Annotated in this window: 45 protein-coding genes; 33 read left to right on the forward strand and 12 right to left on the reverse strand. The window is 38.4% G+C overall.

Annotated features, from left to right (window positions below; translation table 11 throughout):
• Positions 1-266: 266 nt before the first annotated feature.
• The 8 genes from BAU15_RS03290 to BAU15_RS03325 all read left to right on the forward strand — a co-directional run bounded on the left by BAU15_RS03290 (position 267) and on the right by BAU15_RS03325 (position 6873).
• Positions 267-833 carry a DapH/DapD/GlmU-related protein gene (locus tag BAU15_RS03290; RefSeq protein ID WP_161841344.1) on the forward strand — a complete coding sequence of 189 codons (567 nt, stop codon included), beginning with the start codon at positions 267-269 and terminating at the stop codon, positions 831-833.
• Positions 826-1449, forward strand: a complete 624-nt coding sequence (locus tag BAU15_RS03295) for a cyclophilin-like fold protein (RefSeq protein ID WP_237580121.1) — start codon at positions 826-828, stop codon at positions 1447-1449. The genes BAU15_RS03290 and BAU15_RS03295 overlap by 8 nt, the downstream gene beginning before the upstream one ends.
• Positions 1450-1608: 159 nt before the next feature.
• Positions 1609-1995 (forward strand): DUF2255 family protein, encoded by a 387-nt coding sequence (locus BAU15_RS03300; protein WP_161841345.1) that lies wholly within the window; start codon positions 1609-1611, stop codon positions 1993-1995.
• Between the two features lie 169 nt (positions 1996-2164).
• Positions 2165-2521: a DUF4180 domain-containing protein gene (locus tag BAU15_RS03305; RefSeq protein WP_161841346.1), complete on the forward strand. Its 357-nt coding sequence runs from the start codon at positions 2165-2167 to the stop codon at positions 2519-2521.
• A gap of 446 nt (positions 2522-2967) precedes the next feature.
• The gene (locus tag BAU15_RS03310) at positions 2968-4677 is read left to right on the forward strand and encodes a Na/Pi cotransporter family protein (protein WP_161841441.1); all 1710 of its coding nucleotides are present in this window, start codon (positions 2968-2970) and stop codon (positions 4675-4677) included.
• Between the two features lie 256 nt (positions 4678-4933).
• A complete protein-coding gene (locus BAU15_RS03315; protein ID WP_161841347.1) occupies positions 4934-5260 on the forward strand; it encodes an ArsR/SmtB family transcription factor in 327 nt (108 codons plus the stop codon).
• Positions 5261-5265: 5 nt separating this feature from the next.
• Positions 5266-5955, forward strand: a complete 690-nt coding sequence (locus BAU15_RS03320) for a type 1 glutamine amidotransferase domain-containing protein (protein WP_161841442.1) — start codon at positions 5266-5268, stop codon at positions 5953-5955.
• Positions 5956-6873 (forward strand): NAD-dependent epimerase/dehydratase family protein, encoded by a 918-nt coding sequence (locus BAU15_RS03325; protein ID WP_161841348.1) that lies wholly within the window; start codon positions 5956-5958, stop codon positions 6871-6873.
• Positions 6874-8067: 1194 nt separating this feature from the next.
• Here BAU15_RS03325 and arr read toward each other — a convergent pair.
• Complete coding sequence (gene arr, locus BAU15_RS03330; protein WP_161841349.1) at positions 8068-8487, reverse strand: NAD(+)--rifampin ADP-ribosyltransferase; 420 nt, start codon at positions 8485-8487, stop codon at positions 8068-8070.
• A gap of 413 nt (positions 8488-8900) precedes the next feature.
• Between arr and hemW the strand changes: the two genes are divergently transcribed.
• The 6 genes from hemW to BAU15_RS03360 all read left to right on the forward strand — a co-directional run bounded on the left by hemW (position 8901) and on the right by BAU15_RS03360 (position 16755).
• The gene (hemW, locus tag BAU15_RS03335) at positions 8901-10064 is read left to right on the forward strand and encodes a radical SAM family heme chaperone HemW (protein ID WP_161841350.1); all 1164 of its coding nucleotides are present in this window, start codon (positions 8901-8903) and stop codon (positions 10062-10064) included.
• A 340-nt stretch (positions 10065-10404) separates the two neighbouring features.
• Complete coding sequence (gene hrcA / locus BAU15_RS03340) at positions 10405-11436, forward strand: heat-inducible transcriptional repressor HrcA (protein ID WP_161841351.1); 1032 nt, start codon at positions 10405-10407, stop codon at positions 11434-11436.
• A 93-nt stretch (positions 11437-11529) separates the two neighbouring features.
• Positions 11530-12087, forward strand: coding sequence for a nucleotide exchange factor GrpE (gene grpE / locus BAU15_RS03345; RefSeq protein WP_202622707.1), 558 nt, complete (start codon positions 11530-11532; stop codon positions 12085-12087).
• A gap of 53 nt (positions 12088-12140) precedes the next feature.
• Positions 12141-13970 (forward strand): molecular chaperone DnaK, encoded by a 1830-nt coding sequence (gene dnaK, locus BAU15_RS03350; RefSeq protein ID WP_161841353.1) that lies wholly within the window; start codon positions 12141-12143, stop codon positions 13968-13970.
• 299 nt (positions 13971-14269) lie between these two features.
• Positions 14270-15433: a molecular chaperone DnaJ gene (dnaJ, locus tag BAU15_RS03355; protein WP_161841354.1), complete on the forward strand. Its 1164-nt coding sequence runs from the start codon at positions 14270-14272 to the stop codon at positions 15431-15433.
• Positions 15434-15663: 230 nt separating this feature from the next.
• Positions 15664-16755, forward strand: coding sequence for a glycerol dehydrogenase (locus BAU15_RS03360; protein ID WP_161841355.1), 1092 nt, complete (start codon positions 15664-15666; stop codon positions 16753-16755).
• Between the two features lie 112 nt (positions 16756-16867).
• Here the strand turns inward: BAU15_RS03360 and BAU15_RS03365 are convergent, their stop codons facing one another.
• Both BAU15_RS03365 and BAU15_RS03370 read right to left on the reverse strand, forming a co-directional pair.
• On the reverse strand, positions 16868-17605 hold the full coding sequence (locus tag BAU15_RS03365; protein ID WP_161841356.1) for an amino acid ABC transporter ATP-binding protein: 738 nt from the start codon (positions 17603-17605) through the stop codon (positions 16868-16870).
• A 1-nt stretch (position 17606) separates the two neighbouring features.
• Positions 17607-19778 (reverse strand): amino acid ABC transporter substrate-binding protein/permease, encoded by a 2172-nt coding sequence (locus BAU15_RS03370; protein ID WP_161841357.1) that lies wholly within the window; start codon positions 19776-19778, stop codon positions 17607-17609.
• A 593-nt stretch (positions 19779-20371) separates the two neighbouring features.
• Here BAU15_RS03370 and uvrB point away from each other — a divergent pair.
• The 7 genes from uvrB (at position 20372) to whiA (ending at position 30741) form a co-directional block, all read left to right on the forward strand.
• On the forward strand, positions 20372-22366 hold the full coding sequence (gene uvrB / locus BAU15_RS03375) for an excinuclease ABC subunit UvrB (RefSeq protein WP_161841358.1): 1995 nt from the start codon (positions 20372-20374) through the stop codon (positions 22364-22366).
• Positions 22367-22375: 9 nt separating this feature from the next.
• Positions 22376-25195: an excinuclease ABC subunit UvrA gene (gene uvrA, locus BAU15_RS03380; RefSeq protein ID WP_161841359.1), complete on the forward strand. Its 2820-nt coding sequence runs from the start codon at positions 22376-22378 to the stop codon at positions 25193-25195.
• Between the two features lie 319 nt (positions 25196-25514).
• Entirely contained in the window at positions 25515-26771 is a 1257-nt protein-coding gene (locus BAU15_RS03385) for a D-aspartate ligase (RefSeq protein WP_161841360.1), read from the forward strand.
• 3 nt (positions 26772-26774) lie between these two features.
• The gene (locus BAU15_RS03390) at positions 26775-27479 is read left to right on the forward strand and encodes an amino acid racemase (RefSeq protein ID WP_161841361.1); all 705 of its coding nucleotides are present in this window, start codon (positions 26775-26777) and stop codon (positions 27477-27479) included.
• Between the two features lie 422 nt (positions 27480-27901).
• Complete coding sequence (gene rapZ, locus BAU15_RS03395; protein ID WP_161841362.1) at positions 27902-28786, forward strand: RNase adapter RapZ; 885 nt, start codon at positions 27902-27904, stop codon at positions 28784-28786.
• Positions 28783-29781: a gluconeogenesis factor YvcK family protein gene (locus BAU15_RS03400; RefSeq protein WP_161841363.1), complete on the forward strand. Its 999-nt coding sequence runs from the start codon at positions 28783-28785 to the stop codon at positions 29779-29781. The genes rapZ and BAU15_RS03400 overlap by 4 nt, the downstream gene beginning before the upstream one ends.
• A 33-nt stretch (positions 29782-29814) precedes the next feature.
• Positions 29815-30741: a DNA-binding protein WhiA gene (gene whiA, locus BAU15_RS03405; protein ID WP_161841364.1), complete on the forward strand. Its 927-nt coding sequence runs from the start codon at positions 29815-29817 to the stop codon at positions 30739-30741.
• A gap of 159 nt (positions 30742-30900) precedes the next feature.
• On the opposite strand, the gene BAU15_RS03410 is transcribed toward whiA, so the two are convergent.
• Positions 30901-31416: a DsbA family protein gene (locus BAU15_RS03410; RefSeq protein ID WP_161841365.1), complete on the reverse strand. Its 516-nt coding sequence runs from the start codon at positions 31414-31416 to the stop codon at positions 30901-30903.
• 210 nt (positions 31417-31626) lie between these two features.
• Between BAU15_RS03410 and nifJ the strand changes: the two genes are divergently transcribed.
• The 4 genes from nifJ (at position 31627) to glmM (ending at position 38924) form a co-directional block, all read left to right on the forward strand.
• Positions 31627-35322, forward strand: a complete 3696-nt coding sequence (gene nifJ / locus BAU15_RS03415; protein ID WP_161841366.1) for a pyruvate:ferredoxin (flavodoxin) oxidoreductase — start codon at positions 31627-31629, stop codon at positions 35320-35322.
• 216 nt (positions 35323-35538) lie between these two features.
• A complete protein-coding gene (gene cdaA / locus BAU15_RS03420; protein ID WP_161841367.1) occupies positions 35539-36420 on the forward strand; it encodes a diadenylate cyclase CdaA in 882 nt (293 codons plus the stop codon).
• On the forward strand, positions 36420-37541 hold the full coding sequence (locus BAU15_RS03425) for a CdaR family protein (protein WP_161841368.1): 1122 nt from the start codon (positions 36420-36422) through the stop codon (positions 37539-37541). The genes cdaA and BAU15_RS03425 overlap by 1 nt, the downstream gene beginning before the upstream one ends.
• Positions 37542-37568: 27 nt before the next feature.
• Positions 37569-38924, forward strand: a complete 1356-nt coding sequence (gene glmM / locus BAU15_RS03430; protein WP_161841369.1) for a phosphoglucosamine mutase — start codon at positions 37569-37571, stop codon at positions 38922-38924.
• Positions 38925-39080: 156 nt separating this feature from the next.
• On the opposite strand, the gene glmS is transcribed toward glmM, so the two are convergent.
• Positions 39081-40889 carry a glutamine--fructose-6-phosphate transaminase (isomerizing) gene (gene glmS, locus BAU15_RS03435; protein WP_161841370.1) on the reverse strand — a complete coding sequence of 603 codons (1809 nt, stop codon included), beginning with the start codon at positions 40887-40889 and terminating at the stop codon, positions 39081-39083.
• A gap of 427 nt (positions 40890-41316) precedes the next feature.
• Here glmS and BAU15_RS03440 point away from each other — a divergent pair, with 427 nt between their 5' ends.
• The 7 genes from BAU15_RS03440 (at position 41317) to yihA (ending at position 49025) form a co-directional block, all read left to right on the forward strand.
• On the forward strand, positions 41317-41607 hold the full coding sequence (locus tag BAU15_RS03440) for a hypothetical protein (protein WP_161841371.1): 291 nt from the start codon (positions 41317-41319) through the stop codon (positions 41605-41607).
• 12 nt (positions 41608-41619) lie between these two features.
• Positions 41620-42648, forward strand: a complete 1029-nt coding sequence (gene sppA / locus BAU15_RS03445; protein WP_161841372.1) for a signal peptide peptidase SppA — start codon at positions 41620-41622, stop codon at positions 42646-42648.
• Positions 42641-43366, forward strand: a complete 726-nt coding sequence (locus tag BAU15_RS03450; RefSeq protein WP_420022113.1) for an RDD family protein — start codon at positions 42641-42643, stop codon at positions 43364-43366. Before sppA ends, BAU15_RS03450 begins: the two co-directional genes overlap by 8 nt.
• 247 nt (positions 43367-43613) lie before the next feature.
• A complete protein-coding gene (locus tag BAU15_RS03455) occupies positions 43614-44573 on the forward strand; it encodes a hypothetical protein (RefSeq protein WP_161841373.1) in 960 nt (319 codons plus the stop codon).
• Between the two features lie 145 nt (positions 44574-44718).
• The gene (gene tig, locus BAU15_RS03460; RefSeq protein ID WP_161841374.1) at positions 44719-46002 is read left to right on the forward strand and encodes a trigger factor; all 1284 of its coding nucleotides are present in this window, start codon (positions 44719-44721) and stop codon (positions 46000-46002) included.
• A 1057-nt stretch (positions 46003-47059) separates the two neighbouring features.
• The gene (gene clpX, locus BAU15_RS03465; RefSeq protein WP_161841375.1) at positions 47060-48304 is read left to right on the forward strand and encodes an ATP-dependent Clp protease ATP-binding subunit ClpX; all 1245 of its coding nucleotides are present in this window, start codon (positions 47060-47062) and stop codon (positions 48302-48304) included.
• Positions 48305-48437: 133 nt separating this feature from the next.
• A complete protein-coding gene (gene yihA / locus BAU15_RS03470; protein ID WP_161841376.1) occupies positions 48438-49025 on the forward strand; it encodes a ribosome biogenesis GTP-binding protein YihA/YsxC in 588 nt (195 codons plus the stop codon).
• Between the two features lie 83 nt (positions 49026-49108).
• Here the strand turns inward: yihA and BAU15_RS15555 are convergent, their stop codons facing one another.
• Positions 49109-49267 carry an SPJ_0845 family protein gene (locus BAU15_RS15555; protein ID WP_202622706.1) on the reverse strand — a complete coding sequence of 53 codons (159 nt, stop codon included), beginning with the start codon at positions 49265-49267 and terminating at the stop codon, positions 49109-49111.
• Between the two features lie 134 nt (positions 49268-49401).
• On the opposite strand from BAU15_RS15555, the gene BAU15_RS03475 reads away from it, so the two are divergent.
• The gene (locus BAU15_RS03475; protein WP_161841377.1) at positions 49402-50742 is read left to right on the forward strand and encodes a hypothetical protein; all 1341 of its coding nucleotides are present in this window, start codon (positions 49402-49404) and stop codon (positions 50740-50742) included.
• Between the two features lie 169 nt (positions 50743-50911).
• Here BAU15_RS03475 and BAU15_RS03480 read toward each other — a convergent pair whose 3' ends face one another.
• From BAU15_RS03480 to BAU15_RS03505, 6 genes are all read right to left on the reverse strand, one after another.
• Entirely contained in the window at positions 50912-52849 is a 1938-nt protein-coding gene (locus BAU15_RS03480; RefSeq protein ID WP_161841378.1) for a PTS fructose transporter subunit IIABC, read from the reverse strand.
• Between the two features lie 11 nt (positions 52850-52860).
• The gene (pfkB, locus tag BAU15_RS03485) at positions 52861-53781 is read right to left on the reverse strand and encodes a 1-phosphofructokinase (protein ID WP_161841379.1); all 921 of its coding nucleotides are present in this window, start codon (positions 53779-53781) and stop codon (positions 52861-52863) included.
• Complete coding sequence (locus tag BAU15_RS03490; protein WP_161841380.1) at positions 53782-54531, reverse strand: DeoR/GlpR family DNA-binding transcription regulator; 750 nt, start codon at positions 54529-54531, stop codon at positions 53782-53784.
• A 144-nt stretch (positions 54532-54675) separates the two neighbouring features.
• A complete protein-coding gene (locus BAU15_RS03495) occupies positions 54676-55371 on the reverse strand; it encodes a C39 family peptidase (RefSeq protein WP_161841381.1) in 696 nt (231 codons plus the stop codon).
• A 134-nt stretch (positions 55372-55505) separates the two neighbouring features.
• Positions 55506-56945: a hypothetical protein gene (locus BAU15_RS03500; RefSeq protein WP_161841382.1), complete on the reverse strand. Its 1440-nt coding sequence runs from the start codon at positions 56943-56945 to the stop codon at positions 55506-55508.
• Positions 56938-57468 (reverse strand): RNA polymerase sigma factor, encoded by a 531-nt coding sequence (locus BAU15_RS03505; protein WP_161841383.1) that lies wholly within the window; start codon positions 57466-57468, stop codon positions 56938-56940. Before BAU15_RS03505 ends, BAU15_RS03500 begins: the two co-directional genes overlap by 8 nt.
• Positions 57469-57671 lie beyond the last annotated feature (203 nt).

Genomic DNA, 57671 nt, shown 5'->3' on the forward strand with positions numbered 1-57671 from the left:
CACTAAATATTATAGAACCATGATTTTTAAATAATGATGAAACTGAGTCAGTGGTGTAACAGCTACTGGCTCAGTTTTTTTCTGTGTGTAAGAAGGGATAGCGACTCAGAAAATTGAGAAGAGCTAGAACAATGAAAAACTGGTGGCATATAAAAATAAACGTATAGCTAAAAGTTATAATAGAGTATTCATTTTAAGTATTAGTCATGGATAGAAGAACTGATTACAATAGAAGAAAGAGATTTGAAAAAGGTGGATGATAGAAAATGAATACTAAAAATTTACAAGAACGTCTACAAGGAATTGATATTTTTGCGAACTCGCCAATCAGTATTGAGCTGCATGACGTAAAATTGGCTAACGAAAAACTATTAGCAGAAATGAATATGCAGTATCACACGAATCAAGAGATGTTAGACATTCTCGAACAGACGACTGGACAGAAAATTGATCCTTCAACGACGGTTTCACAACCTTTTTATAGTGATTTTGGCGGTCATATTACGATGGGGAAAGACATTTTCATTAATAAAAATGTGACTTTTGTTGATTTAGGTGGAATTACACTAGAAGATAAAGTCTTGATTGGTCCAGATAGTCGATTAATTACCGTCAATCATCTGCTTGATCCTGTTAGTAGAAGAGGCATCACGGTTGCGCCAATTCTGGTGAAGAAAAATGCTTGGATTGGAGCGAATGTGACAATTTTACCCGGTATTACCATCGGTGAAAATTCAATTATCGCTGCTGATTCAACTGTCACAAAAGACGTCCCAGCAAATGTGATTGTCGCAGGTAGTCCGGCCAAAGAAGTTCGGAAATTGGATGAATAAACGGATGAATATTTTTAAACTACTGACTGGTGGCAAGGTGAAAAATCGGCGAGAAGTTGGACAAGAAATGTTCGGAATACGATTGGCACTGAGGGCATTGATTTTTATCAGCTTATTATTTTTAGTCGGCTGTTCGACAAATAAATCGACCACCTCCTCTGCCAGTTCGGAGAATGCATCAGGGATAGAGATAGAACAGGCAACGACTGCTAGAAAGGTAGCGAATACAGAACAAACAACAAAGATAAGTGAGGCTTCTGGGACGAGAACTTATTTAATTTGTAATGAGGAAAAGTTTGAACTTTTATTGGAAGCTAACCAGACGGCGAAAGCTTTAAAGGAACGGTTTCCTCTCTCTTTAGATATGGCTGATTTGCACCGAAATGAAAAATATAATTATTTGGCTGAGGAGTTGCCAACAAATTCAACACCTATAAATAGAATCGAAAAAGGCGATGTGATGTTATTTGGATCAGACTGTCTGGTGATTTTCTACAAGTCTTTCGAGACGAGCTATTCTTATACGCGAATTGGGAAAATCAAAAATCCAGAAGAACTCAGCTTTTTAGAAAATGAAAAGACAGTGCGGATTTCAATCGAAGAACAGAAAGAATGATAGAACAAAACAATCAAAAACAAGCAAATAATGTCCATTAAATCTTCATGCTTCCTAGGCATACGACCATTCTAGATAAGTATTAGACCCAAGCAATACATCGCGGTATGCTAAATGTATAAGACATAGACAAATGAATCAGTTGAAAGGATGAGTAGCATGACAAAATGGCTTAATGAGGAATTAGAAGCAATCGGAAATGATGAGAATTTGTATTTATCAATTCCTAATCCGGATGGGAATATGCATGCTCCCGCTTGGATTTGGATTGCTGAAGCAGATGGACGACTATTTGCCCGAGGTTATAGTGGTCAATCGGCTCGTTGGTATCAATCAGCAAAAAGAGAAGGACGAGGACATCTTTCAGTTGGTGGTATAGAAAAAGAAGTCCATATTCGAATCGTTCAGGATGAATCGTTGAATGAAGCAATCGATAAAGGGTATGAGAAAAAATATGCTGGTAGTGCTTATTTAGCTCATATGATTGGCCAGTTAGCTAAGTCAGCAACAGTTGAATTTATTCCAATCGATGACTCAGTGGAATAAATAACCTGAGAAGAGGTACTTCGCAGATAAATGACAATTGAACGAGATGATAGCATCTGACTTCCTATTTTAGTAGTCAGGTGCTATTTTTCTCTTATCTAAATGTGAATACATTTCCTCGCTGATAAATGCTATACTTACTCAGAAAGAAAAAGTGAGGAGTAATACTATGCAAATCCAAAAAATAAAGTCTTCAGAAATCGTACGGGTTAAGAGTAATAAGGTGGAAATTAAGGATACACAGTCAGCGTTAGATTTCATTATGACCGTTTCTTTTGAAGCGAATTCTAATCAGATTATTATTGACGAGGCGATGATTGCGGAAGAGTTCTTCGATTTAAAAACAGGATTACTAGGTGATGCGTTTCAGAAATTTATTACCTACAATTTGCGCCTAGCAATTATTGGGAACTTTGCGAAATACAATAGTCAGAGTCTGAATGATTACATCCTAGAGTCAAACAAAGGGAATTCTATTTTTTTCGTAGAAACAGAAGAACAAGCGATTCAAAAATTAGAAGACTAAATAGAAGGAATCTGCTGTTAGAAATAATCAGTTAGACAGACATTTTTTCACGTAAAATCAGAATCTATTCAGCAAAATAACAGCACCTACAAAAACATACTGGCAGGCGTGAAATTTTTGTAGGTTATTTTGTTTGAATATGCTATTCTAAAGAAAAGTAATCTATAGAAGAATTCATCTACGGTGGAATGATCCTATGAAATTCGCTACATACAAGTCAATAATAGGGATACATATATGCTAAAAGGCACTTTCAGATTGGGCGAATGGGTAAGATCATGTTCTATAAATTTCTTTTACTACTTACTATAATTGGTTAAAAATGAAGCGAATGAGAAAAAGGAACTTACAGCTTTCCATTGGCTCCACTTTTTTATGCTGTTTTGTAAGTACGATTTTGGTATTTATTATAAGGAGGAGTAGTTGTGGAAGTATCCTATCAGGAAATGATATTTTTATTTCTCGGAGGGCTAGGAATTTTTCTATTTGGTATGAAGTATATGGGAGATGGCTTGCAGAAAACGGCAGGCGACTCTTTGCGAGAGATACTTAACACGTTTACATCGACACCATTACGTGCAGTACTTGCTGGTTTAGTGGTCACAGCGATCATTCAAAGTAGTTCAGGCACGACTGTTTTAACAGTGAGTTTGGTAAGTGTGGGCTTTATGTCCTTAAGACAAGCAATCGGCGTGATTATGGGTGCCAATGTGGGAACCACCGTTACAGCCTTTATCATTGGTTTTAATTTGAGTGCGTATGCTTTACCAATTATGGGGATTGGTTCTATTTTATTGTTTTTCTCTAAGCGGGAAAGAATTAATAATATCGGACAAATTCTTTTTGGATTTGGTTGTTTATTTTACGGTTTGAAATTAATGGGTAATGGGATGGCACCGCTACAGGAGCTTCCACAATTTTCTGATTTGATGGTTAATGTATCTCACCATCCGATTCTAGGTGTGGGGATTGGGACCTTATTAACAATGGTTCTACAAAGTTCGAGTGCGACGATTGGGATTTTGCAACAGCTGTATACTCAAGGAAGTGTCGAGATTGGAGCGGCCTTGCCGATTCTTTTTGGTGACAATATTGGGACGACAATCACAGCGGTTATTGCTGCTTTAGGAACGAGTATTGCGGCGAAAAGAACAGCGGCTTCACACGTGGTCTTTAACTTAGTTGGGGCAATTATCTTTACGCTTCTGTTATCGCCATTTACTTCAGTTGTCTTGAAAGTAACGGAGGTTTTCGGTTTGAATCCAGCGATGCAGATTGCTGTGGCGCATGGAATCTTTAACTTCTCTAACTTACTTATTCAGTTTTGGTTTATTCGTCAAATTGAGCAATTGGTGCGTAAGATTATTCCAGGTACGGATAACAGTATCAATTTCAGCTCATCTAATTTAAATGAAGCGATTATTCAAAACTCACCAACTCTAGCGTTAAATCAGGCGAAAATCGAGTTATTGCAAATGGGTGAATATGTGATTGGCGCTTACGATGCAACTACATCTTTCTATGAAAAACAAGACCAAATTGATCGAGACAATGTGATCCAATATGAGACAGCCATTAACGATATGGATAATCGATTAACAGAATATCTTGTGCAGCTGTCATCTACTGAATTAACGATTGCAGAAAGTCACGAACAAACCATGATGTTGGAATTAACCAAAGATTTAGAACGGATTGGCGATCATTGCGGAAATATTATTTCAAATATCGATGAAGCGATTAAGTTAGAGAAAAAACAACAGGCAAAAGATAAGAAACAAGGAAAAACTTCGAGCCGAGAACTTACGCTGACTTATGATGAAGATTTGATTGAATTATTCAGTAAAGTGAAGAAAAACATTGTCGATTCGCTTAATGCATTTGAGAAAGATGACAAAGCGGTGGCCGCACATATATTGGAACGTGAAGAAGAAATCGACGAACGTGTACGATTACTACGTAAGAAATACATTTCAATTATGAACAGCGGACAAGGACGAGCAGCAGATAGCATGCTATTTATTGATTCAGCCTCTAACCTAGAGCGGATGAGTGATCGTTCAGTCCATATGGCTAAGTATGTGCTTGGCGAACGCTACGGAAAAGACGCGATTACTGTCGAGCAATCGATTAATCCAGTGATTGTTGAGAATTAATAGTTAAACGATAAAAGAACCATAGAATAGACAAAGAGTCAGATTTGAGGAGTTGTTTTTCTCCTGAAAATCTGGCTCTTTAGTATTTCTAGGCACTAAAACTATTCTGGTTAATGAATTTTTAGCTATATATTTGAAATCAAGCCTAATAGTTGACATATTTATAATCTATTGGTTTAATAGATTAAACCAATGAGCGATTAAAATAAATTATGTAATTATCTAGTGAATAAAAATATGTGATGGGAGTTTATCGATGGATACAATGGATGAATTGAGAGAACGTTTTTCAGAACTGAGTCCCTTTTTGATTTGTTTGGGCGATGAAAAGAGGCAACAGATTATTCTTCGCTTAATGGAAGAGAAGGATTGTTCAGGATTACAGGTGACAGATTTGATGGAGACGATTGAGCTATCAAGGCCAGCTGTTTCTCATCATCTGAAGGTGTTGAAGCAGGCAAAGATTGTCAAATTTCGGAGTGAAGGTACGAAGAATTTTTATTTTTTGACACATGAAATAGGCGAAATTAATAAGCTAAAACGTCTGCTGGATCAACTAACTAATTTTATGGAAAAAGGATGAGTCAATTGAAAAAAGTTTTGATTGTAGAAACGAATGTGACTAGATATTCTGGGACCTATGAATTAACTGGCTTATGGTTAGGGGAAGCGGCAGAATTTATCGATGAGTTAAAGAAGGCAGGAATTGCCTATGATTTTGTCAGTCCATTAGGCGGCTTTGTGCCTCTGGATCCTAGGAGCCTGAAGTATACGGATGAATCAATTGTTGCTGTGTATGAAGATCCCGATTTTATACAGCGTGGCTTGGTGCATACTATGAGTCCTAATCAGATTGTGGCCAGTGATTATTCTGCTATCTATTATACAGGTGGTCATGGCGTGATGTGGGATTTTCCGAATAATACAGACTTACAGAATATTACCAAAGAAATCTATGTACAAGGTGGCTATTTGACTTCCGTTTGTCATGGCGTAGCAGGATTATTAAATTGTAAAGATGATGAAGGTAACTATTTGATTGCCAACAAACAGCTAACTGGTTTTACCACGATGGAAGAAATTATCGCCGGCAAACGTTCCGTCGTGCCATTCCTAAATCAGAAAGTGGCCGAGCAAAATGGCGCAATATTTAAGAAGAAACGTTTCTACAAGGAGTTCGCAATACAGGATGGTCAACTAATTACAGGACAAAATCCATTTTCTGTACGCGCAGTTGCCAAATTGTTGATTAATGAATTGAATGGAGGAAGAAGTTAGATGCAAACTATTCTTGGGAGTACTGGACAAATTGGTGAAGAGTTGGTCAAAGAGCTACACGACAACTATACGACTGATCTTCGTTTAGTCAGCCGACATCCTAGAAAAATTCACGAGAGTGACCAGCTTGTGGCAGCGGATTTACTGAACTTTGAAGAGACAAATCGCGCAGTCAAAGGAAGTGAAATCGTGTATTTTACAGCCGGACTACCGATGGTTTCAGCGTTGTGGGAGCAGCAGTTTCCGACCATGATGAAGAATGTGATTGAGGCTTGTATCCAGAATAATAGTAAACTAGTCTTCTTTGACAATACCTATATGTATCAAAAAGATAGTATGCCGCAAACCGAGGAAAGTCCATTTCAACCAGTAGGAAAAAAAGCGACTGTCCGGGCAAAAATCGCGCAGATGCTCCTAGATAAAATGGCAACAAACGAGATTGAAGCAGTCATTTGTCGAGCACCTGAATTTTATGGACCAGGTAGAACACAAAGCTTCACGAATACAATGATTTTTGATAATGCTAAGAATCAGAAGGCATTGCAAGTTCCTTTGAATGACCAAGCTTTGCGCACATTGATTTGGACACCAGATGCGAGCCGTGCAATGGCATTGATTGGCAACACCGCAGATGCTTACGGTCAAACATGGCATTTACCTTGTGATGAAAGTAAAACGTATGCGCAGCTGATTGAAATGACAGAAACTATTTTACAAAAAGAACTCAAGTATACGGTTGTTAAAATGTGGCAGTTTCGTTTGGGCAGTCTGTTCAATAAACGCTTAAAAGAGATGAAAGAGCTCTTGCCACGCTACCAAGTAGATAATAAATTCATTTCAGATAAATTCAAGAATCGTTTCCCGGAGTTTAAAGTCACAACCTTTGAAGAAGGGATAACGGAGCTAATGCACGAATAAAGTGTGAGTTAATTCGTTCGACTAAAAAATGAGAGCAGCGATTTTCTAGGTAAATTTGTACTCAGAAAATTGCTGCTCTCTATTTTTAGTAGTAAAGAAAATGTAACTACTGCGCGTGCTAGAGAGTTATGCGAAATAAGTTTTCTAGCAGGTTCTATTTGTCCGGAATACTGTGTTTGTGTCATACTAACCTATTCTATCCGTCAAAAAAATTCGCAGTCTGGTCGCAAGTAGCTTAATAAAGAACTTGATTTCATTCCTAAATCAGCTCAGCTAGCTAAATGGAAGGTAGGGAATGTGCCATTTCACAAGATTGCTCTACGCCTATCATCCTGCTACTGCGAAACTTAGTAAGCAGGACTGGCAGTTAGGAGCTTTCAAATGGAGTGAACTGTTCCAGTTCACAAGATTGCTCTACGCCTACAATCCTGCTACTGCGAAACTTGGTAAGCAGGACTGGCAATAACAAATCGCTTTTTAAAATTTTTAATAAAGTGTCGGTAATTAGAGATTTTTGGTTTTTTTCTCACTAGTGTCTATTCGCACAGTTTTGGAGATTTTTAGAAGAGCGTCAAATGACAAGAATCCATTACCTATTAGGCTTTTATGATAAAGTTACTCTTTTCACTTCACTTTTTACCGTGAAATCTGTGCGAATGAAGACTAGTGGGAATAAACTGGACATTTCTCCTCACTAAAGTGCTCGAATTGAAATGTACAAGGGAGTGAGAATCCTATAGATAGGGGATTCTACGGGCAATTTTTATAATAAAATCAAAAAATAAAATTTATATCTAATCCTTTTCCTCATTCGCATAGAGATTTCGCTGTTTTTTCCACTAGTGTCTATTCGCACAGTTTTAGAAATTTTTAGAAGAGCGTCAAATGGCAAGAATCCATTGCCTAGAAGGTTTTTCTTTCAAAATCAGCTTTTTTACCTCGCTGTTCTTTATAAAAAGTGTGCGAATGAAGACTAGTAGGGAAAAAAGTGACTATTTTATATCTCTAGCCTAAGTTAAATAACAGTTTATGAATTATAAAATTAGACAACTGTGGTATTTGATTCGTAAGTTTGTGCCACTTATTTGAAGTGAAAGTATTATCTCTTGTAGATTAAAAATTATAGCGACAGAGATCATTTTTTAGCTTTCCGAAGAAGATCGTCAGTTGTTACCCCATGCCTTTTCTTATGAACTAATCGATGATTTCACTTTTTCCTGAATCGCTTAATTCTTTTAGATAAGCAAGTGTTTGATCGATTGTTTCTTGCGGGTGGCGTGTCCAACTGCTTAATTCTGCGACAACTTTTAACGGCGCTTGTGAGCGGTAAGAACGAGTCGGATTGCCAGGAAACTTTTTATCGGTGACATTTGGGTCATTCTCGAACGTGTCAGTCGGTTCAACAAGATAGATTCGTTCTTGTCCATCTCCCTTGGCTAATTCAGCGCCCCATTTGGCTGCTTCTAAGGTAGCTGTGAAGTAGATGAAATTAGAAATCCGACCTTCTTCATAATTAGATGATTTTTTAGATACGAGTAAGTCACCAAGCGGTAACTCCGCTTTGGTTCCATGAAAAAAGGGACCTAAATCGAGAGGTTTTGTTTTTTCTGTCATACTGTTCTGCCTCCAATTGATGGAATAAAAGGTGATTTTATACCTTGCTAGGATAGCACGAACAACTATGGATTTCAAAGAAGAACTTCCCAAAAGAATGGCAGAAACTAAATTAGTAACTAATATGACATGACTAAATAATTTGATGTTCTATAACTTTGCTGACAACAATGTGAATATATTTCATAATGTGTGATCGAAAGTCATATGTTTAATCTGACTTTTTGTAATTAAAAGCAAATATAACCTACTTTTCTTTAGAAAGAGTATGTTAAAATGAATGGCAACCTAATCAGATACTTATTTTTTCAACACTAAGATTGAATAATAGCGGAAGCAATTGAGAAATGATAGACTACAATCATACCTAATTCAAGTAAGAGAACTTTAGGTTTTTGGAAGGAATTAACAAAATGACAACAATGAATAATTTACACACGAGTAATCGATCTGCCTACATTCACATCCCGTTTTGTGAGCATATCTGTTACTATTGTGATTTTAATAAGGTCTTTATTGAAGGCCAGCCAGTGGATGAATATATCGAAAAGATGCTGCTGGAGATTGAATTAATCAAAGCTGCGTACCCGAGTCAGGATACCAAGACAATCTACATTGGTGGTGGAACCCCGACTTCTTTATCAGCGAAACAGCTGGATCGTTTATTACAAGGTGTACGTGAACGTCTACCGTTTCAGGAGACCAATGAATTTACAGTGGAGGCGAATCCTGGTGATTTAACCCAGGAGAAGCTGCGAGTGATGAAGAATTATGGCGTGAATCGCTTGTCGATGGGCGTCCAAACCTTCGATAATCAATTGCTTAAAAAAATTGGTCGTAAGCACACGGCAGAAGACGTTTATCAGACGATGGATTTTCTGGAAAAAGAAGATTTCCGCAATGTTAGTATTGACTTGATTTATGCTTTGCCGGGCCAAACGCTGGAAAGTTTTCGAGATACGTTGCATCGTGCACTGGCGCTTGATTTGCCACACTATTCTTTATACTCGTTGATTTTAGAGAATAAGACGATGTTTATGAATTGGGTCAGACAAGGTCGCTTGGAGTTGCCGGATCAAGAAGTTGAGAGCCAGATGTTTGAAGAAACGATTGAGGCGATGGAACAAGCTGGTCGTCATCAATATGAAGTCAGTAATTTTGCTTTGCCGGGTAAAGAGAGTCAGCATAATCTGATTTACTGGAATAATGAAGAGTATTATGGCATTGGTGCAGGAGCTAGTGGCTATCTTGGTCAAATGCGTTACAAAAATCACGGGCCAATTAAGCATTATCTGAAGCCGTTAGAGTCTGGGATTCTACCTGTTGTAGAAACAGAAGAACTAACTAAGCAGAATCAAATGGAAGAGGAAATGTTTTTAGGGCTGAGAAAAAAAGTAGGCGTGTCTACAGATGTCTTTTTCGAAAAGTATCAAGTAGCTTTGGCTGACGTGTATGGGGAAGTTATTGAGCAGTTGAAGAAAGAACGTCTTATAATAGAAGAAAACGGTTCTGTAAAAATGACAAAGCAGGGATTATTCCTTGGAAATCAAGTGTTTGAAAAGTTTTTATTGAGTTAAAAAATAGAAGATAAAGTGACCTTAGAAATTTGTGTACTAGTGAGTCGAGTACACGGATGGACAAGGTCATTTTTTTATTAAATCGTTAAGAAAATCTTAAGAGAATGGCAAGGATATTTGTTTAAAATTTAAGAGGTTCAGCTAAGGAAATCAGCGCAAATATCTGATTTTATGCTACTCAGATGTCTTTTATTTCTTATTTAAAAATAAGGATTAGCACTCGACGGAAGAGAGTGCTAAAAAATATGTATTTTTTCTTGACAGAATTCGAAAGACTTGCTATATTATTAATTGTGTTAGCACTTAATAACTAGGAGTGCTAACGAAAGGTGATGAAGCGATGTTAACACAAAGACAAAAAAATATCTTGCGTCTAATCATCCAAAATTATACTAGTAATGGCAGTCCAGTTGGATCAAAAAAGTTAATGGAAGATGGTATCCAGGCCAGTTCTGCAACCATTAGAAATGAAATGAAGAGTTTAGAGGATGTCGGCTTATTAGCTAAGACACATTCATCTTCTGGGCGGATTCCTTCGATGGCTGGTTATCGATATTATGTTGACCATTTGTTGAAGCCTGCTCGTGTAAATAAAGATGATATGCAAATAATCCATCAATCATTTGGCCAGGAGTTTCATGAAATTAATGAGATTATTCGACAGTCTGCTGAAATTCTTTCTAGTCTCACTAGCTATACGGCCTTTTCTTTAGGACCTGAGATTAAGGAGAGAAAGTTGACTGGCTTCCGGATTGTGCCATTGAATGATCGTCAAATTATTGCGATTATTGTGACGGACAAGGGAAACGTTGAGAGTCAAGTTTTCTCAATTCCAACGGCGATCAGTAGTGCTGATTTGGAAAAAATGGTTCAAATTATTAATGATAAATTAGTTGGGCAACCGTTATTAACCGTTTATCATAAATTACGAACCGAAATTCCTATGATCTTGCATAAGTATTTCCAAACAACCGAAGGGATTTTAGATTTATTCGAGTCTGTATTTGGGCAAGCATTTGAGGAAAAAATCTATGTCAGTGGTAAGATGAATTTGTTGAATTTTGAGCCACAACAAGATTTAAACCAATTTAAATCGATGTATTCATTTATGAAAGATGCCGACGAACTGACCCAGTTATTAGCGCCAATGGATGGCAATATTCAAATCCGAATTGGTTCAGAGATAGGTAATGAATTGTTACAAAATATGAGTATGATTCAAGCAACTTACGAGATTGAAGAGCATGGACGAGGGACAATTGCCCTATTGGGTCCGGCTAGTATGCCGTATTCGAAGATGTTTGGTTTAGTTGATACGTTCCGAACTGAATTAGCCAGCAAGCTCGCTGAATATTATCGTTCGTTGGAATAAAAATAAGTACGCTATAGAGGATATTATTCCTTGAATATAGAGATTGAGTGACTCGATGGACAATCGAAGAATTCGCTAGGAAAGGAAGTCAGGATTTTGAAAGAAGAGAATAAGAATGAAGAGCTTCAAGACGAAGTGACCGCTGAATCAACTGAACAGGTTGAAGAAACAGTTGAAACAACCGAAGAAGTTGTTGAAGTATCTGAAGTTGATGCATTAAAGATTGAATTGTCTGAGATGGAAGATAAATTTTTACGCGCACGGGCTGAGATGGCCAATATGAGTAACCGAAATAAAAATGAACGAGAACAATTACAACGGTATCGTTCACAAGATTTGGCTAAAAAATTATTACCGGCTATCGATAACTTGGAGCGAGCTTTAGCAACTGAAGTCAGCGATGATCAAGGAGCAAGCTTGAAAAAAGGCGTGGAGATGGTGCTTGAAAGTCTACGCGTTGCTTTGAAAGATGAAGGTGTGGAAGAAATTCCTGCCAGCGGCGAAATTTTCGATCCTAATTTGCACCAAGCTGTTCAGACCGTTCCTACACAAGACGGCGTTGAACCGGAAACAATTGTTGAAGTTTTACAAAAAGGTTATAAGTTACATGAACGTATTTTACGTCCTTCAATGGTTATCGTTGCACAATAGTGCTTAATATAAAAAATAAACACAAATAAAACAATTTTAAGGAGACTTTTATTATGAGTAAAATTATTGGTATTGACTTAGGAACAACAAACTCTGCTGTTGCAGTCTTAGAAGGCGGAGAAGCAAAAATTATTACAAATCCAGAAGGAAATCGTACGACTCCTTCAGTTGTGTCATTTAAAAATGGCGAAATTCAAGTCGGTGAAGTGGCTAAACGTCAAGCAGTGACTAACCCGCATACTGTAAGCTCAATCAAACGTCACATGGGCGAAGCTGGCTACAAAGTTGAGATGGATGGCAAATCTTACACACCTCAAGAAATTTCTGCGATGATTTTACAATACATCAAAGGCTTTGCGGAAGATTACCTAGGCGACAAAGTTGAAAAAGCGGTTATCACAGTTCCTGCATACTTCAACGATGCCCAACGTCAAGCAACTAAAGATGCTGGTAAAATTGCTGGACTTGAAGTAGAACGTATCGTCAACGAACCAACAGCGGCTGCCTTAGCTTATGGTTTAGATAAAACTGATAAAGATGAAAAAATCTTAGTATTTGACCTTGGTGGGGGTACATTTGACGTATCAATCCTTGAATTAGGTGATGGCGTATTCGACGTATTATCTACTGCTGGGGATAACGATCTTGGTGGGGATGACTTTGATAACAAAATCATTGACCACATGGTTGCTGAATTCAAAAAAGAAAACGGCGTAGACTTATCTAAAGATAAAATGGCTGTTCAACGTTTGAAAGATGCTGCTGAAAAAGCGAAAAAAGATTTATCTGGTGTAACAAGCACTCAAATCAGCTTACCATTTATCACAGCTGGCGAAGCTGGACCTCTTCACTTAGAATTAACATTAACTCGTGCAAAATTCGATGAATTAACACAAGATTTAGTAGAACGTACAAAACAACCTGTTCGCCAAGCATTAAAAGATGCTGGTTTATCACAATCTGAAATTGACGAAGTTATTTTAGTTGGTGGATCAACTCGTATTCCAGCGGTTGTTGAAGCAGTTCGTAAAGAAACAGGAAAAGAACCAAACAAATCAGTTAACCCAGATGAAGTAGTAGCAATGGGTGCTGCTGTTCAAGGTGGCGTAATCACTGGTGACGTGAAAGATGTCGTTTTACTTGATGTAACACCATTATCATTAGGGATCGAAACAATGGGTAGTGTCTTCACTAAATTAATCGATCGTAATACAACAATTCCAACAAGTAAATCACAAGTCTTCTCAACAGCAGCAGACAACCAACCAGCCGTAGACATTCATGTATTACAAGGTGAACGTCCAATGGCAACAGATAACAAAACATTAGGTCGCTTCCAATTAACTGATATTCCAGCTGCCCCTCGTGGTGTGCCACAAATTGAAGTAACCTTCGATATCGATAAAAACGGGATTGTAAATGTATCTGCAAAAGATTTAGGTACACAAAAAGAACAAAAAATTACAATCAAATCTTCTTCAGGTTTATCAGATGAAGAAATCGAACGTATGGTGAAAGATGCTGAAGCAAATGCCGAAGCGGATAAAGCACGTAAAGAAGAAGTTGACTTACGTAATGATGTCGATGCTTTATTATTCACTGTCGATAAAACATTGAAAGACCTTGAAGGTAAAGTAGATGCTGATGAAGTTAAAAAAGCGGAAGAAGCTCGTGATGAATTAAAAGCGGCTGTTGAAGCGAACAACATCGAAGAAATGAAAACAAAACGTGATGCGTTGAACGAAATCGTACAAAATCTTACAGTGAAATTGTATGAACAAGCTGCTCAACAACAAGCACAAGAAAATCCTGAAGCAGCACAAGGCGGAGCAGATGATGTAGTCGATGCCGATTTTGAAGAAGTAGACGGTGACGATAAATAATCAGAAAAGGTTATGACAGAAGTGGTCAGCTTCGATAAATAAGAAGGAATTTCCGAAAATTGCTTCTTGAATTTTTTGGGAATTCCAGCTTATTTCTGAAGAAGCTACTTATGGAACACCGTTTATTCGGAAAAAAAAGGGGGGATGACAAGAGTTTTGTCACACCCCCTTTCTTTTGAGAAGTGCTTGTTATCATAAATCGTTAATTAAAGTATTCAGCTTTTTTTGAAACTATGATATGATAGCAACGACGTGAATAATCAGATAGTCGATTATTGAACTAATTGGGGGGAAAGCCTATGGCAACAAAACGAGATTATTACGAAGTCTTAGGAGTATCTAAAGGGGCTTCGGATGATGAGATAAAAAAAGCATATCGAAAGCTTTCCAAAAAATATCATCCAGATATTAACAAAGAAGCAGATGCTGAAGATAAATTTAAAGAAGTTTCTGAAGCCTATGAAATATTAAGTGATCCGCAGAAAAAAGCAGCCTATGATCAATATGGTCATGCTGGAACAGATTCAAGCTACGGCGGTGCTGGTGGTTTTGGCGGCTTCGGCGGCGGAGGTTTCAGTGGTGGCGGCTTTGGTGGCTTCGAAGATATTTTCGATTCGTTCTTTGGTGGTGGCGGGCGCTCTGTTGACCCGAACGCTCCAAGACAAGGGGCTGATTTGCAATATACGGTTGAACTGAAATTTGAAGAAGCAATTTTCGGTATCGAAAAAGAAATTAAGTACAATCGTGAAGAATTTTGTCATACATGTAGTGGGAATGGTGCAAAACCTGGAACGCAGCCGCAAACCTGTCATAAATGTCATGGTTCAGGCTCAATTAATGTCGAACGTCAAACGCCACTTGGTCGTGTAATGAGTCGCCAAACCTGTGATGTTTGTCGTGGAACAGGGAAAGAAATCAAAGATCCTTGTCCAACTTGTCATGGTTCAGGTCATGAAAAGAAAGCTCACTCTGTCAAAGTGAATGTTCCTGCCGGTGTTGAAGAAGGCCAACAAATGCGTTTGTCTAATCAAGGAGAAGCAGGTACGAATGGCGGACCTTATGGTGATTTATATGTAATTTTCCATGTGGAAGAGAGCGATATATTTGACCGTGATGGCGCAGAGATTTTCTATGAATTACCATTGAGTTTTGTTCAAGCTGCTTTGGGTGATGAAGTCCAAGTGCCAACTGTTCATGGCGATGTGAAGTTGAAGATTCCAGCAGGAACGCAAAGTGAAACAAACTTCCGTCTGCGTGGAAAAGGTGCGCCTCGTTTACGTGGTGGTTCAACAGGGGATCAACATGTCAAAGTGAAGTTGATTACGCCTAAGAATTTAAATGAAGAACAAAGAGAAGCATTACGGGCCTTTGCTAAAGCTGGCGGACAAGAAGTCAGCGAGCAACAAGAAGAAGGTTTTTTCGATAAAATGAAAGACGCTTTCGGCGGTAAAAAGAAAAGATAAGCAAGCAAATTAAAAAGACTACTTCGGTGGTCTTTTTTTGCTGCCTTAAAGGCTGTTTTAGGGATTAATTCAAAGTGGTCCTTTAGTTTCTTGGATGTTTTTATTTTATCGAGTGAGCATTAATTTTCTGTAGGTTTCTATTTCTATTTGTGTTATAATTCACAATATAAAAGAAGTCCAATGCTATCAATTAAGTAGTAGAAAAATATGACATAAGGAAGTTGAACGAGATGATAAAAGTATTTAAAAGTCCTGCCAAATACATACAAGGCCCTAATATTCTAAAAACTCAGTTGTCTGAAATTACGCGGTATGGGCAAGCTCCATTAATTGTTACGGATTCATTTGTTTGGGAAATGTTAGGAAAAGAATTCTGTGACGATTTATTGAGTGAAGGATTAGCTCCTGTACTAGCGGATTTCGATGGTGAGTCGTCTGATGAACAGATTGAAAAAATTCGCGAAAAAAATGATCCGATTGATTTTGTGATTGCTTTAGGTGGTGGCAAAGCGATTGATACCGGCAAAGCTGTGGCTAGTGGACTTAAATTAGCTGTAGTGGTGATTCCGACGGCTGCTTCAACCGACGCACCAACGTCAGCGATTAGTGTGACTTATGATGAAGAAGGCTTTTTTAAAACCTATAATTATTACGATAAGAACCCAGATTTGGTCTTTGTCGATACACAAATTTTGGTGAAGGCACCGACGAGAATGTTGAAATCTGGTATCGCTGACGGATTGGCAACCTTCATCGAAGTGGAAGCAGTTGCTAAAGCATCGGGCAAAACATTAGCTGGCGGGGCACAAACAATTGCTGCCTATGCGATTGCTAAAGCTTGTGAGGAAACCTTACTGAAGAACGCCAGATTAGCAGTCGTTTCGAATGAAGCTCAAGCGATAACTCCAGCTTTTGAGGCAGTTGTTGAAGCGAATACTTTATTAAGTGGTTTAGGTTTTGAGAGTGGTGGATTAGCAGCTGCGCACGCTTTACAAAATAGTTTCTCAAGTCTCGAAGGACCCATTCAACGAATGACTCATGGCGAAAAAGTTGCTTTTACCACATTGGTCCAATTAATCTTGCAAAATGAATCCGAAGAAAGAGTGCGTTCATTTATCCAATTGTATCAAGAGTTTGGCTTGCCAACCACTTTGAAAGAATTAGGTATAACTGAGATGAGTGATGAGGCGTTGTTTGTGTTGTGTGAAAAGACTATTACTAGTCAAGATACAATTCAGCAAATGCCGATGGAATTGACTGCAAATGATTTGTTTTCGGCTATTAAGGTCACTGATGCCTTTGTAAATGGTTTGAATAGTTAGTTGTAAAGACGTCCAAAAGAAAATCGGAGATACGCTAAATACCTAATAGTTTAGATAGAAAAAGTCCAGAGACAATGTAGATCGTCTCTGGACTTTTTCGTTCTATCGCTACTTAAATATTTAAGACTTTATCTAAGAAATCTTTTGTTCGTTCATTTTGAGGATTTTCAAAGACCTGCTCAGGCGAACCATCTTCTAAGAAGTTTCCGCCATCAATGAACATCACACGATTGGCAACTTCTTTGGCAAAGCCCATCTCATGTGTAACGATAACCATGGTCATACCTTGTTTGGCTAGTTTTTTCATTACATTTAGAACGTCACCGACCATTTCAGGGTCTAGAGCTGAGGTTGGTTCATCGAATAACATAATATCAGGATTCATTGCTAGAGCACGAGCAATTGCTACACGTTGCTTTTGCCCGCCAGAAAGATTATCTGGATACATATCTTTTTTATCCGCTAGGCCAACTGTATCAAGCAATTTAATCGCTTTTTTCTCAGCTTCTTCTCGCGTTTCTTTTTTCAAATCCATCGGCGCTAAAATAATATTTTCCAACACGGAAAGGTGAGGGAACAAATTGAAGTGCTGGAAGACCATGCCAATATGTTGGCGAATCAGATTAATATCAGTATTCTTATCTAGCAGATGGGCACCATCAATAATGATATCACCGCTAGTGGCTTCTTCTAGCCGATTCAAGCAGCGTAGGAAAGTACTTTTTCCGCTACCAGAAGGACCGATGACACAGACAACATCACCATCATTAATTGAGACATTAATGTCATTTAAGACGGTATTATCACCATATTTTTTGACAAGATGTTCAACAAGAATTTTTTCTGCCATCTTATTTCACCCTCTTTTCTAAAACTTTTGCTAATTTTGTTAAAGCTGTAATTAAAATCAGATACATCACTGCAATAATTAGGTAGACATAGGTACTTTGAGTTGTCCGTGCGACAATAATTTTCCCTGTTTGGAGTAATTCCACCACACCGATTGCAGAAATAATCGTAGTGTCTTTTAATGAAATAACAAATTGATTCACGAATGATGGAATCATAATCTTAAAGGCTTGGGGTAAAACAATTTTACCCATTGTTCGATTATAAGAAAGTCCTAAACTACGTGAGGCTTCCATTTGACCAATTGGCACAGCGTTGATACCACCACGCACAATCTCAGCGATATAGGCGCTAGCATTTAAGGTTAGGGTGATTACACCGGCAATAAAATCAGGAATAGTAAAGCCGAGAATATTAGGTAATCCGAAGAAAATGAAGAAAGCCAATACCATCATTGGAATCCCTCGAATTAAGTCAACGTAAATCATGGAAATCGTCCGTAAAATTTTTGAAGGGGCCACACTAAAGAGACCGAAAATAACACCTACAAGTAGTGCTAATACAAAGGAAACTAGTGCTAAGACAATTGTATTCCAAAGACCAGATAACAGTCCTTTGTAGTTATTTTTGAGAATGCCGATAATATTAGATTCATCAACTTTCTCTTTTTTCTTAGTCGAACCGTCTTCAATATATTTATTGACAATCTCATCATATTCGCCAGTTCGTTTTAATTCTTTTAGTCCTTCATTGAACATCTCTATTAATTCAGGATTTTGGCCTTTTTTAACAGCAAAACCGTAACTACCCCCAGTTTCTCTATCAATTGGAGTAGCAAGTTTTTGATTTTGACTGATTGCATAACCAATTACTGGATAATCGTCCATCATTGCATCAAGCGAGCCAGTACTTAAGCCTTCATAGAGTTGATCGGCAGCGTCAAAGAACTTGATTGAATAGCCATATTTTTCTTCATTAGCAGTTAAAAAGTCAGCACTTTCCGTTCCAACTTTGGCACCAACTGTCTTGCCTTTCAGGTCATCATAACTTTGGATGTTGTCCGTTCCGTCTTTAACAGCTACTTGAATACCACTTTGGAAGTAAGGTTCAGAAAAATCGAAATTTTCCTGGCGTTCTTCTGTGATAGTCATGCCGGCAATCATCGCGTCAGCTTGCCCTGAATCAACAGATTGAACAGCTGATGAGAAGCCGATAAAGTTAAATTTAACATTAAATCCTTGTAATTCAGCAATTCGCTTGATTAAATCAACGTCAATTCCTTTGTATTCACCATCTGAATCTTCAAATTCAAAAGGAGCAAAGGCCGAGTCACTAGCAATTACATATTGATCTTTCTTGGGTTTAATCTTTTTCATTTTTTCTGATGTATCGGTAGTCGAACCATTTGCAGTTCCACTTGAAATATAAGTTGAAACAATTTCGTCATAACGGCCACTGTCTTTTAATTTTTTAAGACCGGCATTAAATTTTTCTAATAGCTCGGGGTATTTCCCTTTTTTTACGGCAAATCCGTACGCGCTACCTGATTGTGGTTCGCCAACAAGCTTTAACTCTTGTCCTTGGTTTATGGCATAACCTAAGACTGGGTAATCATCAAAGATTGCTTGGACTGTGTTACTGTTTATGGCGCTATACAGAGCGTCTGCTGCATCGAATGATTTCACCGTGTAACCATATTTCTTTTGATTTTCTTCTAAAAAGATGGCGCTTTGTGTGCCTACTTTTGCAGCAACTGTTTGTCCTTTTAAATCATCGAAACTCTTGATTGTATCATTGTCTGAAGAAACGGCCATTTGAATTCCGCTATCAAAGTAGGGATCAGAGAAATCAAAGGTTTCTTTTCGTTCATCCGTGATACTCATGCCAGCAATCATAGCATCGAGTTGGTTAGATTGGACGCCTTGAACCGAACTATCAAAACCGACTGGTTTCAATGTGAATTCAAAGTTTTGATCCTTAGCAATCTCGCTCAGTAAATCAATGTCAATCCCTGTGTATTCGCCCTCTGTGTTTTTGAATTCAAATGGGGCGAAGGTTGAATCTGTTCCTATCGTATATTTTTTTTCAGCGGCGTGAGTAGTTTGACTAAAGCTGAATGTCAAGATACTTGCCATCATAAGAATGAATGAGAGAAAAATCTTTTTTCTTTTCATTAATAAACCTCCTATTTTCTCAATATCTAATAAATTATATGCTATAAACTATCATTTGCACAAGATTTAAGCTGTGAAAAATAGAAAAAAATATCAATTCGTAACATCGTATGTCAGAACTTATGACATCCAAAAAAGAAACAAAAATACAAAAAGATAGCGAAAGTATGTTCGGTGTGGTATAATTTTTTTTGTTACCTATACTATAAATAAAAGAATGAGTGAGTGATTATTTCTTGGAGCGCCTGGTGCATCGAATGGGTGGGATAAGCTCACTAATAGAAGTATTTATAAGCTTTGTTTTTTCACTTTATCCCTCACTTTTCGAGGATAAGAGAATGTGATACTACAGAAAGGATGACCGGTTCTCTTGAACTGTCATCTAGATAAGATGAGAATGAATACGCAAGAGGGAATTCAAAAGTACAAGACTCTTTTTGAAGAAAGTTCTCTGCGTGGAAAATTTTTGTCCAAAAAATTTCACAGATTGGGCGGACTGCAGAAAAGAAGCGATATATTTCTGTGTCTACCTATCTATTTTTGCGTTTTAATCGATTATTCGACTAATTTTTAACTCTAGGAGGAGAAGATAAATGATTGAAAGAGATACTTCTCATGCTTTCGAACTAGTTTCGAAGTATCAACCTGCAGGGGACCAACCCGTAGCGATTCAACAGCTTGTAGATGGCGTTGTTGGTGGTAAAAAAGCTCAAGTATTACTTGGAGCGACGGGGACAGGGAAAACTTATACCATTTCAAATTTAATAAAAGAAGTGAATAAACCGACATTGATTATTGCCCATAATAAAACGTTAGCAGGGCAGCTATACGGTGAATTCAAAGAATATTTCCCGAATAATGCGGTGGAATACTTCGTTTCATATTATGACTATTATCAACCAGAGGCGTATGTTCCTTCTAGTGATACCTATATCGAGAAAGACTCGAGTATTAATGATGAGATTGATAAATTACGACATTCAGCTACCAGTTCACTACTTGAAAGAAATGATGTCATTGTTGTGGCTTCTGTTTCTTGTATTTTTGGGTTAGGTTCGCCAAAAGAGTATAGTGAGCAGGTGGTTTCTATTCGTGTCGGAATGGAAATGGATCGTAGTAAATTGTTGAAAGAATTAATCGATATTAACTTTGAACGCAATGATATCGACTTCCAACGGGGCCGTTTTCGTGTGCGAGGGGATGTTGTTGAGATTTTCCCAGCATCAAGAGATGAACGGGCGTTACGGGTTGAATTTTTTGGCGATGAAGTCGAACGAATTCGGGAAGTCGATGCGCTAACTGGTGAAGTTGTGGGTGAAACGGAACATGTATCAATTTTCCCAGCGACTCACTTTGTCACCAATGACGAGCGTATGGAAGGGGCTATCGAAAATATTCGCCAAGAATTGGCCGAACGTTTGCAGGTCTTGAGAGATGATAATAAACTATTAGAGGCACAACGTTTAGAGCAGCGAACCAATTACGACATTGAGATGATGATGGAGATGGGCTATACATCAGGGATTGAAAACTATTCTAGACACATGGACGGGCGTAAAGAAGGCGAACCCCCTTATACGTTACTGGATTTCTTCCCAGATGATTTTCTATTAGTTGTTGATGAATCGCATGTCACCATGCCACAGATTCGTGGAATGTACAATGGTGATAGGGCAAGAAAACAAATGTTGGTAGACTACGGGTTCCGTTTACCTTCAGCTTTGGATAATCGACCTTTGCGATTGGAAGAATTTGAAGAACATGTTAATCAAATTGTCTATGTTTCAGCAACACCTGGTCCTTATGAAGCGGAGCAGACAGATACCGTTGTTCAACAAATTATTCGTCCAACAGGGCTGCTTGATCCAGTAATTGAGGTACGACCAATTATGGGACAAATAGATGATTTAGTTGGTGAAATTAATCAGCGCGCTGAGAAAAATCAACGGGTCTTCGTGACGACACTAACCAAAAAAATGTCGGAGGATTTAACCGACTACTTCAAAGAGTTAGGAATTAAGGTAAAATATTTACACAGCGACATTAAAACATTGGAACGAACAGAGATTATTCGCGATTTACGTCTGGGAGAATTTGATGTATTGATTGGAATTAATTTACTTAGAGAAGGATTGGATGTGCCTGAGGTTTCATTAGTTGCGATCCTCGATGCTGATAAAGAAGGCTTCTTAAGAAGTGAACGTTCGCTTGTCCAAACGATCGGTCGAGCAGCTCGTAACTCAGAAGGAAAAGTTATTATGTATGCTGATAAGATGACTGATTCTATGCAGCGAGCAATGGATGAAACCAGTCGCCGTCGCCAAATTCAAGAAGCCTACAATCAAGAACATGGGATTGTGCCTAAGACAATCATTAAAGAAATCCGTGAACTCATTTCAATCACGAAAGCTTCAGATGATGCTAAGGACGAAAAAGTGACTGTTTCTTATAATGAATTGAGTAAGGCTGAAAAAGAAACATTACTATTAAAATTAGAAAAAGAAATGAAAGATGCGGCTAAAGCGTTAGATTTTGAAACGGCAGCGACTCTGAGAGACACAATTCTTGAGTTGAAAGCATCAGAATAGGAGACAATTATGGCAAATGACAAAATAGTAATTCATGGTGCAAGAGCCCATAACCTAAAAGATATTGATGTGACTATCCCGAGAGATAAATTGGTTGTAGTGACAGGACTCTCAGGTTCAGGAAAGAGCTCACTGGCATTTGATACGTTGTATGCGGAAGGACAACGGCGCTATGTCGAGAGTTTATCGGCGTATGCTAGACAATTCTTAGGGCAGATGGATAAACCGGATGTTGATAGTATTGATGGCTTAAGTCCAGCAATCTCAATTGATCAAAAGACCACTAGTAAAAATCCGCGTTCGACAGTGGGAACAGCGACAGAAATTAATGATTATCTGCGCTTATTGTATGCGCGTGTTGGACACCCAATCTGTCCAAATGATCATATTGAAATCACTAGTCAATCGGTGGAACAGATGGTTGATGAAGTGCTAGAGTTAGAAGACCGTACACGGATTCAAATTCTTGCGCCAGTCATTGCTAAGAAGAAAGGCCAGCATAAAAAGGTCTTCGAAATGGTCCAACGTGAAGGTTATGTACGTGTCCGAGTGGATGGAGAAACTTATGATATTTCTGAAGTCCCTGAGTTAGAGAAAAATAAAAAGCATGATATTGCGATTGTTGTGGACCGGATTGTCATCAAAGAAGGGATTCGTTCACGTTTATTTGATTCGTTTGAAGCAGCTTTACGATTAGCAGAAGGCTATGCGTTGGTTGATGTCATGGGAGAAAAGGAAATGCTCTTTAGTGAACATTATTCTTGTCCTTACTGTGGCTTTACGGTTGGTGAATTAGAACCTCGTTTGTTTTCGTTCAATGCACCATTTGGGGCATGTTCTGAGTGTGATGGCTTAGGCGTTAAGCTAGAAGTCGATCGTGATTTAGTTATTCCTGATACTAGTAAGACCTTGCGTCAAGGGGCGATTGCTCCGTGGAATCCGATTAGTTCGCAATATTATCCACAATTGTTGGAACAAGCAGCAGAAAGCTTTGCTATCGACATGGATACACCGTTTGAAGAACTTCCAGAAGAGCATCAAGAGATTATTTTGAATGGCTCAAATGGGGAATTGTTCCATTTCCATTATGAAAATGACTTTGGTGGTGTCAGAGATGTTGAAGTTGCTTTTGAAGGAGTGCTTAAAAATATTGATCGTCGCTACAATGAAACAAATAGCGATTTCACACGTGAGCAAATGCGTTTATATATGACTGAACTGACTTGTCAATCGTGTAAAGGGTATCGTTTGAATCCTCAAGCGTTATCTGTTCAAGTGAATGGCACAAATATCGGTCAAATTAGTGAATTAGCTATAAAAAATGCTATCCAGTTCTTTAATGAAGTGAAATTGTCTGAGCAAGAAAAGATGATTGCTCGTCCTATTCTAAAAGAAGTCAATGATCGGTTAACTTTCTTGGAAAATGTTGGTTTGGACTATTTGACTTTAAGTCGAGCCTCAGGAACCTTATCTGGTGGGGAAGCGCAACGGATTCGTTTGGCGACACAGATTGGTTCCAACCTTTCGGGTGTCTTATATATCCTAGATGAGCCTTCGATTGGTTTACATCAACGGGATAACGACCGTTTAATTCAATCATTGAAGAAGATGCGTGATTTAGGGAATACTTTAATCGTTGTGGAACATGATGAAGATACCATGCGCGCAGCTGATTATCTGATTGATGTGGGACCAGGTGCCGGACACCTTGGTGGCGAGATTGTGGCTGCGGGTACGCCCAAACAAGTCGAGAAAAATAAGAAATCATTGACTGGACAATATCTGTCAGGGAAAAAAGTCATTCCTGTTCCTAAAGAACGTAGAAAAGGCAATGGGAAGGCCGTTAAAATCACTGGGGCAGCAGAAAATAACTTGAAGAACGTGACCGTTGAGTTTCCTTTAGGTGAGTTTATTGCAGTCACGGGTGTTTCTGGATCAGGAAAAAGTACGTTGGTCAATCAAATTTTGAAAAAGAGTTTGGCACAGAAAATTAATCGTAATTCGAATAAACCAGGAAAACACAAATCAATCACTGGTTATAAGACAATCGAAAAGATTATTGATATCGATCAAAGTCCAATTGGTCGGACACCGCGTAGTAATCCAGCTACTTATACGAGTGTTTTCGATGATGTACGAGATTTATTTGCCAAGACTAATGAAGCCAAGGTACGTGGATATAAGAAGGGGCGCTTTAGTTTTAACGTCAAAGGCGGCCGTTGTGAAGCCTGCCGTGGTGACGGAATTATCAAAATAGAGATGCATTTTTTACCAGATGTTTATGTACCTTGTGAAGTCTGTCATGGCAAACGCTACAATTCTGAAACGTTAGAAGTGCATTATAAAGGTAAAAATATTGCAGATATTCTAGAGATGACCGTGGAAGATTCTGTGGAATTCTTTAAGCATATTCCGAAAATTCATCGTAAATTACAAACGATTTTAGATGTCGGCTTAGGTTATGTGACTTTAGGACAACCGGCTACAACTTTATCTGGTGGGGAAGCGCAGCGGATGAAGCTTGCTAGTGAGCTGCACAAAATTTCTAATGGTAAAAATTTCTATATTTTAGATGAACCGACAACTGGACTGCATACAGATGATATTGCGCGTCTATTAGTAGTGTTGGAACGATTAGTCGATGCTGGAAATACGGTGTTGGTTATCGAACACAATCTTGACGTCATTAAATCTGCGGATCATGTGATCGACTTGGGTCCTGAAGGCGGGGAAGGTGGCGGAACGATCATTGCTACCGGAACACCTGAAGATATTGCTGAAGTTCCTGAGAGTTATACTGGTTTTTATCTGAAAAATGTTCTAAAATAATGGTCTGCTTTCTTCATAAAACGATTCCTTTTTTATAATCATTTTAAAAAAGTATTAAAACCTTGTAAATTCGCTTGTTTTTGCGGGTCATTTCCGATATTATTTAGGTATGGTTGATCTCTAATGCTAAATTGGTATAGACAAAAACAGCCTGTAAGTAAAATCCGTTCAAAAAAGAAATGAGCAATCTGAGGTCTTCCCTTTGATTGCTTTTTTCTTTGTGGTATGATATTCCTGTTGTAAAACTTTTTTACAGAATGGAAAATAAACGTCTGATTGAGAATCATCAGAAATTTAGAATAAAAGAGAGCGTGTGTGTATGAGTAATCAGCAAGAGTTTGTGCCAATTTTATTAGGTAGCGACATGAATGTGTATGGGATGGCCCGCTCATTCTATGAAGCTTATGGAAAAGTGTGTCAGGCCTACGCGTCTGATCAATTGGCGCCAACAAAATACAGTCATATTGTAAATGTGGAAGTGATTCATGGCTTTGAAAAGGATCCTGTCTTCATTGAAGAGATGAGAAAATTAATGGCGGAAACCTATACGGATTCCTCAAAAATTTATCTGCTGATTGCTTGTGGAGATGGCTATGCAGAGCTTATTTCTCAACATAAAGAAGAATTATCCAAAACGTTTGTTTGCCCATATATTGATTATGATTTATTTGAGCGCTTAGTGAATAAGGTCAGTTTTTATGAGGTCTGTGAGGAGTTTCAACTACCTTATCCTAAAACCTTGATTATTCGTCAGGAAATGGTCAAAAACGGCCAGCTGACAACAGACTTACCTTTTAACTTCCCAGTAGCTTTGAAACCTGCCAATAGTGTCGAGTATCTTTCTGTACGTTTTGAAGGACGTAAAAAGGCCTTTATTATCGATAATCAAGCAGAATTTGATTCAGTGGTGAGTAAAATTTATTCGGCTGGTTACACGAGCGAACTAATCGCTCAAGACTTTATTCCGGGCGATGATAGTAATATGCGTGTTTTAAACGCGTATGTCGATGAGTCGCACAATGTTCGCATGATGTGTTTAGGGCATCCTTTACTTGAGGACCCAACACCTGCATCTATTGGTAATTACGTGGTTATTATGCCGGACTATAATGAAAAGATTTATCAAACAATTAAAACATTCTTAGAAAAGATTGAGTACACTGGCTTTGCGAACTTTGACATGAAATATGATGTTCGAGATGGTGAATACAAACTATTTGAAATTAATTTGAGACAAGGACGAAGCAGTTTCTTTGTGACGCTTAATGGCTTGAATTTAGCTAAGTTTGTTACGGAAGATCGTGTGTTTAAAGCTCCTTTTACCGAAACGATATACGGCAGTAATACTTCCGATGCAGCCAAATTATGGTTGGGCGTCCCTAAAAAAATCTTTTTGAAGTATGCTCGCGATAATCAAGACAAAGAGTTAGCTAAACAAATGATTAAAGAAGGCCGTTGGGGAACAACTGTGTTTTATTCGAAGGAACGTTCTCTTAGACGTTGGCTATTAATGAAGTACATGTTCCACAATTATATTGCACGATTTAAGACCCATTTTAATGTGAAAGAAGGATAATACATGGAGAATTTCTTTAGCATTCTTGGTGGCATGGGAACAATGGCAACTGAAAGCTTTGTTCGATTATTGAACCATCGGACGGTCACACACAAAGATCAAGATTATTTAAACTATGTGCTATTTAATCATGCCACTGTGCCGGATCGGACTGCTTATATTTTAGATCGAACAAAAGAAAATCCTGTGCCATTTTTACTAGACGATATTCATAAACAAAATTTATTACAGCCGAATTTTATCGTCCTGACTTGTAATACTGCGCATTATTTCTTTGAAGAATTGCAAGAAGCGACGGAAATCCCCATGCTACATATGCCTAGAGAAGCTGCTAAGGAATTAAAGCGCCAAATGAACGAAGGTAAAGTGGCCTTTCTGGGAACAGAAGGTAGCGTGAAAGCTGGGGTTTACGAAAAAGAACTGCGTGATTTTGGTTTTGATGTCCTCATTCCAGAAAAAGCTCTTCAAGATAAAGTCAATCATTTGATTTATCATGACATTAAGGAAAATGATTTTCTAAATAAAGAGTTGTACTATGAAATTTTGGATGAAGTGATTAATCAGCAAGGCTGCGACCAAGTAGTTTTAGGCTGTACGGAACTTTCACTTATTCAAGAATTTGCTGATGATAACCCATATCCAGTCATTGATGCACAATCTATTCTCGTTGACTGTACAATCAAAAAGGCATTGGCATTTAGAAAGTAAACAGAGTAACTATTCAAAAAAAGTAGTGAACGACTAAGTAGCTACTGAATAACTATAGATTTATAGATAGTGGAAAGACTGAAGTGATTATTCATCAATAGAGAAGGGCATCCTTTTCTCGTTGAAGAAGATTGCTTCTGTCTTTTGTTTTCGTGTAGCTTCTATTTTTACCGATGAGCAGAATATCTGAGATAGTAAGATTGCGTAAAGATGAGTGTCGTCATTTAGAGGCTAGTCTTTAAGACATAGAGTGACAAAAGGGAAATCAGAAGAACTCAAGCGGGAAAAGCTATTTAATGAAGCCTTTTTTTTAAGAAACTAGTCAATTTTTTCTAAAATAAGAGAAAAGGGCTCGAGATAGATAGCAATGATACGCCCGGAATGATATAATAGTATAGATGAATATATAGGAGTGAACAATTATGGCAGATAATTTGCAATTAGTTATTATTACAGGAATGAGTGGTGCCGGAAAGACGGTAGCAATTCAAAGTTTTGAAGATATGGGTTATTTTTGTGTCGACAATATGCCGCCAAGTTTAATTCCTAAATTTTGGGAGTTAATCAAAGAATCTGGAAAAGTCACAAAAATTGCCTTGGTTGTTGACTTACGGTCACGCTCATTTTTTGAAGAAATTCAAAATATGTTAGTAGAAATTGAAAATACTGGCTTTATTGATACGTCTGTTCTGTTTTTAGATGCTTCTGATTCAGAATTAGTCTCACGTTATAAAGAAACACGCCGGACCCATCCAATGGCGATGGATGGCTTGGTGACTGAAGGAATTCGTAAAGAACGAGCTATCTTAGAAGATATTAAATCGCGAGCTTCAATTGTGATTGACACAACGGAATTAAGCCCTCGTTTGTTACGTGAAAAGATCAATCATGAATTTAAATCAAAGGGTGATCTAGGCTTCCATGTTGAGATGGTTTCTTTTGGCTTTAAATATGGATTGCCTATCGATGCGGATGTCGTGATGGATGTTCGTTTCTTACCTAACCCACACTACATTGCGGAATTACGTCCTTTAACAGGACAGAATCCAGAAGTTTATGATTATGTGATGTCCTTCTCTGAAACAGAAGAATTTTATACAAAATTCGTAGACCTGTTGCAAACTGTCTTACCTGGATATGTGAAGGAAGGCAAGAGTAGTTTAACAATTGCGATTGGCTGTACGGGTGGACAACATCGGTCAGTAGCTTTAACCGAACGTGTAGGTAAAACTCTCTCTGAAAAATATAAAGTTAACATTACCCATCGAGACAAGGATAAACGGAAAGAGACGGTAAATCGCTCATGAAGATGAAAACGTACCGGATCAGAAAACCGAAAATTGTTGTGGTTGGTGGGGGGACAGGCTTGCCTGTCATCCTGAAAAGTTTACGCAATCAAGGAGCTGATATCACAGCGGTCGTAACGGTGGCTGATGATGGAGGCAGTAGTGGCGAGATTAGAGATAGTATCGATATGGCGCCACCTGGCGATATGCGGAATGTTTTAGTAGCTTTGTCTGATATGCCTCAATTATATGAAGATATTTTTCAGTATCGTTTTGATAAAAATGATAACTTTTTAGCAAATCATGCTATCGGAAATTTGATTATTGCCGCAGTCTCTGAGATGAGAGGGAGTACATATGAGGCGATTCAGTTATTATCAAAAATGATGCATGTTGATGGGCATATTTATCCCTCGTCTGAGCAACCGCTTGTGTTACATGCTGTCTTTAAAGATGGAACAACTGCTGTTGGTGAGTCGAAAATTGCAATCGATAGAAAAACCATTGATCATGTATTCGTACGAAATGTCGAGGGCAGTGATACGCCAACGGCTGCTCGAAAAGTTGTCGCAAGTATTATGGAAGCTGACATGGTTGTATTGGGTCCGGGCAGCTTATTTACAAGTATTCTACCTAATTTAGTCATCCCTGAGATTGGGGAAGCCTTGGTGAAAACAGCAGCAGAGGTCGTTTATATTTGTAATATTATGACTCAAAAAGGGGAAACTGAACATTTCACAGATGCAGATCATGTTCGCGTGTTAAATACACATTTAAACAATCAATTTGTCGACACCGTATTAGTAAATACTGAAAAAGTTCCGGAAGGCTATATGGATCCAGAAGTCTATGATGAATATTTGGTCCAAGTGGCGCATGATTTTACTGGACTAAGAGAAGCCGGATGCCGTGTCGTTTCCACAGATTTCTTAGAGCTGAGAGATGGTGGGGTTTTCCATGATGGCACGAAGGTGGTTGAAGAACTCTTTCGGATTGTTTTTGGCGCGAAAATCTAACGGTCGATAAAGAATAAGAAAGGCGGGGGTAGATTGTCCTTTGCAGCCGAAGTAAAAAAAGAGTTAACAGGTTTAGAAGTGCATCGAGAGCATGCGAAAGCCGAATTAGCTGCACTTATCCGTATGAATGGCTCATTAAGTTTAGCTAACCATCAATTTATTCTAAATGTTCAAACGGAAAATGCCGCGATTGCCAGACGAATCTATTCTCTTTTAAAAGATCATTATGAAGTTCGTAGTGAGTTACTTGTACGAAAAAAAATGAAATTAAAAAAGAATAATGTGTATATTGTTCGTTTAAAATATGAGACAGAACGGGTTTTATTAGACTTGGATATTATGGACGGTTTGATGTTTAATAGCCATGTCTCTGATGAGATATTGGGCAATGCGCAAAAGATGCGCTCCTATTTACGTGGAGCCTTTATGGCATCAGGCTCTGTTAATAATCCAGAAACCAGTCGTTACCACTTGGAAATCTTTTCTTTATACGAAGAGCATAATCAAGATGTTTGCGATATGTTGAATTATTACGACTTAAATGCGCGCACACTGGAACGTCGAAATGGCTATATTTGTTATTTAAAAGGTGCCGAAAAAATCGCTGACTTCTTGACGTTAATTGGTGCGACGAATTCCATGCTACGATTTGAAGATGTTCGTATTGTTCGTGATATGCGCAATTCTGTAAATCGCTTGGTCAATTGTGAGACGGCCAATCTAAATAAAACGATTGATGCAGCCTCAAAGCAAATTGAAAATATCCGTTACATTGAAAATACAGTTGGCTTACAAGCGCTGCCAGAAAAACTACAAGAAATCGCGGAATTACGCTTGGAGCATCCAGAAGTTAGCTTGAAAGAATTAGGGGAAATGATTCCATCTGGTGTCATTTCAAAATCAGGAATCAACCATCGAATCCGGAAAATCAATGAATTTTCAGAGAATTTACGGAAATAAATAGAAAAAAACAAGAACGTATGCGATTGAATGCATACAAACAAAAAACTCACCCGAGGGGATAGGACACGGAGCAGTATTGCTCAATGATTAGTGTCTATCCATTCGGTGAGTTTTATTTTTTAGCAAAATCAGTCTAAATTACATTTCTTATGGTGTTTAGCTGATAATGTCGTTTAGTTCATCTAGCGTGATTGATTCATCAAATATATGCTCATTGACAATAATTGTCGGAACAAACTGAATATTCGCTTCAGCCGCTTCGTCAATGATTGATTGTGTGACTTTTTGATCAAATTGTTCTGTGAGGTTCAATGTTTCCTCCGCGAAGGTAGCTACTTCTTCTAAAGAAAGTTCGCCCCATTCATCTTGAGTACTGAATATTTTCTTTAATTCTTGTAAAGCCTTCACGCCGTCTGTCTGAGTAATGTAGTGTTGCATGACATTGCCTCTTTGCAAACTTTCTTTTTCTTTATCAAAAAACTTAATAATCCGTTGAACCTTTCCCTCAGAGACAGCCTCGAATAACACATCATAAGACTCCTCAAACCATTTACGGCAGAATGGGCAACGAACGTTTATAAATTCAATCATTTTTTTAGGTGCATCATCCGAACCTATTTTTAAACCAGTTAAAGAATTTGTTCGATTTGCTTTGATAATAGATATATCCATTGAAAATTCCTCCTTTACAACTAGTGTATCGAATTTTTGGACGAAAGGGAATTTTTTTACCTTATTTGGCTTCACAAAATAATAGGTAATTTTAACCGATTATTATTAAGTATGTGAAAAAAGTATCCTATAATCTCTTTCAAATAATAAAATATCAGTTATAATGAAAGGGATAGATTTGACTCAAATCAAATAAGAGGATGATGATACATGCGTAAAATGAAAACAATGGATGGAAATACAGCAGCTGCTTATATTTCTTATGCCTTTACTGAATTAGCAGCGATATATCCCATCACACCAAGCTCTACGATGGCTGAACTCGTGGATCAGTGGTCTGCTGAGGGAAAGAAAAATATTTTTGGACAGCCTGTTAAAATTGTCGAAATGCAATCAGAAGCAGGTGCTGCCGGGGTGGTGCATGGTTCACTAAAAACAGGGGCCTTAACAACCACGTATACAGCTTCACAAGGTTTATTATTAATGATTCCCAATATGTACAAAATTGCTGGAGAATTACTTCCTGGTGTCTTTCATGTAGCAAGTCGAGCACTTACCACTAATGCTCTGAATATTTTTGGGGATCATGGCGATGTCATGGCTGCACGCCAAACGGGCTTTGCGATGCTTCAAGAAAGTACTGTACAAGAGGTGATGGATTTAGCGCCAGTTGCTCATTTAGCTGCAATTGAATCAGGGATTCCTTTTCTGAACTTTTTTGATGGCTTCCGGACAAGTCATGAAATTCAAAAAATTGAAGTCTTAGAATATGATGAACTCTCTCCGTTATTGAATCAGGAAAAATTAGCTGCTTTTCGTGAAAAGAGTATGAATCCTAATCATCCATCGGTGAGTGGAACGAATCAAAATCCGGATATTCATTTCCAACAAAGAGAAACGATTAATTCTTACTATGATGCTTTACCGGGTATCGTTCAGAAATATATGGGCAAAATTAATGAGTTAAGAGGAACCAACTATGACCTCGTGACTTACTATGGCGCCGATGATGCCGAAGAGATTATTGTTTCGATGGGCTCGGTTGCCCCGACTATTGAACAAACGGTTGATTATTTAATCGAACAAGGTCGTAAAGTTGGCTTTTTAAATATCCATTTATACCGTCCATTCCCTGTGGAAACATTTTTAGAAAAATTACCTAAAACAGTTAAAAGTATCGCCGTCTTAGATAGAAGCAAGGAGCCTGGAGCAGGGGGCGAGCCTTTATTATTAGATGTGCAAAGTGCTGTCTATGATTCAGAGATGCACCCAGCGATTATTGGTGGACGTTATGGTTTAGGTTCAAAAGATGTTGTCCCTAATCAAGTGATGGCTGTCTATAATGAACTTCAAAAATCTCGCTATAAAATAAAGCGTCGCTTTACAATTGGGATTGTTGACGATGTTACGAATATGTCTTTAGAGTTAGGTCCGTCTCTAGATTTAACCAATAAACAAACCTACCAAGCCAAATTCTGGGGCTTCGGTTCCGATGGTACGGTCGGTGCGAATAAATCGGCAATTAAGATTATCGGTGACCATACTAAAAAATATGCCCAAGGCTATTTTTATTACGATTCGAAGAAATCCGGTGGTTTGACTGTTTCTCATTTACGTTTTGGAGAAGCGCCGATTCGTTCGACGTATTTGATTGAACATGCTGATTTTGTAGCCTGTCACACGCCTGCCTATATTCACAATTACGATTTAGTTAAAGGTTTGAAAAAAGGCGGAACATTCTTATTGAATACTGTCTGGGATGATGACCAATTGAATCGTCATCTACCGAATAAATTAAAACGATATATTGCTGAAAATGAGATTAAATTTTACACAATTAATGCCGTGAAATTGGCTCAAGAAGTCGGTTTAGGTGGTCGAATTAACACAGCAATGGAAACAGCTTTCTTCAAATTAGCCAACATTATTCCTTTCGACACAGTTTTACCCATTTTGAAGGATGAAGCCTTGAAGAGCTATGGAAAAAAATCAATGGCTGTTGTTGAGAAAAATGTTCAAGCAATTGAGCGAACCGTTGAACTATTACATCAAGTTGAAGTGCCTGAGGAGTGGGCAACCGTTTCTCTTGAACCTAAACGGACGGTCCGTGCAAAATCACAATATATTACTGAAATATTAGAACCAGTCAATGCCCAAGAAGGTGACGCCCTTTCTGTGGGTACCTTAGTAGCCAATGATATGACAGATGGTCGGATGCCTTTGGGAACGGCAGCTGTTGAAAAACGTGGTGTTGCATTAGAAGTACCTGAATGGATTAGCGACCGCTGTACGATGTGTAATGAATGTGCTTTTGTCTGTCCACATGCGGCGATTCGACCTTTCTTAGCAGATGACGACGAATTAGAAGAAGCACCTGAAGGCTTTATTGTGCGAGAAATGCGCGGAGCAGACGGCTTAAAATACAGAATTCAGGTATCGGTAGAAGATTGTACCGGTTGTGGACTATGTGTTGAAGCTTGTCCTGCTAAAGGTAAAGCTTTAGTGATGAAACCGTATGAAGAATCGAAAGAACAAGCAATTAATTGGGCCTTTGCTATGACCTTACGTCAAAAAGAAAATCCAATTAAGAAAAATACCGTCCTAGGCACACAATTTAATAAACCATTGTTAGAATTTTCTGGTGCTTGTGCAGGGTGTGGTGAAACACCGTATGTAAAATTATTGACTCAAATGTACGGCGATCGGATGATGATTGCTAATGCAACTGGCTGTTCTTCTATTTGGGGCGGTGCTGCACCGGCTTCACCTTATACAACGAATGAACAAGGACAAGGACCAGCTTGGTCAAATTCTTTATTAGAAGATAACGCCGAATACGGCTATGGTATGTTCTTAGCATCTCAAACACGTCGTGAACATTTAGCAGACAAAATGTTACAAGTGAAAGAAAGCACTTCTGCGAGTTTACAAGAGCTAATGGCTGATTGGATGACTCACATGAATAATAACGAGGGTACGCAGCAACGAGCTGCCAAACTAACAGCGGCTTTAGAAGAGGAAAAATTAACCAACACGCAATTAGAAGAAATTTATGCAGATCGCGACTTATTCGTTAAGCCAAGTCAATGGATGATTGGTGGCGATGGTTGGGCCTATGATATTGGCTATGGCGGGATTGACCATGTCTTAGCGAGTGGTGCTGATGTCAACATACTGGTTCTAGATAATGAAGTTTATTCTAATACCGGTGGGCAAGTTTCTAAAGCGACACCAGCTTCAGCGATTGCCAAATTCTCAGCGAGTGGGAAATATGCTTCTAAGAAAGACTTGGGCATGATGGCGATGACTTACGGGAATGTCTATGTCGCACAAATTGCGTCAGGAGCTAATCAAATGCAAACCATCAAAGCGTTAGATGAGGCAGAGAAATTCCCTGGGCCATCAATTGTGATTGCTTATACACCATGTATTACACATGGTTTATTAGGTGGAATGAGTCAAACGCTGAAAGAAGCGAAAGATGCCGTGGAATGTGGCTATTGGTCATTGTATCGCTACAACCCTGAATTAAGAGAACAAGGAAAAACACCAATGACTTTAGACTACAAGAAGCCTGATTTCTCACTGATGCCTGAATTTATGCGTCAACAAGTACGGTTCTCTTCATTGGAAGCAACACAACCTGAACATGCCGGACAATTATTTGAGAAGACCGTTAACGATGCGAAAACTCGATTCTATAACTATGCTCGTCTATCAGGACAAGAAGAGAAAATTCGAGCAAAATTAGAACCACAAATAACTGAGGATTCTTCCGTTGCAACGGCAAATGTAGAAGTTCCCGTCAAAAAGGAACGAATCAAAAAAGAGCGTGTTGTTGATCCCGAAGCTGAAGCCAGACGTGCGGCTAGACGGGCAGAACGCGCAGCAAAAAGAGAGAAATAAATCCTTTGGTATAGAAAACTGAGGCTATATGGTCAGTTAGCAGGTGTGGCGCAAAATGGAGCATTCGTTTTGCGCCGCACTTGTTTTTTAAAGGATTTTTTAGTTTACAGTAATTTTTCCTTAATAAAATTAAAAAATTGGTCTATCTTACTGCCACACAAATCAAAGCTATGCTATACTATTTAAGTAATCTCAAATAGAGAAGAGAGGCTGTCTATGTCATTTCAATTAGGAGAATTACTCAATCTCGAGTATTGGAAACAGATTTTTGAAGGAAGCCTGTTTTCAGCGAATTTTTTTATTAATATTTTAGATATATTAGTAGTTTGGTATTTAGTCTACAAACTAATGCAACTCGTCCGAGGAACAAAAGCTGTCCAGTTATTAAAAGGAGTCGCTATATTCATTTTAATCCAGATTCTTGCGGAAATTATTGGACTACACACGGTGTCTTGGTTGATGAGCCAAGTAATTACTTATGGAGTGATTGCGACCATTGTTATTTTTCAACCTGAGGTGCGCCGTGGCTTGGAACATTTAGGACGCAGTTCCTTCTTCAAATCATCGAAGACGGGTCAACGTGAAGGCGAAAAAATTATTTTAGCCTTCGACAAAGCCATCCAATATATGTCAAAAAGAAAGATTGGGGCTTTAATCACGATTCAGCGTAATACCGGCCTGGATGAGTATATTGAAACCGGGATAGATTTGGATGCTGATATTACTGGGGAATTGCTGATTAATATTTTCATTCCGAACACGCCACTACATGATGGCGCAGTAATTGTCAAAAATGAAAAAATTGCGGTTGCCTGTGCTTACTTACCATTGTCAGAAAGTATGTTGATTCCTAAAGAATATGGGACGCGACATCGGGCTGCAGTCGGTGTGAGCGAGGTCAGTGATGCGCTGACGATTATCGTTTCCGAGGAGACTGGAGATGTCAGTATCACCTTGAATAACGAGTTGATTCCAGCGTTATCTCAAGAGGAATATTTGAAAATTTTAAGAAGAGAATTAGCTCCAGTGGAAGAAGAAAAAGAAAAGAAAAACCTTTTGCAATCTTTCCTTGATGGTATGATTAAGGGGGGCAAATAATGGAGACGAAACAAAGAAAAAGCAATGCGCTTTACGCAATTTTGGCTTTATTATTTAGTATCCTTCTATTTTTTAATGCAAATGGGAAAAATCTCCCTACTACTTCTGCAACTGGAAGTGAAGGCTTTAGTGAGACCGCTACAAATGTGGAAATAAAGCCCATCTACAATTCTGAAAAATACTATATTCATGGTTTTGAAAAAAATGTGACGGTTAAATTGAGTAGCGCAAACAAAATTCAGCTAAATGCTGAACTAAATGAAGATACACGGAATTTTAGTGTTGTCGCCGACTTGTCTGATTTGAAGCCAGGCACACATGAAGTACGTTTACGCATGCAGAATTTAAGCAGCGCCGTATCAGCTACGATTGATCCAGCAACCGTGACTGTGACGATCGAAAAAAAAGCGACTAAAACCTTCGAAGTAGAACCTGTCGTATCATCTTCTAACACAGATAATGGCTTTACTTTAGGAAATGTTGCTGTATCACCGGCAGAAGTACAGATTACAACAGGGGACCAGACGTTAAAAGAAATCAAACGAGTGGTGGCAACCGTGGATCCGTCAAAAGTGGCGAAAGAAAACTTTAGCGAGACGGTCGCTATTCAAGCACTAAATGGCTCAGGGGAACCCTTAAGTATCCAATCTGTGCCTGATAAAGTAACTATTGATGTTGAGGTGGTTTCTCCACAAAAAGTAATTACTTTGTATCCAGTACAGACCGGAAATCAAGAAGAAGGCATCGCTTACTACAACTTGACATTGACTCAAACTTTAGCTACTATTTCAGGAGCGCAAGAAAAATTAGATAGTCTTTCAAGTATTGGCGTGCCGATCGATATTACGGATATTACTAAGAGCGTTAGAAAAACAATTTCTGTACCTATCGACTCTGGCTTAGCTATCTCGCCAAAAGCAGTTGATGTGACTATCGTACCAGTGTACGAAGCTGGCTATTCAAGAAGTTCGTCTGACACCGATACGTCTACGACTACTGCAGAGACAACAACCAAAGATGATTCGCAGGAAACAACTACCTCTTCTCAAAGCACAGAGAAGAATACCAGCAGCACGAAAGAAAAAGAGTCCTCCAACAGACAAACAGAGGAAACAAACTAGGATGAATTTAAGGAGAGAAAATTAACTATGGGTAAATATTTTGGAACTGATGGCGTTCGAGGCGTCGCTAACAAAGAACTGACACCTGAATTAGCGTTTAAGTTAGGACGTTGTGGAGGCTATGTACTAAGTCAACATGAAGCTGGCGAAAAACGTCCGCGCGTATTAGTCGGAAGAGACACGCGGATTTCTGGTCAAATGCTAGAAACAGCATTAATCGCAGGCTTACTGTCTGTTGGAATTGAAGTGTTCCAATTAGGAGTTATTTCTACACCAGGCGTTGCTTACTTAACTCGTTTACAAAAGGCTTCTGCAGGAGTTATGATTTCTGCTTCACATAATCCAGCTGAAGATAATGGGATTAAATTCTTTGGAGCTGATGGCTTTAAATTAGTCGACAGTCAAGAATTAGAAATCGAAGCTTTACTAGATGCCGAAGTGGATGAATTGCCACGTCCTTCTGCTCAAGGTTTGGGTACTGTGGAAGAATTCCCAGAAGGATTACTGAAATATTCTCAATTTCTTGTTCAAACAATTACTGGGGACTTATCTGGCTTGACGGTGTGTATTGATGCAGCCAATGGGGCAACAGCGACTTCTGTTAATCGTTTATTTGCTGACTTAGAAACTGACTTTTATACAATGGGTACGCAGCCAAACGGGTTGAATATCAATGACGGTGTCGGTTCTACACATCCTGAAAAATTAGCTGAAATGGTCGTTGAAAAAGGCGCCGATGTTGGGCTAGCTTTTGATGGTGATGGCGATCGAATTATCGCTGTAGACGAGCTAGGAAATATCGTCGATGGAGATAAAATCATGTTTATCTGTGCGAAATTCTTGGCTGAAAAAAATCGTTTGAAGAAAGATACAATTGTCACTACAGTTATGAGTAACTTAGGTTTCCATAAAGCGGTTGAGGGGATTGGTCTTAAAGATGTCATCACTCAAGTAGGTGACCGTTATGTAGTAGAAGAAATGCGTAACAATGATTACAATTTTGGCGGTGAACAATCCGGTCATATGGTCTTTTTAGACTATAATACAACTGGTGATGGTATGTTATCAGGAATTCAACTGTTAAATATTATGAAACAAACGGGTAAAAAACTTTCTGAATTAGCAGGTGAAGTTACTATTTATCCGCAAAAATTAGTCAATATCCGCGTGACTGATAAAAATGGGGCGATGGATGTTCCAGCTATCAAAGCAGTCGTTGAGGAAGCTGAAAAAGAAATGAACGGTGAAGGCCGTATCTTGGTTCGCCCTTCAGGAACAGAGCCATTACTCCGCGTTATGGCAGAAGCGCCAACACATGAAAAAGTTGACTATTATGTAGATAAAATCGCAGAAGTTGTTCGTCAAGAGATTGGTGCAGAATAATCTACTAAAGTTTAGTGAATAAAACAAAAAAATAAATAAGACTAAAAATAGTGGATGCTGCTAATGGGCATTCACTATTTTTTATTTGAGAGTATATAAAAAAATGAGAGATGTGGGCAATAACCCAAGTCTCTCATTTTTAATAGTCATAATTGATTATTCAACTGTTACTGATTTTGCAAGATTTCTTGGTTTATCAACGTCATAGCCTCGTTGAAGTGTTGCAAAGTAAGCAACCAACTGAGTTGGGACAACTGTTAGAAGTGCACTTAATAGTGGATGAACAGTTGGTAAAACAATTTGATCAGTCGGTTTTGCCAAATCAGCGCTAGCAAGTACTAATGTTTTCGCGCCACGACTTTCAACTTCTTTCAAGTTTCCACGTGTATGCGCTCCAGTTACTTCATCCGTAATAATCCCTAAAACAGGCGTTCCTTCTTCGATTAAGGCAATCGTTCCATGTTTTAATTCGCCGGCAGCGAAGCCCTCAGCTTGAATGTAAGAGATTTCTTTCAGTTTTAGAGCTGCTTCCATTGATACGTAGTAATCAACACCACGTCCAATATAAAAGGCATTTCTAGTCTCAGTCAGATATTCAGCAACTAGCTCACTGATTAAATCTTTTTCGTTGATAATTGATTCCATTGCCGTAGCAACTAAACCTAACTCATGTACGAACGCAAAGTCTGCTGCTTGAGCGAGTCCTTTTTGTTGGCCTAGAGCTTTTGCCAAAACGGCTAATACAGCAATCTGAGCAGTGTAGGCTTTGGTTGAAGCCACTGCAATTTCTGGTCCTGCGTGTAACAATAGAGTATAAGTTGCTTCTCTTGAAAGAGTTGAGCCAGCGACATTCGTAATAGTTAATGAAGGATAGTTCAATTCATTAATTTTTACTAATACTTGTCGACTATCCGCAGTTTCACCACTTTGACTAAGGAAAATAAAGAATGGTTTTTCTGAAAGTAATGGCATATTGTACCCAAACTCACTAGACAAATGGATTTCAACTGGAATATTGGTTAAAGTTTCGATTATCTTTTTGCCCACCCAGCCGGCATGGCTACTTGTACCGCAACCGATGATATAAATTCTGTCGCGATCTTTCATAGCGTTTAATAAGTCAGCATCTAGTTGAATTTCGCCTTCTTGATTGGCGTAGTTTTGAATAATTCGTCTCATGACAGCAGGTTGTTCATCGATTTCTTTCAACATGTAATAAGGATAGGTTCCTTTTTCGATGTCGGTTAAATCAAGTTGTGCTTCATAAGATTCACGTTCAATTGCGTGACCCTCTTGATCTTCGATAGCAATAGCATCCGCTGTAACAATCACCATTTCTCCATCGACTAATTCGACAAAACGATTGGTTTGTTCTAACATAGCCATCGCATCGCTACAAATCACATTGAAGCCATCGCCAAGCCCAACAAGTAGAGGACTTTTATTTTTTGCTACATAAATAGTCTCAGTATCTTCTTTGTCGATTAAGCCGAACGCGTAAGAACCGCGAATCACAGACAAAGCTTTCTTAAAGGCTGCTTTAGTGTCTAATCCTTGATTCATGAAAGCTTCCACGACATGAACTGCGATTTCTGTATCTGTTTCACCAATAAAGGTATCTGCTGCAAGATAAGTTGATTTTAATTCTTCAAAGTTTTCAATCACGCCATTATGCACTAATACAAGACGTTGACTTTGAGAGGTATGGGGATGCGCATTCTCTTCACTAGGTTGTCCGTGAGTCGCCCAGCGTGTATGACCAATCCCAATCGTTCCGCTAACTTCAGGAGTTAATTTGTCTGAAAGGTTCTTAATTCTACCTTGTGCTTTTACTAATGAACTAGTCGTGTCATTGGCAACAAATAAGCCGGCTGAATCATAACCTCGGTATTCTAATTTTTCTAATCCTTTAATGATAATCTCTGTTGCATTTGGCTTTCCTACAATTCCTACAATTCCACACATAATGTTTTCGTCCTACTTTCTTCTCATTATATGTTTCCGCTGCGTGAAAGATGCTTTGTTGGAATGTTTCCATTCGTTTTTCCATCTTTCTTTAGAGTGCAGTCCCTAGAGTCATCCGCCGAATCATTCGATAAACTCTTTCCTCGTCATCTGATAAAAATCAGACCTGGCGCTATCCAATTGGTCTATTAACCTCCTAGTTATTTTTTTGTCGGAAACAAGTAACATCATAGCGTTAATTTCATATCATGTCAACATTAAATTATATTGGTATATACGTATAGCAAAAATATGATTAACAGAAGGCGTGAGGATAGGCTGCGCTTATTGTTTGTTGCGTTACTTGTTTGCCTTGTGAGAATGGTTGAAAATTGAGGTCATACAAAACTTTTGTTACAATTGATTTATCGATGAGGAGGATGAAAACATGGAAGCAGAAATAAAAGTCATGACTATCAAAGAATTGAAACAAGCAATTGCTGCATTAGAAGAAATACCTGAGGTAACAGAAGAAACAAAAGTATTTTTAGATACTGGTTGGGATAGTCTACAAGAGGTCGCACCAGATGCATTAAGTGTCGAAAAAGCAAAACAGTTTAAGGTCCAAGATGAACTAACTAAAGAATATTTTACTGGCTATTCTCTTGAAGATAAGGCAGAAAAAACCAAAGCTACGGGTGAAAGTGAAACAATCGTTGTTTTGCGTAATTTATATTAGGAGGACCAAAAAATGAATGCAAAACGTTGGGTAGCGGTTGTTGTTGCCATCGCGTTGTTTCTTTTCTCTGGGTTGACAGCAGGACTTACTAGAAAAGAAGCGACTGAGAATCAACGAACAAGTTTGAACGGGTTGCTTTATGGCTCGAATGAATTATCAGAAACAGTTCTTGAACAAGGCAGTTCTGATGATAAAATTGCTCGAATTCAAATTGAAGGAACTATTTCTAGTGGAACAAGTGGTAGCCTATTTTCAGGAGAGTCCTACGATCATGAATCAGTATTGAAACAAATTGCGCTTATTAAAGAGAATACAGACGTGAAAGCTCTGCTCTTAGAAGTCAATTCACCTGGTGGGGGTGTATATGAAAGTGCTGAACTGGCTCGTGCATTACAAGACCTTCAGCAAGAAAAGAAGATTCCCATCTATGTTAGCATGAAAAATATGGCAGCCAGTGGTGGTTATTATATCTCAGCTCATGCCGATAAAATTTTTGCTACAAATGAAACTGTGACCGGTTCGATTGGTGTGATTATGTCGAATCTAAATTATTCTGGCTTGTTGGAGAAATTAGGCATAGATGATGCGACAGTTAAAAGTGGGGCCTTAAAAGATATGGGCTCGGCGACACGCCCAGAGACAAAAGAAGAGGTACAGGTCCTTCAGGCTTATATTGATAGTGCTTATAATCGGTTTGTTACAATCGTTTCTGAAGGACGAGGAATGAGTGTTCCAGAAGTCAAAGAAGTTGCAGACGGACGCATTTACGATGGGAAACAAGCGTTAGATGCTGGATTAGTTGATGCTATTGGCTTTCCGGATGAGGCTTTGGCTGCCTTAAGAAAAGAACACGGCTTAGAAAAAGCACAATTTGTTCAATACAGTCTAGATAGCACTGGATTTGCGAACACTTGGCTAGGCTCCAAGCTTGCGCAACTCCAAGGACTTCAACCATCAGAAAGCAGTCAAATCAACTCATTATTGAAAAGCATCGGCACTTCAGAAGCTCCTAAAGCTATGTATTACTACGGAGGTGAATGAAGTGACTAATGAAAATGCTGAGAACAACGAGACGAAGAAGAATCAAGAAGAGCAAAAGCCTCAATCGATAGAGGCAACACCTATTTCTTCTACTACTAGACAAGAACCACAAGTCGGTCCTGGAAAAGAAGTGTCGAGGCCTGTTACGGAACAGTTCAATAAAACAGCCTATACGCAAGAAGAGATTGAGCAAAATCAGCATTCCTGGAAAGACTTTTCTGAAGAAAATCCTAAGCCAGCTATTCACGATTTTCCTGCTTATTTTTATGCTGGTTTTTGGATCCGAGGCTTCGCCTTTTTAATTGACTTATTATGTATCCACTCTATTACCACGATTTCGTTAGGGACGATTTATTCATTAGCTAATTGGCCAAAGAATACGAATTTCTTTAGCTTTTATACGTTAGCTAGTTTAATCATTTACCTTGGTTATTTTATTCTCCTAACCAAGCAAACCAACGGGCAGACTCTTGGCAAGATGATCTTTGGCATTCGTGTGATTAGTTTCGAAGAAGAGAGACTTAGTTGGCAAACAGTCCTTATTAGAGAAGGCGCATGTCGCTTTATTTTAAAGTATCCCTTATTAATGCTAGGCTATCTGCCGCTCATTTTTAGTCGGCGCAAGCAACATGTCGGTGACTATCTATCTAGTACGAGCGTTGTAACGATTAATACCGTTCTAGCTTTTAATAAGCAACTCAGAGAAACGGCGAAATAGGTCTGTGAAAGCACCATTCCGAACCAAATAATCGGGTTGAAAATAGCAACGAACAAGGGATCAAAATCATAAAGTGCAGAAGTACAAGTAACTGATTTTTGTCATACAAATAGAAGCTGAAATTTCTTCTAGATGGGGAAAAGACGAACCAATGAAGAAAAAAATTCTGTTTTCTTCATTGGTTCGTCTTCTTTTCTTTCTTTTTCTTTGTTACACTAGAGACAAATATAGTTGAAAGAGGCGGAAAATGAATCAACCAATCGAGTTTCCTAAAAATGTTAAACGCTATGTTCGTTTAGGCAAATTAGCGCTTGAAGACGAGGAGTTATTAAAAGCAGTTGAATACTTTACAGCCGCCTATGAAATGAAACAAGATTTTGATGTGAATAGGCTCCTTGTTACCTCTTTGGTAGATATCGGCGAGTTTGACCTAGCATTTGAATACGCGGATGAAATGCGTATGAATTATTTTCAGGCTGTCGAATATCTAGCAATCTACTTACAGCTTTTACTTCACCGAAGAAGATTTATTGAAGCGACGAGCATGGTGTTGACTAGAAAAAAAACAGCGGAAGATCCGGATGATGTGACTTTACTATCTGGATATTTAAGACAAATAGAACATACGGGTAGAGCCTATCAACATTTAGAGCCGGAAAGAATCAAGAAAACTTTAAATGACCTAAAAAAGCTGCCGTTGATAAATTATCACCAGCAAATGGCTACTATTAAAAATATCGAGATACTACCAACAGATATATTCGAAGATTTAGCGCAAAAGCTGAGTAATAATCAGCAACTACATCAGTTGGTTCGCTCAAAAGTATTGGAGGAGCTGGTGAAGATTGAAAGCGAAAAAAGTGTCGATTTTCGATGGTTAGATGGGGAAATATATCCCTTAATACCCAGTACTTTAGTGCTTCCTGCTGCAACACGGTCTTATCAAATCATTTCTCGCGAGGTGGAGCGGGCACTAATCAATGACAATCCATCCTTATTACTGACGGTGACGAGTGAGTTGAAATTGCATTTTGCTTTATTGTTTCCTTTTGCTGATAAAAATATCAAAGATTCGCATTTATGGGCACAAAGCTATTTAGATGAGCAAGGGACTTCGATAAAAGCAGAGGATCAAGAGGTATTTCAAAAAATCTGTCAGCTGAAACAACGATTACAAGCACAGGTGCAACAACTTTATTTTCAATAATAAAGTTAAAAAGAATGAAAAATAAGTAAAAAAATCATTTGTTGCCGTGCTAAATGTTTACATTTCACAAGGCTTAGTGTACTATTTAAAAGTATGCATAACATAAAATCATGTATAAATTTTTAATTTATTCGGAGGGAAACAAATGACTGCAAAATGGGAAAAAAAAGGCACCAATGATGGTGTATTAACATTTACAATCGAACAAGAGCTAATCCAAAAAGGATTGACTACTGCGTTTAACAAAGTAAAAGGAAACCTTAGCGTTCCTGGATTCCGTAAAGGAAAAATTTCTCGTCAAATGTTTAATAGCATGTACGGCGAAGAAGCTTTGTACGAAGATGCATTAAATGCTGTCTTACCAGAAGCTTATGAAGCAGCTGTTAAAGAAGCCGGAATTGATCCAGTATCACAACCAAAAATTGATGTTGAAAGCATGAATAAAGGCGAAGATTGGACAATCACAGCGGAAGTAACTGTAAAACCAGAAGTAAAATTAGGTGAATACAAAAACTTAACCGTTGAAAAACAAGAACGCGAAGTAACAGACGAAGACGTGGATGCACGTATCAAACGTGAACAAGAAGCGCAAGCTGAATTAGTAATCAAAGAAGATGAAGCAGCCGTTGAAGGCGATACAGCAGTCATCGATTTTGAAGGATTTGTTGGCGACGAAGCATTCGAAGGCGGCAAAGGCGAAAATTATTCATTAGAACTTGGTTCAGGTTCATTCATTCCTGGCTTCGAAGAACAAGTTGTTGGTCATAAATCTGGCGAAAGCTTCGATGTGACTGTAACATTCCCAGAAGACTACCAAGCAGAAGATTTAGCTGGCAAAGAAGCAGTCTTCAAAGTAACTGTTCATGAACTTAAAACAAAAGAATTACCTGAATTAGATGATGAATTTGCTAAAGATGTTGATGAAGAAGTTGAAACTTTAGCAGAATTGAAAGAAAAATATCGTAAAGAATTGACTGAATCTAAAGAAAAAGCAGCGGATGAAGCAAAAGATGAAGCAGCTATTCGTCAAGCCGTAGAAAATGCTGAAATTTTAGATTTACCACATGTAATGGTTCATGATGAAGTGCACCGTTCAATGGATGAATTCTTAAACAACATGCAACGTCAAGGAATTGCTCCAGAAATGTACTATCAATTAACTGGAACAACTGAAGAAGATTTACACAAACAATTTGAAGGCGAAGCAGAAGTTCGTACAAAAACGAACTTAGTGATTGAAGCAATTGCAGCTGCTGAAAAGATTGAAGCAACGGATGAAGAAATCGCTGCAGAAATCAAAGAATTGTCTGAAACATACAACATGCCTGAAGATCAAATCAAGAACGTTCTTACTGAAGATATGTTAAAACATGATATTGCAATGAAAAAAGCAGTAGAAACAATCACTGCAACAGCAGTTGAAAAATAAGAACAACTAAATGCTACTATTAAGCTTTTGAAGCGGGGAAACTCAGCTTCAAAAGCTTTTTTAGTGTGCTAAATGGACTATGACTATTGAGGTGTTAGAAGGTTTTTGGGGGTAGTGAAGTGGATTTGAATAGTTCACTAGATTGTCCTATGTCTATTATTCTAAATCGTCATGGAAAAGAGCTTACAAAGTAGAATAGATGATAGGTAATATAACAACCCTCTCTTCAATAATTTTTCATATCGAGTTATTAGGCAGATAATTTTGGTTTTTTCTAACTACTCATTAGTTGCGGGGGCTGACTGATTTTAAGCGGGCTTTAAATCGATAATATCTATTGGCTAGTAGGTTTTCCTTTTCAAATTAGCCTTAGCGCCTCGATATTTTCACTAAAAGGTGCGCAACTAGCCACAAGTATATAAAAAGTGACTAGTTTCCTCTCTGTAAAATTATGAAATTAAAGTTTATAAGAGCGGAGAACCTTGAAAGACTGGGCTTCTATGAATGATATTTATAAAATCATCTGAAATTAAGTTTAGAATAAATCGATAATTTAGAGTTTAGTGTGTTTTTTAGACTTGTGGCTAGTTGCGGTGTTTTCGCTCATTTAATGAGTTAGCCAGAATCAGGTTTGAAAGAAAATAAAATAATCGATTTTTCTTTTATTAGCCTATGGATACCATTGCACCGCTTGAAAAGCGGAATTAAAAAATCCATCTGCGAATCTATTTTTCCATTAAAAGCAGCTTTTTATCTCGAATTTTGATCGAAAAGATGCGCAACTAGCCACAAGTAGCTAGAAAGCAGAAATTTTGCGTTTTTTATTCGACTTTAAATAACAAATTTAGAGTTATCATATTTAGAAAATTATAGAATTTATGAAAGTACTAAGAAAAGAGTAAAACTAAGAATTAGTTGCTCGTTCTAGTCGTAACTACTTTTTCTTTCTGGCAAACTGTGATATTATAGAAAAAGGCTGTAATAAGGCTTTAAAGCACTGCTTTTTTACAAAATAATCTAGCAGGACTAGAACGGATAGAATCAAGGGGTGAAAACCATGTATGATAATACAAATGGAAACGAAACGGTTCGCTGTTCTTTTTGTGGAAAAACACAAGAAGAAGTAAAGAAAATCGTTGCTGGACCAGGTGTCTATATTTGTAACGAATGTATTGACTTATGCAAAGAGATTATTGATGAAGAATTTTATGATGAAGCAGTTCGTGAATTCATGGAAGTTCCCAAACCAAAGGAAATCTTAGAAATACTAAATGAATATGTTATTGGCCAAGAACGTGCGAAAAAAACGTTAGCTGTGGCTGTTTATAACCATTACAAACGGGTGAACGAATCAGAGGTTTCTGAAGATGTTGAATTGCAGAAAAGTAATATTTGTTTGATTGGCCCAACTGGATCAGGAAAAACATTTTTAGCGCAAACACTAGCTAAATCGTTGAATGTTCCTTTCGCAATCGCTGATGCAACTAGTTTAACTGAAGCTGGTTATGTGGGCGAAGATGTTGAAAACATTTTGTTGAAGCTATTGCAATCTGCTGATTATAACGTGGAACGTGCTGAAAAAGGTATCATCTATATTGATGAGATTGATAAAATTGCTCGTAAGAGTGAAAATGTTTCAATTACTCGAGATGTTTCTGGTGAGGGTGTGCAGCAAGCTCTACTAAAAATTCTTGAAGGAACGGTTGCAAGTGTGCCACCTCAAGGAGGTAGAAAACATCCGCATCAAGAATTTATTCAGATTGATACAACGAATGTACTCTTCATCGTTGGGGGAGCTTTTGATGGCATCGAAACAATTGCTAAAAACCGTTTAGGCGAGAAAACAATTGGTTTTGGAACAACAAATAAAAAGCTTTCTGAAGATGAAAGTATCATGAAGCATATCATTCCAGAAGATTTGTTGAAATTTGGTCTAATTCCTGAATTTATCGGGCGTTTACCTGTTACGGCAGCGCTAGATAAATTAACAAATGATGACCTTGTTCAAATTTTGACAGAACCAAAGAACGCGTTGGTTAAACAATATAAGAAATTGTTGTCTTTAGATGAAACAGAGCTTGAGTTCCAAGAGGATGCGCTAAAAGCAATTGCGGATAAAGCAATTGAGCGCAATACAGGCGCGCGTGGATTACGTTCAATTATTGAGGATATCATGATGAATATTATGTTTGAAATTCCTTCTGATGAACGAATCAAAAAAGTCATCATCACGAAAGAAGCAGCTGAAGGTGAAGGCGAACCAATTATTTTATACAACGAGAAAGAACAAAAGGCTGGTTAATTGTTTGTTAGCTAGATAAGTAGTTTATTTTTGTTAGAGAGCTAGGCTTGTCTCTGCCTAGCTACTTTAGTGTAATTTTTAGGACTGCGACACTTGATGTCACAGTCCTCTTTTTAAGGAAAGGAGTGTGCTTATGAAAGTTCATCAAGCAGAAATAATTATTAGTGCAGTTGCACCGAAGCAATATCCTGAAACGAATTTACCTGAGATTGCTCTGGCAGGCCGTTCCAATGTCGGGAAATCATCATTTATAAATACCTTAATTGATCGAAAAAATTTAGCACGTACCTCAAGTAAACCGGGGAAAACGCAGACTCTAAATTTTTATTTGATTGAGAATGCTTTGCATTTTGTCGATGTACCTGGTTATGGCTATGCAAAAGTTTCTAAGACGGAACGAGCAAAATGGGGGAAAATGATTGAAACCTATATCACGACTCGTCCTCAGTTGAAAGCAGTCGTATCATTAGTTGATATGCGTCACGCCCCAAGTACGGAAGATATTCAGATGTATCAATTTTTGAAATATTATGATATTCCGGTGATTGTTGTGGCGACCAAGGCGGATAAAATTCCTCGTGGTAAATGGAATAAACATGAAAGTGTCATCAAAAAAGCGTTAGACTTTGATAGAAATGATGAATTTATTTTATTTTCTTCTGTCACAAAACAAGGCAAGGAAGAAGCCTGGGCAGCAATCGAAGAAGCGATGACTTTCTAAAGAGTCAAAGGTGCATAATTGTAATAAAAGAGCGGGTCTATAGAATAATCTATACACTCGCTCTTTCAAGAAGAAGTCCTTGTCTAGGATTTCTTTTTATTTTTCTTTTTTTCTGGTTCTTTAATCTCTGGCTTCAAAAAGCGGTTAATATCTTCTTTAGGAGCCACTTTATTTTCAGGGTCAACAACAAAGTCAGCAAATAATTTGTCTAGGTTGTCGGAACGTTCGAATTTTAATCCCATGAAAATCCACCTCCATGTAAGGATAGTTTAACACTTTTTATAGATAAATGGGGGGAAAAGAGATAAAATAACGCTAAATTTTGGTGCATTGCTTAGTGATTCGTTATAATGGAGATAAGAGAGGGGCGAGATGAATGAAAGAAGAACAACAGATATACGGAATGTTGCGTGTCGATGTTGCGGAGCAAAAGGAAGCGGTTCGAGCTGCAGAAGATTGGTTATCTCTTGTCAGAATCTTCATTGAGCCTACTTATTTTAAAGTAGAGGAAGACATTCCAGAGAGTTTTGATCTAGCCAAGGTTAAAAAGTTAATTAAAGAACTTGGCGACGTTTCGGAAGTAACCTGGCTAATTGGCGATGAGGAGAATGAACTTAGTTTTAGCTACTTCAAAGGACGAATTCTAGAGAAATACTTATTGTCTAAGTCGGTCTTTCAGGTAAATCAATCGTTGCTTAAAGATTACCTGTTACGAAAAATGACAACTTATAGTGGAGTAATGGCGTATCTGAGGGACTTTGCGGAATATCGTTATAATAATATCAGTGCAATAGACGAGCGTCTGTTGTTTGAGACAAAAGAAGAGCTTGAACAGCTACCGATGCTCAGAACACTTGATGGTAAAAAGAAAATCGATTGTAATCAGCTAGCTGGCTATGATATATATTCTAAAGGATTGTGTTTTACTTCGTGTTGGCAGATGTACTTTGGTCAACCGTACTATACGATGATTCCTAAACAGATTTTTCAAGAAGTTCAACAAATTGAATACGTCAAAGAACATCAAAATCAAGTCCTGGAAATTCAGCTTTATAAAGACCCGTTTAACTGGCGACATGAGAGTAATCTTAAATTTCAGCGTTTATTTAGGGATCAGATGGGCTTTGATTCATTGGCTTGGGATAATGGAGTAGGTCTTCTGAGAGAGCCTTATATCGAGTATATTTACCCGAAAGATTTTATTCACACGGTTCAATATCAGAATGATTCCTTACAACCAACGCCTAAAAAAACAGCTAGTCACTTTATTACGCGTAGTTACGATTTAGTCAAAGGTGCCTATAAGGAAAAACGTGTCAAAGGGGCCCTCAACGCTCAAGCCTTTTTCCCGTGGGTAGATGAGGCACAGTCTAAAATGGTTGCGTATCGTGTAATTGACCCAGAATTAACCTTGGACAATGGTTTAGCTGCCTATACGTATTATATTAGAGATTATTTGGATATCGATGTGATTGATGATAAATATCCTGAGTATGAGGCAATTTTGCGCTTTTATATTCCCGAAAAACAGATGGAACAAATTCCTTTTGATGAAATCTTCAAGCATTTTCCAGACACAAAGATTAGTCAAATTAAACGAAAAAAAGGAACTATTTCTGTTGAATTGAAGAAAGAAAAAAATCATTTGCGAGTCTTATTTTTAGACTATAATCAATTGAATGAATTTATAGAAATCCAAGGACCGCAAAAAGTCTAATGATGCAGGTCTGGATAATAAAAGTTGCTGCGAATAAATGTGAAGGATTGCTGGTTAACGGTCTTTCATTAATAACGAACGAGAAAAAGGTGATCTGACAGAAATTGTCAGATCACCTTTTTTCGATTAATCAGTGTTCCAGAAGTTACGTGTTGGAACAACTTTATAGTTAAGCTGTTGTTGAGTGAGTCAATGGTTTTCTAAGGAGTCCGAAGATGATTCCTGAGATAATTGCTCCGACAGCGATAAAGACCAGATATAGCACTGGATGGCTCAATAAGAAGACAACGAAGATTCCGCCATGAGGAGCGAGTAATTTAATACCAAACCCACCAACTAAAGCACCAGCAAAGGCAGAGCCAACAACAAAACTAGGAATAGCTCGCAACGGATCAGCCGCAGCAAATGGGATTGAACCTTCGGTAACAAAGGATAGACCCATGACGATATTTGTTAAGCCAGCATCTTGTTGTTCTTTTGAGAATTTATTTTTGAATAAACGAGTAGCGACAAAGATTGCCAATGGTGGAACCATACCGCCAGCCATGACGGAAGCCATCACAACGCTACCACCATCTGCAACAGTTGTAGCTAATGTAGCAGTCCCAAAGACATAAGCAGCTTTATTAATTGGTCCGCCTAAATCGACTGCCATCATTCCTGCTAATAATGCGCCTAGTAAAGCAGCATTTGTTCCATCTAAACTACCTAAGAAATCATTTAGAGAAACATTGATAAATTTCATTGGGATATTTAATAGAAGCATCAGCATGCCTGTAATCAATAGACCAAAGACTGGATAGAAGAGAATTGTTTTGATTCCTTCCAGAGATTTTGGCAAACCTTTGAAGATTTTTTTCAAGAATACAATTACATAGCCAGCCATAAACCCACCGACTAAAGCACCAAGGAAACCTGCATTGCCGGATAAAGCTAGAGCTCCAGCGGCAAAACCAACTATTAGTCCTGGTCTGTCAGCGATACTTGATGCAATGAAACCGGCTAGTACAGGTAACATAAAGCTAAAGGCAGCATTACCAATTTGATTAAATGAGCTTGCTAACTGATTATAATTTCCCAACTGATCGAGAGCATCCTGTGGTACACCCATAAATTGGTCAATCATAAAGGATAAGGCAATTGCAATTCCGCCGCCGATTACAAATGGCAACATGTGCGAAATCCCGTTCATTAAGTCTTTGTATATGCGTGACAGAATCGTTCCGTCAGCTGAATCATCGGTTGAATCGCTAGCAGAGCCATCGCCGTGGAAAGTTGGTGCTTTACCACTCAATGCTAACTGAATAAGCTCTTCTGTTTTACGAATCCCATCACTGACAGGGCGATTAACTAATTGTTTGCCGTTAAAGCGATTCATTTCAACTTTTTTATCAGCTGCAACGATCACAGCATCAGCACGAGCGATATCCTCAGCGGTCAATTTATTTTTGATACCTTCTGAGCCGTTTGTTTCGACTTTTATTTCGATGCCCATTTCTTTGGCTTTTTTCTTCAAGGAATCTTCCGCCATGTACGTATGCGCGATCCCAGTTGGACAAGCCGTCACAGCAACAATGAATTTAGAATTCGTGTCTGATTGTGGTTGAGCTACAGCTTGGGCCGCTTGCTCCGCTTTTTCTTCTGCCGCTTTTTGATCCTCAGCATTTTGGAACAACGTTTGAACTTCATCAGGTGTTTTAGCTTCTTTTAATTTTGCAACAAAATCGGGATCAATCAATAATCGAGATAGGGCAGCTAATGCCTGTAAATGTGTATCATTGGCACCTTCTGGAGCGGCAATCATGAAGAAGAGGTAAGTCGGTTGTCCATCTAACGCCTCGTAATCAATTCCTTGTTTACTTTTAGCAAATAGAACCGTTGCTTCTTTAACCGCAGCATTTTTGGCATGAGGCATGGCAATCCCATCACCTAAACCAGTCGACGTTTGCGCTTCACGAGCGAGAATCCCGTCTTTATAGGTTTGGCTATCTGAAATTCGGCCAACATCAGCCATCTTTTGGACCATTTCATCAATAGCTTCTCTTTTTGTTGTTGCTTGTAAATCCATAATCATGGCATCTTTTATTAATAAATCGTTGATATTCATTTGTGAACCTCCTAAAATGATTGTCTTTGTGTAATTGAGACTTCCGATAGTAATTCATCGATTAATTCTTTTGTGGCTAAATCGTCAGAGAAAGCTGTCGCGCTTCCACAAGCAACACCCCATTTGAATGCATCAACTGGATCTTTGGTTTGTTCATAGCGGCCAATAAAGCCGGCAATCATTGAGTCGCCTGCGCCAACTGAATTTTTTAGTGGCCGTTTTAAGACATTCGATTGATAGACACCCTCAGAGGTGAAGAGTAGGGCACCGTCACCGGCCATTGAGATGATAGCGTGCTGCGCGCCTTCATCAAGTAACTTTTTACCATAAGGAATAATTTCTTCTATAGAGGCAAATTGTGTCTGATACAGTTCGGCTAATTCATGGTTATTCGGTTTGACAAGTATTGGTTTTTCTGGCAACGCTTGTAGCAAATCTTTCCCGGTTGTATCAATCACAAATTCAGCCTGGTTTTCCTTCACAATTTGAATTAACTCTTGGTAAAAACCATTGCGTAGACTAGCTGGAGCACTTCCTGAAAGAATCACGATGTCGCCTTTTTTGATGTGCGCAAGTTCGGCTTTAAAGGCCTCAATTTCTTGATCAGTCAGTGTGGGTCCAAGACCATTTATTTCCGTTTCTATTTCCGATTTTAGCTTGATATTGATCCGCGTATCATCGGCGATTTGGGTCCAGTGAGCAAGAATATTCTCTTCAGCGAGCCAATCTGCGATAAAGTTCCCTGTAAAACCGCCTAGAAAACCTAACGCTGTTGTTTCGTGACCGGTACGCGCCAAAATTCTAGAAACATTCAGCCCTTTACCACCAGGCAATTTTATATCTGAATCCATACGATTAAGTGCGCCAAGTGTCATCTCTTTGACACGAACAATGTAATCGATGGACGGGTTTAAAGTAACAGTGAAAATCATTTATAGAGCCTCCTTGATTGTTGTTATTTGTTGAAAGTTTGTTCGGTTAAGCTCATCACAAGCATCGGTAATAATCGTTGCTTCTTCAATAGAGGCAACTTTCGAAAAGGTGACTTGATTGAATTTGGTTTGATCTATTAATACAAACGATTCTTCGGCTTGCTTCATAGCTAATTTTTTAAGCGCCGCTTCCTCTGGGTCAGGGGTCGAATAGCCGAATTCTAAATGAGCCGCGTTCATCCCCATGAAGACTTTGTTGAAGCGTAATTGTGAAAGCTGTTGAAGACTGGTTGAGCCTAACACTGCATCAGTCGATAATTTTATAGCACCACCTAAAATAATGGTCGGAATTTGTCGTTCAACTAGCTTGGCCGCATGCTGCACCGAGTTCGTGACTACTGTTATCGAGCGATCGTTCAAAAAAGCAATCATTTCTAAAGTAGTCGAGCCGGCATCTAAATAAATTATATCGCCTTCAACTATTTCTTCAGCTGCAAGTGCGGCAATTTTTCTCTTTTCATGAATGTTTTTGAATGTTTTTTCGCTCATTGCTTGTTCATAAGACAGCTTTTGACTTTTTTTGGCTCCACCATGAATCCGTTCGATGAGGCCTTCGTCTTCTAATTCCTGTAAATCTCGTCGAATAGTTGATTCAGAAACGTTTAAGTCATTCATTAAATCTTGGGATTTGACAATAGAGTGTTGCTCTACTAATTGAAGTATTCGTTGTTTTCGTTCATCTGTAAGCATTTTCGAATCCCTCCTCACAAGAATAGTAGCACAGTAAAAGCGGATACGCAATCAAAAACGTTCAAAAACATTCACGAATAATAAAAAAGCGTCATAGAGGGATGTTGGAAATAAACAGAAGGATGCAAAAAAATCCTCCCAACATTATTTGTTAGGGAGGAGGTAGAGCGATTGTTCACCAACTGCTTGATAGATTGTTAGAAAGTCTTGTTTAGCCACTGCACGATTTTTTTCGCCAAAAGGATCATTCACATAGACATAATTATCATCAGTTCCTGTTATGACTACTGCGTGACAAAGGGGAGTGACGGTCACTTCACCGGATTTTGTTTGCCAAATTCTGAAATCATTCGCTCCTGGGACTTGAAAATCGACGGTGGTTTCTACCCAAACTGGGATTTCTTGCCGGAGCAATTTCTCGATTTGTTCAAACGGCAATCCTGTATCAGCGATGACTTTAAAATCGTCAGCTACAATTTCTTTAGCGACTACGGCGACTGGTTCAACAGCGACACCCATTGCATTGGAGCCACCAGTAATGTCGCCGACAAAACCTTCATGTGGATTACCATGCAGCTCTGCTGTTTCATTGACTGGCACATAAGTCAGAAGATTGGCCAGTTGATTTTTATTCGTTTGATAATCGTAATAGCGCAGTAACATTGAGAGAGCAGTAATCTCACAGCCATTCCCCAACGCTTGTCCCTCATTTTGATTTTCTAGAGGAACATCAATCAGTGAAATTTGGGCAGCTTGTGTTGGCTGAAATGCCGGGAAAGCAAGAACCGCCAACACCGCAACCGTACATAACGTGATAAAAAATAGAAAGATTTTTTTCATAAGCAATGTCCTCGATTTTTCAAAAATACCTGTTTTCGTACATATAGTTAAAGTATAAAAGTATACGGAAAACCCACTCCCTCATAAAACCAAGTGTTGTTCGAGGGAGAAGCAGGTTCGCAACACAGCTGAACTTATTGTTGTCTAATATCGTAAAAGTTCAGTGAAGGATCATTCAAGTTATTGTAGTTATCATAGTAGAACACTGGTAAAAATAGTTTTGAAAGTTGGTCTTCATCGGCGAAGAAACCAAAATGAATGACTCTTTCTTCATTCGCTGCGAGTGTCTGCAGTTGATAATAACTTTTCCCTTCACCATGAAATTCTAAATAATCAAGTTCACCCGTTAAAGCAGTAACCTCCTTATTTTCGTGGATGGGCATCCAAATGCCATTTTTATTTTCTAAAGGTAAGACACTATTTTGGAAATAGAGATCAGTAATCGGTTGGTCCTTCTGATTCTTGATGACGGCAGTCAAGTAAATAAATTTCGCGGTCATCGAATATTCTTCTTTCACTTGGTTAATAGAGGATTCGCCATCTCCGTAGCTAATAATCTTTTGATTAAAGGGAATCAGCTGTTTTTTATTATCAATTAACTGGTTTGATTCCAAATTTTCCAAGGCCATCGGATTAAAATTAGTTGTTGGAAATTCTTTGATTGTATCGTAAATATCGACTGATTTAAGCGTAAAATTAAATTGCTGTTCTTCTTTCTCATTCGCTGCGATTGTGACTGGAATAGTGTCGCCAATCTGATGAATCTGCGAACTATTTTCTGGGAGTCCAACAACTGCTGTCTCTGCCGGTTCCTCTGCTGCCAACTGTTTCTTAAAGTCATCGAAATCGGTGACGTATAAGGCTTCTTCTTTTGAGCAGGCTTGTAAGGAAAGAGCGTTAAGCACTTTTTCTAAGACGTCATCAGTGACATCGTTCCCGACAAACGCTTCTAAAACATAGCCTTCTTTTTCAAAATATACCAAAACTTCTGTCGAAGAATCGGTTTCTGAATCTGCTGAAAATGCCTTTTTTACGACAATTGCTTGGTGCTGATTAAAAGTCGTTTCTTGGTAGTCTTTTGAGTAGAGCACGTCGAAATCTGAAGGGGACTTAATTTTCCATAACTGAAATGAGAAGCCGCCTTTATTGAGATTATCTTTATAAGTAAATTTATTCTCAGTGTGAGCCACTGGAACCATATCCTCCGGTAGATAGCCCAAATCTAGCTTGTAATAGTCCGCGGCGGTTGAGGTATCCGTCTTATTTGGATCAATCGATAGGGTCACCTTATAGTCATTTTTTTGAACGAACCATTGATACAGTTCGTTTGCCGCATAGACCGTCGTGGGAATGATAAATAAGGCTGCTGCTGCAATTAGGAGTAGGCGTTTACTACGAATTCTTTTCGATGGGCTCTTTGAACTTTCCTGTTGACTCTTCTTCAATAATTCCATTTTTCGTTTCTGATAGGCGTCTGAAAAGGTATGAGGTTCAATCTCTTGATCGAATTCTTTTAAGGCGATTCGTTCAGCTAGCTGTTTTAATGCTTTTTCTTCGTCCGTTTCTTTATTCATCTGTTTGTTCTCCTTCCACAAGGTGTTTGATTTTTTTCTTAGCTCGTTCCAATTGCTTTTTTACGGTATCAGGCTTGACGCCCATTAAATCCGCTGTCTCTTTTCCTGAAAAGCCATAATAAATTCGATATAAAAAGACGTGCAAATAAGGCTCGTTTAGTCCCGCTGAAATTTTTGCGATTAGTTCTTTGGAATAGAGGTGACGGAGTGGTTCTGCTTCTGCAGTGACGGTTTCCTCAGGAGATGATTGCTGTGCTTCTTTATAATTGAGAACCACACGATTTTTCCGATAAGAATCAATCGCTTTATTTTTCGTAGTTCGCAAGATAAATTTCTTTAAACGAACCGTGTCATAGGTTTTTAAAACTGTGATTTGTTGATAAAGCTGTTCAAAGACATCTTGTGTAATATCCTCGGCCTGTTCGTTATTATTTATAATGGAATAGGCTAAATGAAATATTTTTTGTTCATAATCAAGATAAAGCTGTTCGAAAAAAAGAGAGTCCGGAGATTCTTTTTCCATGGATGAATTCCTCCTCGGTAAGTACGTACACACTATATAACGTTTCAAGTCATAAAAAGGTGACACAGAAAATAATTAAGAGTAAATTATTATTTGGCTACGCAATCTGTGTCTATATTCGTAATTTTTGTAGATAGATGTCTCACTCACTGAAACGGAGACTGTGCTTCTGGATGTACGCCTAATAATCTGAGGATTTGCAG

Source organism: Candidatus Enterococcus huntleyi (genome assembly GCF_009933175.1).
Taxonomy (GTDB): Bacteria; Bacillota; Bacilli; order Lactobacillales; family Enterococcaceae; genus Enterococcus_K; species Enterococcus_K huntleyi.

Bases quoted from the DNA above. Each gene is read 5' to 3' on its own strand.
- BAU15_RS03290 (WP_161841344.1), top strand. From the start codon at position 267: ATGAATACTAAAAATTTACAAGAACGTCTACAAGGAATTGATATTTTT.
- BAU15_RS03295 (WP_237580121.1), top strand. From the start codon at position 826: ATGAATAAACGGATGAATATTTTTAAACTACTGACTGGTGGCAAGGTG.
- BAU15_RS03300 (WP_161841345.1), top strand. From the start codon at position 1,609: ATGACAAAATGGCTTAATGAGGAATTAGAAGCAATCGGAAATGATGAG.
- BAU15_RS03305 (WP_161841346.1), top strand. From the start codon at position 2,165: ATGCAAATCCAAAAAATAAAGTCTTCAGAAATCGTACGGGTTAAGAGT.
- BAU15_RS03310 (WP_161841441.1), top strand. From the start codon at position 2,968: ATGATATTTTTATTTCTCGGAGGGCTAGGAATTTTTCTATTTGGTATG.
- BAU15_RS03315 (WP_161841347.1), top strand. From the start codon at position 4,934: ATGGATACAATGGATGAATTGAGAGAACGTTTTTCAGAACTGAGTCCC.
- BAU15_RS03325 (WP_161841348.1), top strand. From the start codon at position 5,956: ATGCAAACTATTCTTGGGAGTACTGGACAAATTGGTGAAGAGTTGGTC.
- arr (WP_161841349.1), bottom strand. From the start codon at position 8,487: ATGACAGAAAAAACAAAACCTCTCGATTTAGGTCCCTTTTTTCATGGA.
- hemW (WP_161841350.1), top strand. From the start codon at position 8,901: ATGACAACAATGAATAATTTACACACGAGTAATCGATCTGCCTACATT.
- hrcA (WP_161841351.1), top strand. From the start codon at position 10,405: ATGTTAACACAAAGACAAAAAAATATCTTGCGTCTAATCATCCAAAAT.
- dnaK (WP_161841353.1), top strand. From the start codon at position 12,141: ATGAGTAAAATTATTGGTATTGACTTAGGAACAACAAACTCTGCTGTT.
- dnaJ (WP_161841354.1), top strand. From the start codon at position 14,270: ATGGCAACAAAACGAGATTATTACGAAGTCTTAGGAGTATCTAAAGGG.
- BAU15_RS03360 (WP_161841355.1), top strand. From the start codon at position 15,664: ATGATAAAAGTATTTAAAAGTCCTGCCAAATACATACAAGGCCCTAAT.
- BAU15_RS03365 (WP_161841356.1), bottom strand. From the start codon at position 17,605: ATGGCAGAAAAAATTCTTGTTGAACATCTTGTCAAAAAATATGGTGAT.
- BAU15_RS03370 (WP_161841357.1), bottom strand. From the start codon at position 19,778: ATGAAAAGAAAAAAGATTTTTCTCTCATTCATTCTTATGATGGCAAGT.
- uvrB (WP_161841358.1), top strand. From the start codon at position 20,372: ATGATTGAAAGAGATACTTCTCATGCTTTCGAACTAGTTTCGAAGTAT.
- uvrA (WP_161841359.1), top strand. From the start codon at position 22,376: ATGGCAAATGACAAAATAGTAATTCATGGTGCAAGAGCCCATAACCTA.
- BAU15_RS03385 (WP_161841360.1), top strand. From the start codon at position 25,515: ATGAGTAATCAGCAAGAGTTTGTGCCAATTTTATTAGGTAGCGACATG.
- BAU15_RS03390 (WP_161841361.1), top strand. From the start codon at position 26,775: ATGGAGAATTTCTTTAGCATTCTTGGTGGCATGGGAACAATGGCAACT.
- rapZ (WP_161841362.1), top strand. From the start codon at position 27,902: ATGGCAGATAATTTGCAATTAGTTATTATTACAGGAATGAGTGGTGCC.
- BAU15_RS03400 (WP_161841363.1), top strand. From the start codon at position 28,783: ATGAAGATGAAAACGTACCGGATCAGAAAACCGAAAATTGTTGTGGTT.
- BAU15_RS03410 (WP_161841365.1), bottom strand. From the start codon at position 31,416: ATGGATATATCTATTATCAAAGCAAATCGAACAAATTCTTTAACTGGT.
- nifJ (WP_161841366.1), top strand. From the start codon at position 31,627: ATGCGTAAAATGAAAACAATGGATGGAAATACAGCAGCTGCTTATATT.
- cdaA (WP_161841367.1), top strand. From the start codon at position 35,539: ATGTCATTTCAATTAGGAGAATTACTCAATCTCGAGTATTGGAAACAG.
- BAU15_RS03425 (WP_161841368.1), top strand. From the start codon at position 36,420: ATGGAGACGAAACAAAGAAAAAGCAATGCGCTTTACGCAATTTTGGCT.
- glmM (WP_161841369.1), top strand. From the start codon at position 37,569: ATGGGTAAATATTTTGGAACTGATGGCGTTCGAGGCGTCGCTAACAAA.
- glmS (WP_161841370.1), bottom strand. From the start codon at position 40,889: ATGTGTGGAATTGTAGGAATTGTAGGAAAGCCAAATGCAACAGAGATT.
- BAU15_RS03440 (WP_161841371.1), top strand. From the start codon at position 41,317: ATGGAAGCAGAAATAAAAGTCATGACTATCAAAGAATTGAAACAAGCA.
- sppA (WP_161841372.1), top strand. From the start codon at position 41,620: ATGAATGCAAAACGTTGGGTAGCGGTTGTTGTTGCCATCGCGTTGTTT.
- BAU15_RS03455 (WP_161841373.1), top strand. From the start codon at position 43,614: ATGAATCAACCAATCGAGTTTCCTAAAAATGTTAAACGCTATGTTCGT.
- tig (WP_161841374.1), top strand. From the start codon at position 44,719: ATGACTGCAAAATGGGAAAAAAAAGGCACCAATGATGGTGTATTAACA.
- clpX (WP_161841375.1), top strand. From the start codon at position 47,060: ATGTATGATAATACAAATGGAAACGAAACGGTTCGCTGTTCTTTTTGT.
- yihA (WP_161841376.1), top strand. From the start codon at position 48,438: ATGAAAGTTCATCAAGCAGAAATAATTATTAGTGCAGTTGCACCGAAG.
- BAU15_RS15555 (WP_202622706.1), bottom strand. From the start codon at position 49,267: ATGGGATTAAAATTCGAACGTTCCGACAACCTAGACAAATTATTTGCT.
- BAU15_RS03475 (WP_161841377.1), top strand. From the start codon at position 49,402: ATGAAAGAAGAACAACAGATATACGGAATGTTGCGTGTCGATGTTGCG.
- BAU15_RS03480 (WP_161841378.1), bottom strand. From the start codon at position 52,849: ATGAATATCAACGATTTATTAATAAAAGATGCCATGATTATGGATTTA.
- pfkB (WP_161841379.1), bottom strand. From the start codon at position 53,781: ATGATTTTCACTGTTACTTTAAACCCGTCCATCGATTACATTGTTCGT.
- BAU15_RS03490 (WP_161841380.1), bottom strand. From the start codon at position 54,531: ATGCTTACAGATGAACGAAAACAACGAATACTTCAATTAGTAGAGCAA.
- BAU15_RS03495 (WP_161841381.1), bottom strand. From the start codon at position 55,371: ATGAAAAAAATCTTTCTATTTTTTATCACGTTATGTACGGTTGCGGTG.
- BAU15_RS03500 (WP_161841382.1), bottom strand. From the start codon at position 56,945: ATGAATAAAGAAACGGACGAAGAAAAAGCATTAAAACAGCTAGCTGAA.
- BAU15_RS03505 (WP_161841383.1), bottom strand. From the start codon at position 57,468: ATGGAAAAAGAATCTCCGGACTCTCTTTTTTTCGAACAGCTTTATCTT.